Origin of the sequence: Alkalihalobacterium elongatum, from assembly GCF_019024285.1 — a bacterium.
In the GTDB taxonomy this organism is placed as follows: domain Bacteria; phylum Bacillota; class Bacilli; order Bacillales; family Bacillaceae_F; genus Alkalihalobacterium; species Alkalihalobacterium elongatum.
This window is the reverse complement of sequence record NZ_WMKZ01000032.1, coordinates 1-49,640: the sequence shown is the minus strand read 5'-3', so window position 1 is coordinate 49,640 and position 49,640 is coordinate 1. Positions and strand designations below refer to the sequence as shown.

The 49,640-nt window shown below is 35.8% G+C and carries 55 protein-coding genes; 18 read left to right on the top strand and 37 right to left on the bottom strand.

Annotated elements, in window-relative coordinates; genetic code table 11:
• On the top strand, window positions 1-185 hold a 185-nt coding region (locus tag GKP30_RS20730; protein WP_216831376.1), incomplete at its 5' end, for a hypothetical protein.
• Between the two features lie 1,591 nt (window positions 186-1,776).
• Here the strand turns inward: GKP30_RS20730 and GKP30_RS20725 are convergent.
• From GKP30_RS20725 to GKP30_RS20715, 3 genes are all read right to left on the bottom strand, one after another.
• Window positions 1,777-1,992, bottom strand: a complete 216-nt coding sequence (locus GKP30_RS20725) for a hypothetical protein (protein ID WP_216831375.1) — start codon at window positions 1,990-1,992, stop codon at window positions 1,777-1,779.
• A gap of 382 nt (window positions 1,993-2,374) precedes the next feature.
• Window positions 2,375-2,875 (bottom strand): CCDC90 family protein, encoded by a 501-nt coding sequence (locus tag GKP30_RS23630; RefSeq protein WP_236035265.1) that lies wholly within the window; start codon window positions 2,873-2,875, stop codon window positions 2,375-2,377.
• 122 nt (window positions 2,876-2,997) lie between these two features.
• Window positions 2,998-3,558, bottom strand: coding sequence for a DnaA N-terminal domain-containing protein (locus GKP30_RS20715; protein WP_216831374.1), 561 nt, complete (start codon window positions 3,556-3,558; stop codon window positions 2,998-3,000).
• Window positions 3,559-4,479: 921 nt separating this feature from the next.
• Here GKP30_RS20715 and GKP30_RS20710 point away from each other — a divergent pair.
• The 3 genes from GKP30_RS20710 (at window position 4,480) to GKP30_RS20700 (ending at window position 7,801) form a co-directional block, all read left to right on the top strand.
• On the top strand, window positions 4,480-5,718 hold the full coding sequence (locus GKP30_RS20710; protein WP_216831373.1) for a saccharopine dehydrogenase family protein: 1,239 nt from the start codon (window positions 4,480-4,482) through the stop codon (window positions 5,716-5,718).
• Window positions 5,719-6,846, top strand: a complete 1,128-nt coding sequence (gene nspC / locus GKP30_RS20705) for a carboxynorspermidine decarboxylase (RefSeq protein WP_216831372.1) — start codon at window positions 5,719-5,721, stop codon at window positions 6,844-6,846.
• A gap of 649 nt (window positions 6,847-7,495) precedes the next feature.
• Complete coding sequence (locus tag GKP30_RS20700) at window positions 7,496-7,801, top strand: YciI family protein (RefSeq protein ID WP_216831371.1); 306 nt, start codon at window positions 7,496-7,498, stop codon at window positions 7,799-7,801.
• Between the two features lie 70 nt (window positions 7,802-7,871).
• Here the strand turns inward: GKP30_RS20700 and GKP30_RS20695 are convergent, their stop codons facing one another.
• A complete protein-coding gene (locus GKP30_RS20695; protein WP_216831370.1) occupies window positions 7,872-9,683 on the bottom strand; it encodes a sensor histidine kinase in 1,812 nt (603 codons plus the stop codon).
• A gap of 243 nt (window positions 9,684-9,926) precedes the next feature.
• On the opposite strand from GKP30_RS20695, the gene GKP30_RS20690 reads away from it, so the two are divergent.
• Complete coding sequence (locus GKP30_RS20690; protein ID WP_216831369.1) at window positions 9,927-10,160, top strand: RpnC/YadD family protein; 234 nt, start codon at window positions 9,927-9,929, stop codon at window positions 10,158-10,160.
• Between the two features lie 170 nt (window positions 10,161-10,330).
• Here GKP30_RS20690 and GKP30_RS20685 read toward each other — a convergent pair whose 3' ends face one another.
• Window positions 10,331-10,480 carry a hypothetical protein gene (locus tag GKP30_RS20685; RefSeq protein ID WP_216831368.1) on the bottom strand — a complete coding sequence of 50 codons (150 nt, stop codon included), beginning with the start codon at window positions 10,478-10,480 and terminating at the stop codon, window positions 10,331-10,333.
• A 105-nt stretch (window positions 10,481-10,585) separates the two neighbouring features.
• Between GKP30_RS20685 and GKP30_RS20680 the strand changes: the two genes are divergently transcribed.
• Complete coding sequence (locus tag GKP30_RS20680) at window positions 10,586-10,753, top strand: imidazoleglycerol-phosphate dehydratase (protein WP_216831367.1); 168 nt, start codon at window positions 10,586-10,588, stop codon at window positions 10,751-10,753.
• A 96-nt stretch (window positions 10,754-10,849) separates the two neighbouring features.
• On the opposite strand, the gene GKP30_RS20675 is transcribed toward GKP30_RS20680, so the two are convergent.
• The 6 genes from GKP30_RS20675 to GKP30_RS20650 all read right to left on the bottom strand — a co-directional run bounded on the left by GKP30_RS20675 (window position 10,850) and on the right by GKP30_RS20650 (window position 13,878).
• Complete coding sequence (locus GKP30_RS20675; RefSeq protein ID WP_328703193.1) at window positions 10,850-11,572, bottom strand: DUF421 domain-containing protein; 723 nt, start codon at window positions 11,570-11,572, stop codon at window positions 10,850-10,852.
• Between the two features lie 413 nt (window positions 11,573-11,985).
• Complete coding sequence (locus GKP30_RS20670) at window positions 11,986-12,429, bottom strand: GreA/GreB family elongation factor (protein WP_216831366.1); 444 nt, start codon at window positions 12,427-12,429, stop codon at window positions 11,986-11,988.
• A gap of 77 nt (window positions 12,430-12,506) precedes the next feature.
• On the bottom strand, window positions 12,507-12,965 hold the full coding sequence (locus tag GKP30_RS20665) for a GreA/GreB family elongation factor (protein ID WP_216831365.1): 459 nt from the start codon (window positions 12,963-12,965) through the stop codon (window positions 12,507-12,509).
• Complete coding sequence (locus GKP30_RS20660) at window positions 12,955-13,152, bottom strand: hypothetical protein (RefSeq protein ID WP_216831364.1); 198 nt, start codon at window positions 13,150-13,152, stop codon at window positions 12,955-12,957. The genes GKP30_RS20665 and GKP30_RS20660 overlap by 11 nt, the downstream gene beginning before the upstream one ends.
• Window positions 13,153-13,204: 52 nt before the next feature.
• The gene (locus GKP30_RS20655) at window positions 13,205-13,381 is read right to left on the bottom strand and encodes a hypothetical protein (RefSeq protein WP_216831363.1); all 177 of its coding nucleotides are present in this window, start codon (window positions 13,379-13,381) and stop codon (window positions 13,205-13,207) included.
• An 11-nt stretch (window positions 13,382-13,392) separates the two neighbouring features.
• On the bottom strand, window positions 13,393-13,878 hold the full coding sequence (locus GKP30_RS20650) for a CarD family transcriptional regulator (protein ID WP_216831362.1): 486 nt from the start codon (window positions 13,876-13,878) through the stop codon (window positions 13,393-13,395).
• A 292-nt stretch (window positions 13,879-14,170) separates the two neighbouring features.
• Here GKP30_RS20650 and GKP30_RS20645 point away from each other — a divergent pair, with 292 nt between their 5' ends.
• A complete protein-coding gene (locus GKP30_RS20645) occupies window positions 14,171-14,929 on the top strand; it encodes a helix-turn-helix transcriptional regulator (RefSeq protein ID WP_216831361.1) in 759 nt (252 codons plus the stop codon).
• A gap of 109 nt (window positions 14,930-15,038) precedes the next feature.
• Here the strand turns inward: GKP30_RS20645 and GKP30_RS20640 are convergent, their stop codons facing one another.
• Complete coding sequence (locus GKP30_RS20640) at window positions 15,039-16,358, bottom strand: uracil/xanthine transporter (RefSeq protein ID WP_328703192.1); 1,320 nt, start codon at window positions 16,356-16,358, stop codon at window positions 15,039-15,041.
• 867 nt (window positions 16,359-17,225) lie between these two features.
• On the opposite strand from GKP30_RS20640, the gene GKP30_RS20635 reads away from it, so the two are divergent.
• A complete protein-coding gene (locus GKP30_RS20635; protein ID WP_216831360.1) occupies window positions 17,226-17,408 on the top strand; it encodes a hypothetical protein in 183 nt (60 codons plus the stop codon).
• Entirely contained in the window at window positions 17,405-18,826 is a 1,422-nt protein-coding gene (locus tag GKP30_RS20630; protein ID WP_216831359.1) for an amidase, read from the top strand. Before GKP30_RS20635 ends, GKP30_RS20630 begins: the two co-directional genes overlap by 4 nt.
• Before the next feature lie 587 nt (window positions 18,827-19,413).
• Here GKP30_RS20630 and GKP30_RS20625 read toward each other — a convergent pair.
• The gene (locus tag GKP30_RS20625) at window positions 19,414-21,738 is read right to left on the bottom strand and encodes a transporter substrate-binding protein (protein ID WP_216831358.1); all 2,325 of its coding nucleotides are present in this window, start codon (window positions 21,736-21,738) and stop codon (window positions 19,414-19,416) included.
• A 295-nt stretch (window positions 21,739-22,033) separates the two neighbouring features.
• Here GKP30_RS20625 and GKP30_RS20620 point away from each other — a divergent pair, with 295 nt between their 5' ends.
• The 3 genes from GKP30_RS20620 (at window position 22,034) to GKP30_RS20610 (ending at window position 24,899) form a co-directional block, all read left to right on the top strand.
• A complete protein-coding gene (locus GKP30_RS20620) occupies window positions 22,034-23,080 on the top strand; it encodes an aliphatic amidase (RefSeq protein ID WP_216831357.1) in 1,047 nt (348 codons plus the stop codon).
• A 79-nt stretch (window positions 23,081-23,159) separates the two neighbouring features.
• Complete coding sequence (locus GKP30_RS20615; RefSeq protein WP_216831356.1) at window positions 23,160-24,269, top strand: AAA family ATPase; 1,110 nt, start codon at window positions 23,160-23,162, stop codon at window positions 24,267-24,269.
• A 12-nt stretch (window positions 24,270-24,281) separates the two neighbouring features.
• Window positions 24,282-24,899 carry an AmiS/UreI family transporter gene (locus GKP30_RS20610; RefSeq protein WP_216831355.1) on the top strand — a complete coding sequence of 206 codons (618 nt, stop codon included), beginning with the start codon at window positions 24,282-24,284 and terminating at the stop codon, window positions 24,897-24,899.
• A gap of 80 nt (window positions 24,900-24,979) precedes the next feature.
• Here the strand turns inward: GKP30_RS20610 and GKP30_RS20605 are convergent, their stop codons facing one another.
• The 16 genes from GKP30_RS20605 to GKP30_RS20530 form a co-directional block, all read right to left on the bottom strand.
• Window positions 24,980-25,774 (bottom strand): thermonuclease family protein, encoded by a 795-nt coding sequence (locus tag GKP30_RS20605; RefSeq protein WP_216831354.1) that lies wholly within the window; start codon window positions 25,772-25,774, stop codon window positions 24,980-24,982.
• Window positions 25,775-26,243: 469 nt separating this feature from the next.
• Complete coding sequence (locus GKP30_RS20600; protein WP_216831353.1) at window positions 26,244-26,435, bottom strand: hypothetical protein; 192 nt, start codon at window positions 26,433-26,435, stop codon at window positions 26,244-26,246.
• Between the two features lie 69 nt (window positions 26,436-26,504).
• Window positions 26,505-26,996, bottom strand: a complete 492-nt coding sequence (locus GKP30_RS20595) for a small multi-drug export protein (RefSeq protein WP_216831352.1) — start codon at window positions 26,994-26,996, stop codon at window positions 26,505-26,507.
• 138 nt (window positions 26,997-27,134) lie between these two features.
• A complete protein-coding gene (locus tag GKP30_RS20590) occupies window positions 27,135-27,566 on the bottom strand; it encodes a PH domain-containing protein (protein WP_216831351.1) in 432 nt (143 codons plus the stop codon).
• A gap of 341 nt (window positions 27,567-27,907) precedes the next feature.
• Window positions 27,908-28,885: a tRNA dihydrouridine synthase gene (locus GKP30_RS20585; RefSeq protein WP_216831350.1), complete on the bottom strand. Its 978-nt coding sequence runs from the start codon at window positions 28,883-28,885 to the stop codon at window positions 27,908-27,910.
• Window positions 28,886-29,266: 381 nt separating this feature from the next.
• Window positions 29,267-29,896, bottom strand: a complete 630-nt coding sequence (locus GKP30_RS20580) for a metal-dependent hydrolase (RefSeq protein WP_216831349.1) — start codon at window positions 29,894-29,896, stop codon at window positions 29,267-29,269.
• 16 nt (window positions 29,897-29,912) lie between these two features.
• On the bottom strand, window positions 29,913-30,185 hold the full coding sequence (locus GKP30_RS20575; protein ID WP_216831348.1) for a hypothetical protein: 273 nt from the start codon (window positions 30,183-30,185) through the stop codon (window positions 29,913-29,915).
• Between the two features lie 594 nt (window positions 30,186-30,779).
• Window positions 30,780-30,989 carry a hypothetical protein gene (locus tag GKP30_RS20570; protein ID WP_216831347.1) on the bottom strand — a complete coding sequence of 70 codons (210 nt, stop codon included), beginning with the start codon at window positions 30,987-30,989 and terminating at the stop codon, window positions 30,780-30,782.
• 173 nt (window positions 30,990-31,162) lie between these two features.
• Window positions 31,163-31,309 (bottom strand): hypothetical protein, encoded by a 147-nt coding sequence (locus GKP30_RS20565; RefSeq protein ID WP_216831346.1) that lies wholly within the window; start codon window positions 31,307-31,309, stop codon window positions 31,163-31,165.
• A gap of 143 nt (window positions 31,310-31,452) precedes the next feature.
• Window positions 31,453-33,036 (bottom strand): SagB family peptide dehydrogenase, encoded by a 1,584-nt coding sequence (locus GKP30_RS20560; RefSeq protein WP_216831345.1) that lies wholly within the window; start codon window positions 33,034-33,036, stop codon window positions 31,453-31,455.
• A gap of 23 nt (window positions 33,037-33,059) precedes the next feature.
• The gene (locus GKP30_RS20555) at window positions 33,060-35,000 is read right to left on the bottom strand and encodes a TOMM precursor leader peptide-binding protein (RefSeq protein WP_216831344.1); all 1,941 of its coding nucleotides are present in this window, start codon (window positions 34,998-35,000) and stop codon (window positions 33,060-33,062) included.
• Window positions 35,000-36,961: a putative thiazole-containing bacteriocin maturation protein gene (locus GKP30_RS20550; RefSeq protein ID WP_216831343.1), complete on the bottom strand. Its 1,962-nt coding sequence runs from the start codon at window positions 36,959-36,961 to the stop codon at window positions 35,000-35,002. Before GKP30_RS20550 ends, GKP30_RS20555 begins: the two co-directional genes overlap by 1 nt.
• A 156-nt stretch (window positions 36,962-37,117) precedes the next feature.
• Complete coding sequence (locus GKP30_RS20545; RefSeq protein WP_216831342.1) at window positions 37,118-37,372, bottom strand: heterocycloanthracin/sonorensin family bacteriocin; 255 nt, start codon at window positions 37,370-37,372, stop codon at window positions 37,118-37,120.
• Window positions 37,373-37,797: 425 nt separating this feature from the next.
• Window positions 37,798-38,091, bottom strand: a complete 294-nt coding sequence (locus tag GKP30_RS20540; protein ID WP_216831341.1) for an RNA polymerase alpha subunit C-terminal domain-containing protein — start codon at window positions 38,089-38,091, stop codon at window positions 37,798-37,800.
• A 257-nt stretch (window positions 38,092-38,348) separates the two neighbouring features.
• On the bottom strand, window positions 38,349-38,807 hold the full coding sequence (locus tag GKP30_RS20535; RefSeq protein ID WP_216831340.1) for an SAM-dependent methyltransferase: 459 nt from the start codon (window positions 38,805-38,807) through the stop codon (window positions 38,349-38,351).
• A gap of 175 nt (window positions 38,808-38,982) precedes the next feature.
• A complete protein-coding gene (locus tag GKP30_RS20530; protein WP_216831339.1) occupies window positions 38,983-39,915 on the bottom strand; it encodes a DMT family transporter in 933 nt (310 codons plus the stop codon).
• A gap of 199 nt (window positions 39,916-40,114) precedes the next feature.
• Here GKP30_RS20530 and GKP30_RS20525 point away from each other — a divergent pair, with 199 nt between their 5' ends.
• Together GKP30_RS20525 and GKP30_RS20520 are read left to right on the top strand one after the other, a co-directional pair.
• Window positions 40,115-40,618, top strand: a complete 504-nt coding sequence (locus tag GKP30_RS20525; protein ID WP_216831338.1) for an Lrp/AsnC family transcriptional regulator — start codon at window positions 40,115-40,117, stop codon at window positions 40,616-40,618.
• Between the two features lie 238 nt (window positions 40,619-40,856).
• Window positions 40,857-41,321 (top strand): hypothetical protein, encoded by a 465-nt coding sequence (locus GKP30_RS20520; RefSeq protein ID WP_216831337.1) that lies wholly within the window; start codon window positions 40,857-40,859, stop codon window positions 41,319-41,321.
• Between the two features lie 183 nt (window positions 41,322-41,504).
• Here the strand turns inward: GKP30_RS20520 and wrbA are convergent, their stop codons facing one another.
• From wrbA to GKP30_RS20505, 3 genes are all read right to left on the bottom strand, one after another.
• On the bottom strand, window positions 41,505-42,167 hold the full coding sequence (wrbA, locus tag GKP30_RS20515; protein WP_216831336.1) for an NAD(P)H:quinone oxidoreductase: 663 nt from the start codon (window positions 42,165-42,167) through the stop codon (window positions 41,505-41,507).
• Between the two features lie 65 nt (window positions 42,168-42,232).
• Complete coding sequence (locus tag GKP30_RS20510; protein ID WP_216831335.1) at window positions 42,233-42,649, bottom strand: DoxX family protein; 417 nt, start codon at window positions 42,647-42,649, stop codon at window positions 42,233-42,235.
• 97 nt (window positions 42,650-42,746) lie between these two features.
• Entirely contained in the window at window positions 42,747-43,355 is a 609-nt protein-coding gene (locus tag GKP30_RS20505) for an alpha/beta hydrolase (RefSeq protein WP_216831334.1), read from the bottom strand.
• A 295-nt stretch (window positions 43,356-43,650) separates the two neighbouring features.
• On the opposite strand from GKP30_RS20505, the gene GKP30_RS23625 reads away from it, so the two are divergent.
• Both GKP30_RS23625 and GKP30_RS23620 read left to right on the top strand, forming a co-directional pair.
• On the top strand, window positions 43,651-43,965 hold the full coding sequence (locus GKP30_RS23625) for a L,D-transpeptidase (protein WP_236035263.1): 315 nt from the start codon (window positions 43,651-43,653) through the stop codon (window positions 43,963-43,965).
• Between the two features lie 72 nt (window positions 43,966-44,037).
• Window positions 44,038-44,397 (top strand): peptidoglycan-binding domain-containing protein, encoded by a 360-nt coding sequence (locus GKP30_RS23620; RefSeq protein WP_236035262.1) that lies wholly within the window; start codon window positions 44,038-44,040, stop codon window positions 44,395-44,397.
• Window positions 44,398-44,473: 76 nt separating this feature from the next.
• On the opposite strand, the gene GKP30_RS23920 is transcribed toward GKP30_RS23620, so the two are convergent.
• The 4 genes from GKP30_RS23920 to GKP30_RS20480 form a co-directional block, all read right to left on the bottom strand.
• A complete protein-coding gene (locus GKP30_RS23920; protein ID WP_328703194.1) occupies window positions 44,474-44,617 on the bottom strand; it encodes a hypothetical protein in 144 nt (47 codons plus the stop codon).
• A 149-nt stretch (window positions 44,618-44,766) separates the two neighbouring features.
• Window positions 44,767-45,060, bottom strand: a complete 294-nt coding sequence (locus GKP30_RS20490) for a hypothetical protein (protein WP_216831333.1) — start codon at window positions 45,058-45,060, stop codon at window positions 44,767-44,769.
• A gap of 221 nt (window positions 45,061-45,281) precedes the next feature.
• Window positions 45,282-45,836 (bottom strand): GNAT family N-acetyltransferase, encoded by a 555-nt coding sequence (locus tag GKP30_RS20485; protein ID WP_216831332.1) that lies wholly within the window; start codon window positions 45,834-45,836, stop codon window positions 45,282-45,284.
• 61 nt (window positions 45,837-45,897) lie between these two features.
• A complete protein-coding gene (locus GKP30_RS20480; RefSeq protein WP_216831331.1) occupies window positions 45,898-46,089 on the bottom strand; it encodes a hypothetical protein in 192 nt (63 codons plus the stop codon).
• A gap of 226 nt (window positions 46,090-46,315) precedes the next feature.
• On the opposite strand from GKP30_RS20480, the gene GKP30_RS20475 reads away from it, so the two are divergent.
• Together GKP30_RS20475 and GKP30_RS20470 are read left to right on the top strand one after the other, a co-directional pair.
• Complete coding sequence (locus GKP30_RS20475) at window positions 46,316-47,026, top strand: L-2-amino-thiazoline-4-carboxylic acid hydrolase (protein ID WP_216831330.1); 711 nt, start codon at window positions 46,316-46,318, stop codon at window positions 47,024-47,026.
• Window positions 47,019-48,236 (top strand): Zn-dependent hydrolase, encoded by a 1,218-nt coding sequence (locus GKP30_RS20470; protein ID WP_216831329.1) that lies wholly within the window; start codon window positions 47,019-47,021, stop codon window positions 48,234-48,236. Before GKP30_RS20475 ends, GKP30_RS20470 begins: the two co-directional genes overlap by 8 nt.
• A gap of 135 nt (window positions 48,237-48,371) precedes the next feature.
• Here the strand turns inward: GKP30_RS20470 and GKP30_RS20465 are convergent, their stop codons facing one another.
• The gene (locus GKP30_RS20465; RefSeq protein WP_216831328.1) at window positions 48,372-49,433 is read right to left on the bottom strand and encodes a tartrate dehydrogenase; all 1,062 of its coding nucleotides are present in this window, start codon (window positions 49,431-49,433) and stop codon (window positions 48,372-48,374) included.
• Between the last annotated feature and the right edge of the window lie 207 nt (window positions 49,434-49,640).

Sequence of the window (49,640 nt, the reverse complement as noted above, 5' to 3'; positions counted from 1 at the left end):
TAAAAGTGTTTGATATAGCTCATTGTCACAAACGTGACGTTTTTAAAACATTGACGAGATATCATGTATCTCTTTATATCGCTTGGCTTTTTGTTCAGTTTTCAAAGAACTTTTTTACTGCCGTTTCAGCAGCGACAAAATTTATTATAGCACATCTGATAATTCTACGCAACAACTTTTTTTAAAATGTTTTAATGTAAGACAACTTAAAATCATTTCAATAAACTTAGTCGATTGCGATAAGAAATATAATATCATAATAAAAATGTCATCGCAAGTACTTTTTTAAAAGAAAGTTTTAACATCAATTCGCTTAAAACTAAATTTAAAAGCACAATGTTTAATAACGACAAAAAATAATATACCACATTATAAATTTCTGCGCAACTATTTGTTTTTATGTTTATGTTTGTGCAACAGATTTATAAATTTACCATAGCTAATAGAAAAATACAAGTTCTTTTCGTGAGTAAAATAATGAAGTTCTATTTGTTTAAGCCTTGGTCCGCATTTATGTTGGTTATGCATTAAGCAAAAATCCAGTTAATCATTGTGACCATAAATAAAAATCGAATTAGTTTAATACTAAGGAAGGTTTTTGAAATGACGGTCGTAGTTCACTTATTACCTTCGCATCCACCAGTTACTAAATATAATAAAAGCAATAACAACTATTAATACGAACCATATAAACCAACCAGGAGTATTTTGCAATCCCATAAATATCGATATTGTTATCCTCTCCTTATAATTGAAACTAGTTAAAAATACGTTCTTTTTATTAAGAAAATTTTGCTTACTTACATATTTTATTTAATAGATGCTGATATCTATAGAAACTCTTCATCACCTATACCTGTGTCGTATCAAAATTTCATATATACTTTTGTTTCTTCTATATAATAAATGTTGTGTTTGATGTAATATTTATATCCTTCATTATGGTTAAGACTAACGTTTGCCCAATCATATAATTAGTCAAAGAATAGATACTATTATAATTAGGATAAAACAAAGCCATAACTACTACAAAAATGATGTTAATACACTAAACGTAGCTTTCATACAATAACTTTACTTAGTACTAAATGAATCGAAGCTCTTTCAACTTAAATTGGTTATCATTATAGTAGGAGCTAATTACTAGAATAACATCTCTCCTTTTATTTCAAACCATATATTCTCTATAATCGCTAAAAATACGACTGCTAATATGAAAGCAGTTATAGAGAGTAAAACCTTTTTTCGTAAGCTCGTATTAATACGAATATATAACTTACTTATCAGGCTAACAAGCAATATAAAGATAGGAACTGTTATACATGTAGCTATTAAGTCAACAAGAGTAATGATTTGCTAATGTATGGGTCAGAAATAGACGCCAAAAGAAGTAGTGCGGTAAATAAGATGAATTGATAAAAATAAAATCTTACAAGACTCATTGATGGCGTCCCCTTTTAATTCTTTCTATATACTGTTATGTAGAGTATAGTATAAATCCTCAATGTGAAAATAAAATAAACTTTTAAGCCAACTTGTCTTACTTGTTTGCAGGTGTTAATTCTAGTATAAAATAATAGAAACACTGAAATCACAGAAACAAAAAACACACCCCAATTGTTAGATGTGTCTAACAATTGGGGTGCAGTTCAAAATAGGACTGCTTTTATTGACTTACATATTTCACTTTTGTCTTTTTTCGTTTTAACATGAATTTATTTTACGACGCTTAAAATCGGTTGTGTTTCAAATAATGGTTGTAAACGAAACCAAACATTATACAATATTTGCTTTTGATAAACGTATGCAACTGTTTTTTTGCAATGACAGGCTTTTAAGGAAGTTATTTGTTTTCCTTATCATATAATGTTGAATTTGTTCTTTGTAAAACAATGTTTTATTTTTGATTTGTGCTTGAATATCTTCACTTAAAGTAATTGAAAATTGTGCAACTGCAAATTCTTCATTTCCACAATACTCTCTAATCATCATAACAAATCACCTACTTTTTCCCTTTCTACTATTATTACATATTTTCTTTACAAAATCTTAATAAAAAATTTACATCAACAAATTTTTTATCCAACATCCCATCCAAAGCAAATAGACCTTTATCTAAAAAGATAAAGATCCAATAGATTTTTTTTATAACAATTGTTAGACTTGTTTTTTACTTGATATTCTTTATTATATTGCGCGTAATAATATTTGCTACAATTTTGTTTTAAAAACATTCTGTATATATCAGGAAAACACTTTTCGCTAATCTACTATATTAGAAAAATAAATAAGCCAAACCACAAATGATTTAGCTTGTTTATTGACAGTCTATTTAATAACTAATACCTTTAAACAGAACCCTGTAAAAGCACTTCTAGTTATCACTTTTATTTTTTAAAATGTAAAGTTCTCTCTCCAATTTACTAACCTTATCGGCGATAAAATCGACATCGATTATTCTTGATTCATTGGTTAATTCAAAATGTCCACCAACACCTTCAAGTTTTGCTTCGATAGTATCAAATCGATTATGCATTTCTGATTTAAAACCATGAATATCCGATTTCATATCATGCATTTCTGATTTAAGACCATGAAAATTTGAACTCATATCATGCATATCTGATTTAAATTCATGCATTTCTGTTTGAACACCATGAATATCTGATTTCATATCATGCATATCTGATTTCATACTCTGCACTTCTGTTTTAACACCATGAATATCTGATTTCATATCATGCATATCTGACTTCATACTTTCCACATCTGTTTTAACACCATGAATATCTGATTTCATATCATGCATATCTGATTTCATACTCTTCATTTCTTTACTTATTTCTGTAAGTAAATTATGAATTTGCTTGTCCATATTATCACCTCTCCAACTGATTATAATAGATAATTATTAAACAAGCATTACTTAATTGTTAAGAATCCCCCACTGAATATTAACGTTATATACTGGAAAAAAAACGAAGAGCTGATGAACCTTTACTTCGCTAGTCCCTCTCCTTCTGTTGATTTGACATCAAACGTTAGCGTATATTTTCGTCCTGTGTTTCCTTGTATTATATCCTCAAGCAAATTGCTATACCTTTCCTCAACCCACTCTCGTTGAAACTCGTTGTCTGTTACAATAATTAGTCTGTCTGTATTTAATTCCTTGTATGCTGTTAAATTAGCAAGCCATATCTCAAAGCTTGATTTTGAGATTTTCTCTTTCGCAATCACTAGCACATCGTTAAAGAGGTCAGATGCATCCTCCACATCTGGTCGTATATTTTTTATTGCATTTTCTTTATTAGATTGAATAGCATCGGTTGGTTCACTATGTACTCTTTCTAAACGATGAATTGTGGCTTCATGTCTATTAACTTTTTCAGATAAAAGCCTTATTTCGGTTTTTAAGCTATCAATAACGTTTTCATATTTTTGTTCCATGTTTGCCATCTGGAAAACTAATTTATGAATAGTCGCATAAAGACTCTCTTTATCATCGGCAGTAGTGTCTTCCTTCTTGTCAGATCCATCAACTTTAATTTGATTTTTCATCTAAATTCCCCTTCCATAAAAAGTAAATCACAAAACGATTTTAGATATGTCTTCAAACTTTTTGTTCTAATTTTTTGACCAGAGTTCTTCTAATGCTCGATATTAGCTTTGGCTTTTTTTATAGATTTAATTGTTTTTGCTAATATTGAAAAGTTATTATAACACGACTTCAATTAACCAAGCTCCCTATAGGTTTTCTAACACTAAAACACAGAAAAACACTTATATTATGCCATTTGATACCGCTTTCAATAAACATTACTTTTATACTATTCTAGGTCCCACAGCTCCAGTAAATCCATGCTCCAAAAAATGAGACAAATATACCTAAAAATTTTTTTGATATTTTTTTATTTTACCTATTGAAAATTATAAAATTAGTTGTTAATCTATAGAAGCGTTATTGGAAAGCAAAATATTCAATATATCACTTCTTTCCATGCAGATAATACTGACCACTTCCACACAAAGGAAGTCAAGGCCATACGGACAGCCGGGTCTAATGCCGATTGGCAACTTAGTTGCCTTATTGATTGAGTTAAAAGCTCAAATTTTATAAGTTGGTTACTTTATAACCAGTGCATCTGCACAACAACTTGTGAAACGGTCAATAAGAGTGCTAAAAGTAATTATTTGCTATAGACTCTGTACCTATTATGATATATTTTGAATATTAAAAGCTTCCATATACTATTTTAGACTTTTATCGTAGACACTACATCTGTCTATTTTATGGTATACTTATGCTTTTTAATAGGATTGAATATGTCTTAAGCAAGTGTTGCGCTCATGCTGCGTATTACACTTGCTTTTTTTGTTCGTTTCAAAATTTTTTTAAAAGGGTAATGTCCTACATAGTTGTCTTCTTTCTAATGACAGACCCTTACTTTCGAAAATTTATTATGTTAGGAGTTATGTGAAATGGGAAAAGCACTTATTATCGGTTGTGGTGGTGTAGCATCTGTAGCTATCCACAAATGCGTTCAAAACAGTGAAGTATTTGAAGAAATCTGCATCGCTAGTCGTACAAAATCAAAATGTGATGATCTTAAAGCGAAACTAGATGGCGGTAAAACAAAAATTACGACTGCACAAGTTGATGCAGATAATGTTGATGAGCTTATTGCTTTAATTGAAGAAGTTAAGCCTGATATCGTAATGAACTTAGCGTTACCATACCAAGATTTAACGATCATGGATGCTTGCCTTGCAACGAAAACACACTATTTAGATACAGCAAATTATGAGCCAGAAGATACGGCTAAATTTGAATATAAATGGCAATGGGAATACCGTGAGCGCTTTGAAAAAGCTGGAATTACTGCACTTTTAGGAAGTGGATTTGACCCTGGTGTAACGGGCGTATTCTCTGCTCATGCTCTAAAACATCACTTTGATGAAATCGAGTATATCGATATTCTTGATTGTAATGCTGGAGACCACGGCTATCCGTTTGCTACAAACTTCAATCCAGAAATCAACATTCGTGAAGTATCTGCAAATGGTCGCTATTGGGAAAATGGTGAATGGGTTGAAACGAAGCCAATGGAAATTAAACGCGTATACAACTTCCCTGAAGTTGGCGAAAAAGATATGTATTTATTATATCACGAAGAGCTTGAGTCTCTTGCGCAAAACATCCCTGGCTTAAAGCGCATTCGCTTTTTCATGACGTTCGGTGAGAGCTACTTAACTCACTTAAAGTGCCTTGAAAATGTCGGCTTAACATCAATTGAGCCGATCGAATACGAAGGAAAACAAATCGTACCACTTCAGTTCTTAAAAGCGTTATTACCTGACCCTGCTACTCTTGGACCACGTACAAAAGGAAAAACAAACATCGGTTGTATTTTCCAAGGAAAAAAAGACGGTAAAGACAAAACGTATTATGTTTACAATGTTTGTGATCACGAAGCGTGCTACCAAGAAGTAGGCTCACAAGCTGTATCTTACACTACTGGAGTTCCTGCGATGATCGGTGCGATGATGATCATGACTGGTAAGTGGAACAAACCAGGCGTATACAATATCGAAGAATTTGATCCAGATCCATTCATGGAAGCATTAAACAAATGGGGACTACCATGGAAAGAAAGCTTTGACCCTGAGCTTGTAGATGGAAAGCCTGTAAAACAAAAAGAGCCGGAGCTTGTTCGTTAAATGAAGTTTGAAGAACTACCGACACCATGCTATGTAATAGATGAAGCACTTCTTGAAAGAAATTTACAAATCTTAAATGGGGTCATGCAACGCACAGGATGTAAAATTGTTTTAGCACAAAAAGCATTTTCCATGTCTTACTATTACCCTCTCATTGGAGAGTATTTAAGTGGGACTACAGCTAGCGGTTTATACGAAGCTCGTCTAGGTTACGAAGAAATGGGCAAAGAGAATCATGTCTTTGCCCCTGCCTATCGTGAAGATGAAATCGATGAAATTATTTCGATTTGCGACCATATTATTTTTAATTCCTTTTCACAGTTAGAAAGGTTCAAACATAAAGCACTTGAGGCTGGTAAAAAAGTCGGCTTGCGTATTAATCCGCAATGCTCGACACAGGTTGGACATGAGATCTATGACCCTTGTTCCCCTGGTTCAAGATTTGGTGCTTTAGCCGAAGATTTTCGTCCTGAGTTGCTAGAAGGCGTAACTGGATTACATTTTCACACCCTTTGTCAGCAAAACTCTGATGATTTAGAGACAACACTTCAAGCTGTTGAGGAAAAATTTAGCCAATGGCTACCGCAAATGGAATGGATTAATTTCGGAGGCGGCCACCATATTACTAGAGAAGACTATGACATCCAATTACTAGAATCTTGTATTAAAAGAATGCAAGATAACTATGGCTTAACAGTCTATCTAGAGCCTGGAGAAGCTGTTGCTTTAAATGCTGGCTACTTTGTTGCTTCGGTACTTGAAACGCATAAAAACGGAATTGATATTGCCATTCTTGACACATCCGCAACTTGTCATATGCCAGATGTATTGGAAATGCCTTACCGTCCTCCCCTATTCGGTTCTGGAGAGGTTGGCGAAAAGCCGTTTACATATCGACTTGCTGGGCAAACGTGTTTAACAGGAGACGTCATCGGTGATTACTCGTTTGATGAGCCCCTAAAAAATGGTGATCGATTAGTTTTTGGTGATATGGCCATTTACACGATGGTTAAAACAACGACATTTAACGGTATGCCATTACCTGCTATTGCTGTAAAGGATAAAAATGGTGATTGTAAAGTCGTTCGCGAATTTGGCTATGAAAACTTCAAAACAAGACTCGCATAAGCAAAGTCATAGACAGGATGGCACATGGTAACAACATGTCCTCCTGATTTTGACTTCGCGTTGAGGGAGACTCATAGTGTCTACGTACTCACACACTATCGTTGCTGCTAAGTAATATAGCATTGATATCCTGTTGTTGAGTGCGTGCGTGACACTTTCAATTGAGTCTCCCTATTTTATAGGATTTTCTTGTTATAATTGGCTCTTTGGCACATGGAATAACCTAATTTAATCCATCATCATGCTCTAATCTGCCTTTTGAACATAAAATTACCTAATTTATCCATTCTTTTGCTCCAATCTGCTCTTTAGAACACAAAATTACCTAAACTATCCATCCTCTTGCTCCAATCGGCTCTTTACTACATTAATCAACCTGATTTTCTCCATATTACTGTTTCAATCCTCATCTATGCTAGAATCGATAGTTAAATTCTGGTTTTTCATGGTATAATCTACGAGACGGATTAACTATTTTTTTAAGGCTGATCTAGCTGTCTTTGCGCTTTTGAATTCTCCTCTTTTACTCTCTTTTCTCAAGAGAAATTCTAAAAGGTTGAACTTTTTAAAAGATACAATTTCCGCTACTCGAAACAAAATAATACATACAAAAAAACTAAACTAGTATACAAAAAAGGAGTTATGAACGATGCAATATATCATTACAGCTTATGACGGCACTGACGAAAAAGCCCTCGATCGAAGGCTTGCAGCTAGAGAAGACCATTTAAATGGCGTTGAAGAAAGATTTGCAAAAGGCGAACATTTATATGGTGCTGCTCTTCTTGATGATGACGGAAAAATGATCGGTTCCGTCATAGTCGTAGACTATCCGTCTAGAGTAGAATTAGATGAATGGTTGAAGGTCGAACCATATGTTGTAAAAGACGTATGGCATAAAATTGATATCCAACCATGCAAAGTAGCCCCTACATTTATGGAGCTATATAAATAAAATCAGGGTCTGCTCCCTTTTTTTAGGGGAACAGACCCTCTTTTATTTTCGATAAAAACCCCTCAAAATTCTAAATCTCTTTATCTTTATGAGGGAAGGAAATATTTAACACACATCCCCACTCTTTTTCTGAATAAACTCGTAGTTTTCCGTTTAATTGTTGGATTCGTTCGTTCATCGCAGAAAGTCCAAACCCATATTTTTGCGGGTCGAGTGGTTTTCCATCATTTTTAAGAAGAAACCTGATGGTATTCTTTTCAACACTTAATTGAAAATGAAACTTTTCACAATGACCGTGTTTAATCCCATTCGTCAACCCTTCTTTTAATGATAGATAGACTGTACTTTTTTGTTCTTGGGTCATGCTGGGAACATCTTCAATCTCAGCGTTGATGTTAACCTCTGTATATTTGCAAGTTTCTTCGATCAGTTCTAGTAACGAAGTTTTTAAATCAAAGTTCCACTCATTTGCCTTTAGCATTCGAACCGAGCTACGAATTTCATCTAACCCTTTTCTAACAAGGTCTTGAGCAATTTCCATTTTTTCTTTTGCTACATCTTTATTTTTATCCAACAAACGCTTACTTGCTTCGATCTGTAAAATTGTCGCTGTCAATGTATGTCCTACATTATCGTGAATTTCTTGAGTTATTCGATTTCTCTCCTCTAACGCAGCGATTTCAGCCATAGCTGCGGAACTCTCTTGTATCGATTTTACGAGTTGCTGATGCGTTTCTTTTAATTTAGTCGTTCGCTCCTGTACTTTGATTTCCAGCTCATCTGAGTATCTCTGTACATTTCGTTGAAGCTCAACATATTGACTAATGATGATACTTATACAAGCAGAAGCCAATACATAATTCGCGATAAGTCCAACGTCTATACCCGTTTCCGCTATTTTAAAGACACTTCCGATGAGATATATCGTAATAAAGCCAACAACTCCAAGAATAGAAAATAATAACTCTCTCTTTTTCGTTTTCACATAAGACAGGATCATAAAAATGGAGATAGCTAGCATACTGACCACCAGTAGGACATTCAAGCTCACCACGCCGACAACAAATAGCTGTGGCCAAAAAGTTAGCGTTAGGATGACAATAATACAAAAACCGCCATAAAACTTCCAGGTCCAAGAAGCTAATTTTTTGTAGCGTTCATCCAATAAGTGTGAAAAGAACATTATAAATAATACGGGACCGACCGTAGAAACGAAAGCATTAAAATAAATGAATATGAGCGGCTCTTCAAAGAGAAATTGTTTAGATTCTACTCTCAGAATTCCGCCAACGGCTAATGATAGTGCAAATCCCGCAAAAGTAAGTAGCAACGTTTGTGTTCTATTAAACAAGTAAAAAATTAATGAAAATACCGCCATTAATCCGAACGCTAAGTTTCCAATAATCCGGTAAAGATCAGCAAAAATCATCTGTTTTAAAAACTGATCTTTTGGACCAACCATCATTGTTTCTGGTAGATTACCCTTTAAACGGATATAAACTGTTTCGTTCGCATCGATCGGGAATAGATCCCACCGTCTATTATGTATAATTCTAGGATCAGGCTCCAAATCGCCATAGGTATAGATGAGACTTTGCTTTTGATAAACTTCAAAATATGACGGTGAAATATTTAAATATAAATAAGGATCTTTACTGCTATCTTTTGAAACATCGATCTTTAACCACACCACTTTATCAGTTACAAGTTGATAATCATTCAAAGGCTTCCAATTCTCTCTATTGCGGATTTGTTCAATTGTCCCATCTTCGTTAGAAATAGAGATATTTAGAAATGTTGAGACCGAAACGTCTTTAGCCTGAACCGTATAAAATGGTAGAAGCAACATGATAAATATCACCACAAATATCTTTTTACCCATGTTACTCCTCCTTTTAATTAATGGATGATTGTTGAAGGTTCATCTAAACAAAATTGCGAACATTAAAAAAATACATTTTTATTTAAATGTAAACTGAAACTTCCATTTAAGCAACAAACTTTACAAAAAAACACATTAAGGAATATACAATCTCACTTTATAATAAGAACAAACGTTCTTTTGATGAGGTGAGATGTTTGCTAAAAGAAAAGCAGTTGGTTCAAGGAGCTAATTACACTTTTTTTGAAGAATTCATCTTGTCCAAACGTTTACGAACACTTAGATTATCAATATGTTGACTTACTTGTTGAGACGAAATTAAAAGGCAAAGATACATTAATCATCATACATATCGAACCACAATCCTCCTATCAGAAAGACTTTAATGATCGCATGTTCATCTACTTTAGCCAGATATACGAAAAATATCGTCGTCCCATTGTTCCTATCGCTGTTTTTAGTTATGAAAAAAATTAAAATAGAAAAAGACTCATTTACCGTCCATTTCCCATTTAAAGCAGTACTCTCTTTTCAGTTTTTCGCTTTGCAATTAAAACAGAAAAACTGGCTTGACTTTGTTAAGCAACCAAACCCAGCTGCTCTTCCTTATTAGGGAAAATGGGCTATGAACCGAGGAAGAAGAAAAATTAAACTTGAGTTTTTACGAATGCTTGTTCAACTTCAACTTGACCCCGCTCGTCAAAAGCTAGTGTATGGGATCTTTGAGAAATATCACAAACTTTCAGCTCAAGAAGAACTCCAGCTAAATGATTATTTTCTACAAACGATTGCGACACACAGGGTCTGCTCCCCATTTGCCGGAATCAGACCCTTTTTATTTCACCGTAATGAAACCAATAGTTCTTGGGATAATAACTGTGTAACAGATGGGAGGTGTACATATGACAAAGCGCAATAATAAAGGCGGAAGTAAAAATCAAAGTGCCCCAGAAAGACACGGAAAGTTAGATACGGAATTCGGCCGAGAGATTGGAGATAACAATAAAGGAACAGAATACAACTCGAGACGTGGCAGTAAATCGCAATTAAAACATCCGAATAATCATTAAAAATAGGACTATCCTTCGTACTACTAATGTTTGTATTCTACGAAGGATAGCCCCTTTATTGGATTGGTGCTTATTTATAGTTGAATAATAGCCTTTCTACACCACACTCTTTACCGTACGGCCACTCACATAAACCTTGTCATTCCTCTCATCTGCAGTTAATAAAAAGACCTCCTCAATATTATCATAACCGTGTTGATAAACTTTTTCTTTTAGCCAGGCCATGTTATGACCTAATTTAGCTAAGTTGGAATGATTAACTACGCCCTCTAAGATTAATACAGAAGGGTATCCCTTTTCAGTAGGATTCTGATCAAGATCACTTGGTGTTAGCGCATCATATTTAGATTTTTTAATTACACTAATTTGCCCATTTGGTTCCAATATGGCATAATCCACTTCTGTTAAATCATGGGCTTGATTTAGTCGTAAATCCATTAATAGTGCCTCGACTGTGAGTTTCGCTTTACGCATTTGGTCTACTAGGATTTCTCCTTTATTAATAATTACAATCGGTTCAGCTTCAACGACCCGTCTGACTTTCACATTTTTGAGAGCTAGAAATGTTAGAAATAAATGTAAGGCAACTATTAATGAAGCCGCGGCTAGAGGGCCGCCAAGAGGTAGGTCTCCCGTTGATAAAGGTTCACCAACAATGTCCCCAATAATGACGGCAAAGATAAAATCAATAGGGTGAAATGAAACCATCGAACGTTGTCCAAGAATTTTTATAATCGTAAAAATATAGATATATACAATCGCTGCTCGTATCAAGTATCCATAAATCGGTAAATCTTCTGCTCCATTCCAAAATTCCACAGTAAAACTCCCCTTCATTTCTTCTGTTCTCGTTAGATTATCTAACATTGTTACCACTATTACCTTTTTGTAAGTTTCTATTCAACAATGGTAATATTTAGGTGATTAATTCAATGTAATTCCAAACACTTAAACAGGTTATTTATAGGCAATTTATCAATGGCTATAAGTTGATAGGAATCATAACAAGCCAGCATGTCTTTATGCTGGCTTATGTCTTAAAGATTTTTGTTTGTCACTGGAATTGGTCAAATAAATGCATCTACCAGACCAATCTGGAATTTCACCTGTGGCAGGTTATGTTGCGAGCAGAATGAATACTTTAACATCGGCATTAATATTTTTATATATGAAAACATACGTGTTATATACTAATCACTGGAACCAAATGCTGTTACGGTAGATTTTTGACTTTAACCGACTAATCCACTATTCACAAAAGAAATTTTCTTCACTACTACTTCTGTCTCACCATTGGGTAAAAGAAGAGTAAATTTGCTATTTAGCTTTGCTAGTAATAATTGTAAACCAATTGGTGATAAAAATGAAATTAAATCTTGCTCCAGGTTCGCTTGATATGGGAAAACGATAGTAAATGTATCGATAATCTTTTCATCCAAATAAAGTAAGTCAATCTTACTGCCAATCAGAACAACAGAACTCAAACTCTCTTCACTGAAATTATTTAATTGTTCCTCAACTGCCATTGAATATTCCGATATTCTGCTTTTCACTGCACTTCTTTTCTGTCTATCTGGAACAAATAAGTCTAGGAATTGGTTTAGTTCTTCATCAAAATAAACAAGTTGGTTAATCAACTTGGATCGTGCAGCGATTAATGCTAAATTTTCACTCATAAAAGCTTCCCTCCTTACGAAGAACACTCCATCTTTTCTTTATGCATTAAGGCCCCATAATGGGGCCTTTGCGTTTTTTAATAGTTTCCTAATGAACTAAATTCTATATGTTGAATGCTAATTTCTTCAAATGGAAAACCATCCCCAAGGCTTACACGATCACCAACTTGTTTTAATAATAGTTGCTGGCCTAAAGGAGATTGATAGGAGAAGAACCCAATTTCTTCGTTTTCATAATTAGGCAAACAAATGGTAATTAGTTGAGGATCTTGGTTTGCCACATTAAGAGCAACTCTACTATCTATCATCACAAACGGAAGGGATGGGAAGTCTTTAAATTGCATGCCATTCAAACTGTACTGTGTTAATCTGTCAATATAATTGTTTAAGAGCTGTTCAGGATGAATATCTATATGGTTCTTTTCTTCCTTTTGAAACTCTTGAATAATCTTCATTTTGTTTCTTTTAATGTACTGAACCTGTAAAATGATCCTTTTCTTCATCCAGTTTTGCATAATGGCCTTCCTAAGGATCATTAACGAATCCTCCTATACCCATTATTCGTTGTGTAGGAAATAAACTCAGCTTATGCTCTACTCTTCCTTTTACTGGAGTTTGTTCCTGCAATGGCTTTTCAACCTCATCTTCGTTCTCTAATTCTGGTTTTATATACTCATCAAATATGATCTTTTTTTGCCAGTCTAACCACTCTTCACTACCCATTCATTTTCCTCACATTCTCCAAACTATTTTCAAAGATTAGTATGCTGGTTAATTATTTTTTATTTAATGCTTTTTTAGGACGACAAGACTTACAAACTTTTATTACTTGTTCATTCTCAATAGTTTTGTCATATAATAATTTAATTCGTTTCCTATTACATACTGGACATGTACCCCTACCACGACCTTCTAACTCACGCAATACCTTTCCGCGAGTAGTTGTAGCCATTTCTTTCACTCCTATTCATCTTCACACATTTGATAAAGTAAAGCTTCTGCTTCATCCAACAAAATATTTTTGGAAATCATAATCTCGCTAACTACCATATTATGGAACTTGTTGTATAACTCCCTTTCCGTTGAGTTCAAACTACTTTTTATTTTTTTCCGTACTAGAGCTTGCATGATCACTGCTATTGATTCCATATCACCTTTAATAAGAACGTTTTCATACTGCTTAAGCTTTTTGTGCAATGGAAATAAAGAAACTTTCGAATTAGCATTAACTAAATTTCCAAATATATCATTTAAATCCCCGAAACTCATTACACTCCTTACGTTTCTTTTACTAACAAGGCGAAACGGTAATGCAACATTAAGCTCGTTTAGTAAAAGGTCAAAAACATAAAATTTTTCTTTTTCATCCTGGATGGACTTCTCCTCTATAGCAATTACATACCCAGCTCCGTATGGCGGATAGACAATTTCATCCCCTACCTGAAACAATATAACCTCCCCTTTCTTCTTTTTAGAGAAAAGTTATAAATCGGCAAGAGAACCACCCCCTTCAAAATTAAATATTGTTAAATGCGATCTACCTATGTAACTCAAGTTTATCAATTTGAGTCATACCGATACTCTCCTTATAGTCTGTTATAGCAGCAACCAAAGGTAAGTGTGAGTATAGACTGAATAGTAAAATATTGTATGTACTTATATAGATCTTAACATAATACTTGCTAAAGGTACATTGAATATGTGTTAAAATAAAAATACTTTAATAAATAAGGACGGTGATATGATGACAAAACTCTCAATTTCCGTGAAAAAGCTAGGTCTTTCCTCAAAAGATGTTTTACAGATTATGATCTTACAGTCCCTAAACCAGACACCTTCACATACTGCAGAAATTTATAGACAAGTATCGAAAGGTTCAAAAGACGATCATTTAAGTCCTACTCGCTCTAGAACCTATGTCTATAAAACCATCGAGGAACTTCAACAAAACGGCTTGATCGATTTTCAAAAGGAAGGGCGAAAAAAAGTTTTATTCCTAAGTAAACAAGGAAGTGATTACTTAAAAGATCATAAAACAAAGCTATATCCTTCTCTTCAAAAACTGATCATCATTGTAGAACATATGATGAAAACAATAGTTAAGCGTAAAATTCAAACCGTTGATCTATCACTGACTGATGATGATAAACACTACCTTAGTAAAATAATTAATGTAAAGGCATTGATCCAATGGTATACACTTCATCGTCTCATTACTGAAGGCACTCATCATGGTGGCACCCTTTATCGAGAAATGAATATTTGGTTTGGTTGGATGAATAACCATGGGTACTTTTATCAAGTGCTAAGAGAAATGAATCACGAGGGATTGATTAAGGGTGCATGGTTAGATGAGGAAACACGTTCACAGCGAAAATATACTGTAACAAAATTGGGAGAGAGTCAGTTTACTTCTTTGAGCATTGAAATTGAAAACCATTTAAGTGAAGTTCATCAGTTTTTAAGGTCTATGATCGAGCAATTTAATCATACCCCTTAAAACCTGGGGAGCATTTGGCGTTAGAATTTGACCTAATTAAAACGTAGCCTATTTAATCATAAGGCTACGTTTTTTGTTACGTATTAATTTTTTTCACCAAAACCAGTAATTACTGTTCTATGCTTTGTTGTTTTTCCACTATTGCCCTATTGGTTTGCGAAAAATAAAAGATAAATTCACTGAGTAATGCTGCTATTATCCCCATTAATAAACCATTGGAAACAAGCGGCTGAATGAGAACGGGTATTTGCGTAAATGCCTCTGTAGGGATATTCATGATTGCCATTCCTAGCAAAGCTGGAAAAGCAATGCGATATATTGTTTTTGACGTGAATTGCAAGCCTTCGATATTTCTTAGTGCCGACCGAAATAACTGCAAATAGGCCACAAATAAAATCGTGTTCCCTACACTGTGAGGGATTGTAGAAAAGAATGCACTTAAAGTTGGGATTGCGCCTATAAAGATAAATAGGGCCGAACCAATAAAAAAAGGTAAGCGCTCTTTAATTCCTGTCGATTGCAAAAAACCGAGGGAAGATGCGTAAGGGGCATAAGGGACAAGTCCCAACATCCCTGATAATGACGTATACCCTCCAGATAGCATGAGAGATGCACGATATTGTTTCGGTTGAGTCTTACGTTCATAGATATCTTCTGCTCCTTTTAAAGTTGCGACCGTATTGGTTGTATTCAATAACCCAGTAATCACAACGGTCAGGACAATCCCCCATTCAAGGCTTGGCTCACCCCACGGAAACCATGTAAGGAAAGGAGTTGTTTTAACAGTAGTGACGGTTTCATGCTGAAAAAGGAAAACCGCTCCAATCCAACCAACTACCATTCCTATAAGTAAGGAGAGGTTACTGATAACACCCTTCCCTTTTACATTTAGATAGATTGTGAAAGCAGCAATCACAAAAGAAAAACAAGCCACACGAACATCAATATACTCACTATTATTTAAACCTAACATTCCTTTTAGAAAAATATAGATTAACTGATTGGCAAGCAGTAATAAAAAGACGAACATCACAACTGGCGTGAACCATTTCTTTAATAGATTGCCAAGTCCAAACATCCCTAGAAAAGAGACTAGCAGACCAGAGATAATAGCTCCCACAGCGATGCTTCCACCTATTGTCGTCAACTCCATATTTAATGTACTAGCGGTGGCAGCAAGACTTAAAATAACACCCCACCAAAGGCCAGATTGCCCCTCCATTAAAGCATAACGGTGTCCGATCAGTCCTTGTAATATACAAGCAATACCTGTAAAAATAAAAGAACGCTGGATAGCAGATACAATCTCTATTTGCTCTAAGCCAAATGCACCTCCAATGGAAATTGGGATAACTACAGTATTAGCAAACATAAAAAACAACCATTGAAAACCACCTAAAAAAGCGATACTTACTGGCAACTTCCCCACTAACTTACATCCTTTCACCCTGAAGTAAAAACATAAATTCCTAGCATAATACCAAATATTTGTAATTAAGTCTATACTAGTTTAAAGATTCATAATAAAACATCCCTCACCTCAATGGATTATTGTTACTTTGGGTCAATTCCTTTTGATTTTTATTTTCGGCGTCTTTTTGTTGGAGATACCATCATCTGAAGATAGTCCACTAGTATATTTCACTTCAATCCCGATAATAGTATCTTTAAATTCAATAAGTAAATCAATTTCACCTTCACGATCATATGGCCAAAATTGTATCTTATCCGCCCAAAATTCACATTGGATAGTTCGTATCAATTCGCAACAGATTTTGAATGCACTCCATTTGCAGTACTTCCCTCATTACATAAAAAAAGGGATATACCTTTATACACCAAATACATTACCAGTTAAATTGTCTTCTAATGGTTACGTTAAATTTGAACCAAGACGACTAATTTCCCCTCTAGTTTCAGCTATTTTTGTATTCCCCTACCTAATTGGAATTTAATGGACTGTCCCTCTTTAAGGCAACATATTAACTCATCGTGATGGTGAACTGCCCATGTCAAGTAGACAGTCTCCCCTCTCACATTTCCCCCATGTTTCATTTTAGGACAGTGTATTAAAACGGCACATTTTGTAATTTTTTTATTAATATTCACTATTGGAAAACTATTCTTATTTATAGTGTCTCATAATAGAACATTCAAAATCTAATTCTTTTTATAAATCTAATAAGAGTAAGTATTGATAAATTGGCACAACTATTGCAATTCAATATTCAAACGAGTAAAGGAGGACAGGTTTCACCATTGTAATTTCCTTTCATAATATTAGGAGGTGCTAGTTTTGGAGACAAATGCAGAAATATTGTTAAAATCAAGGCAAATTAAAGTGACTTCTGAAGAAGGTATTACTCTTGAAAATCAGTGGACAGCTATTCAAAACTTAAAGGGAGATTTAGACAATTTAGGTATTGGCCCCGAAGATATAGCTCTTTGTCATGATTCTGGAAGGAGTGGTAGAGAATGAGTAAAGATCTTGCGCAAATGACGATATCTGAATTGGCACCAATGTTACGTCAGGGTGATATTTCTCCAGTTGACATTACTAAATCCTTATTTAAAAGAATTGATGATTTCGAAGGTCAAATTAATGCCTATATCGAGCATGATAAGGACAAAATAATGAATTTATCGAAACAAGCAGAGCAAGACATACAGGCAGGAAACTATAAAGGAAATCTTCATGGCATCCCATTAGCATTAAAAGATATTCTTTATTTTAAAGGTGAGAAGGTCACGATGGGTTCGAAAATACATGAAAATTTTATCCCAGATTACGATGCTACTGTCATAACTAAGCTAAAAGAAGCAGGAGTTGTTTTTAGTGGAAAGTTAAATATGCATGAATATGCTTGGGGTGCCAATACAACAAACCCTCACTTTGGTCCATGTCGAAACCCTTGGAATACTGAAAAAATTCCTGGTGGCTCAAGTGGTGGATCAGGGGCCGCTGTGGCTGCTGATATGACAATAGCCTCACTCGGCACTGATACGGGTGGATCCATTCGTATTCCAGCATCAGCATGTGGAATTGTTGGATTAAAGCCCACACATGGAAGAGTGAGTAAATATGGATGCTTCCCACTTGCATGGTCACTTGATCATATCGGACCAATGACTAAGAGTGTTGAAGATGCCGCTATTATGCTAGATTATATTGCTGGGTATGATGTCAAGGATCCGACAACAGTAGACATCCCAAAAGGAAACTACCATGATTTATTAAGTACTGATATAAAAGGGAAAATTATTGGAATAAATGAAGAGTACTTTTTCAAAAATGTCGATAGCTCTGTAGAAAAGCATGTCAGAAAAGCGATTTTAGAATTAGAGTCTTTGGGAGCAAAAATAGAAGAAGTCAAGATCCCAGCTCTTCAATATTCTGAATATGCAGAAATGATAACCATCATAAGCGAAGCCAGTACAATCCATTACGAAAATTTAATTGCTAGAGAACACGATTTTGGTGATGATGTTCGCTTCTTACTGAAACTAGGGCAACTCCCGTCAGCAGTAGATTATTTGCAGGCACAACAAATAAGAAAACAAATGACTAAAGATTTTGCTCATATTTTTAAAAAGGTCGATGCCCTTATCTCTCCTACATTGCCATTTTCACCTCCGAATATTGGTGAAGATAAGGTCATTATTAACCACAACGAAGGAATGTTTCTAGATCACGTAATACGTTTTACTGGTCCAGGAAATATTAGTGGCCTTCCAGCTATTTCTATTCCATGTGGTCTCCATCAAGGATTACCAGTAGGAATGCAAATAATGGGTCCTGCCTTTAAAGAAGAGAACATTTTAAACATTGCTTATGCTTTTGAGCAAACAAACCCATTATTAGGTCAAAAACCAAACTTAGAAAAAGCAAAAATTTAACTACGCTGCCGAAAAATGGATTGAAAGAAAAATCCCTAAGGCTGGAATGAATTCCAGCCTTTTAAGTTTATATTTACTCCTTCAATACACAAACGTAAAAGCGCTCATTTAATTGCTTCTTTCTCATTGATCCCATCAATTAATAAAGTCTGGAACTTGCTGAGATGACCTAAACTTTTTAACAGGGGTCTGTCCTCCATTGAGTTAATGCTTTACCAAGTTGGGCGACAGAGAAACCATTAATTCTTGGAAAATTAATCCGTGTAACAGATTGGAGGTGTACATATGACCAAGCGCAATGATATAGGCAGAAGTAAAAATCAAAGTGCCCCGGAGGACACGGAAAGTTAGATACGGAATTTGGTCGAGAGATTGGCGATAACAATAAAGGAACAGAATATAACTCGCGACGTGGTAGCAAATCGCAATTAAAACACCCGAATAACCATTAAAAAAGAACTGTCCTCCAGTATTGGAGGGCAGTTCCTCCCCTAAAACCGATCATTCCTTGAACTTATAAGAAATGGTCGATTTACATTCCTTTTTTCTCTTCAATTATTCTTTTAAGTGATACTGCCAAAAGATTATTACGTCAAGGAATGCATCTTCATCTTTCGATACAACGTACTTCTTGAAATCCCTAACAATTGTGCTGCTCTACTAATGTTATTAGTAGTTGATAGTGCTTTCTGAATAGTTTGTTTTTCAACTTCCTCTAATAACAAGGTGTCACTACTATGTTTTGGTGGCATTTGTTTTATCGTTAATTCTGAAGGCAAATGCTCAACATCTATCATGTAATCGTCCTTACTTTTAGCTAATAAAAATGATCTTTCTATAACATTCCGAAGTTCCCTAATATTTCCTGGCCATGAATAGGAGCGTAAAAGTTGAAGTGCTTCTTCGGAGAGGTTAGATGGACCTGTCCTATAATAATTGATAAAACTATCAAGTAAATCTTTTACCAATAATCTTATATCTTCGTTTCGTTCTCTTAGGGCTGGTATGGTAACAGACATAACATTTAGTCGATAATATAAATCCGCTCGAAACGTCCCTTGATACGCGATCTCTTCCTGTAAATTACGATTTGTGGCCGCCAAAAACCTGACGTCTATCTTTCTTTCTTTATGATCTCCTAATCGAACAATTACTTTTGTTTCTAATACCCGTAGTAGTGTAATTTGTAGGTCTAGTGGCATTTCTCCGATTTCATCTAAAAATAGCGTTCCCCCATCGGCAAGTTCAAATTTACCTTTACGTCCCCCTTTAACTGCTCCTGTAAAAGCACCTTCTACAAATCCAAATAACTCACTTGCCACTAGGTCTCTAGGGAGAGCGCCTGCATTAATGGCAATAAAAGGTCCATTTTTTCTATTACTTTGTTTATGAATAGCGTGAGCAAGTACTTCTTTACCTACTCCTGTTTCACCTAAGATTAGTACATTAGCATCCGAGTTAGTTGCCGCACAGGCTATTTTTAATTGCTGTTGATACCCTTCATTCACTGTCTTAATTATGTCAAATCTCATTAGACGTTGTTTATTATCTACTTTTACATCTGGTTCTTTATTAATCTGTATAATTCTATAAGACTTATGGTTCGAAGGACGATTAATCGTAACATTGTATTCTTTATTGTTATTGTTTATTTCCGTAACAGTTCTAAGTTGACCTTCATAAATATTAAATTTGCTATTGGCGATTGCATTTGCATACAAAACTTCATCATGTTCATTCAATAAAATATATGCATCTTTAGTTTCTAAAGAAAACTCCTCGAAAAGACTACTCCAATCGACAATTTCTATTTTTTCGGATGCATTGCTGTTTATTGTATCATATGGTTTTGCAGAAACGAGTTTTTTAGAATCCCAGACTATCGTAAATTGACCATGTGAATTAATTTGCCCAATGCGAATTGGCCTTGATATATGGTGGTTTTCTTTTTCAACCCTAATCATTCCAGATGGTGTTTCAAAATTATGGTCAGTTAGTGCGTCTAGAAAAGCCCTTGTTTCAAATCTTTCATAACTTACTAATTTCTCTAACACCATTTTTGTGCCTAAGTACGTATTAAACATAACAGAAGAAATAACTTGTGTATCTTCAAATTCATTTTTAAGTTGTTGAACAAACAAATGGTTTTCTTTCAAATCCAATGATTGAAAATAACTTCCGCCACTAAAATGTCCTTCGGTATACCTTGCACCTATTGCCTTAATTTCTGTTTCCTTTGTAATGGGGCTAAAAATTGGCAGCAACCTCGGGTCGAATCCCAATCCTTTAAACGTCCTGTAAAATGGAACAACACTTTCTCCTACTAAAGTAGAAAAAATAGCATTTACTCCACTTTTATCAATATCTTCAAAAATGTCCATATAATTGGAATGTCCAAAAGGAACATACCTTTCTCCTACAACTTTCCCTTCAAGAGCAGCCCAGTACTTTTTAACTTCATCATTTGTTGCTTTCGGATAAATATAATCATTACCTATTAAATAAATATTTGAGCCAAAGTGATTTTTTATATATTTGAGAAGAGGCAAAACTTGTTGATTGGGTACTTCCCCTGTATAAAGAACATTGGGGTGGATCTCATGCCCTTCGTAAAGAGCTGGGTAGATTAAAAGACAATCATGTTCTTCGAATAACTGTAACAAAGCTTTACGACATGCCGAGGTATATGTTCCGATAAAAACTCTAATTCCTTCTTGAATAAGGCTTTTTGCTTCACTCATCGTTTTATCTGGATCAGATTGTATATCACGTACAACGAATTCGACTAGCTCTCTGCTATCCTTAACATTTCGATTATATTCTTGAAGTGCGAAGAGAGCTGCTCGGTATTGACCAATTTCTGTAACTGAAGTTGTTCCTGTTAGAGAAAAAAGCACTCCAATCTTTTTCATCCTCTTACCCCCACGTTTTGTTTTAGAACAATGTTTCATAATAATACACCTATCTTATTTTCCCTTTTATTGTACATTATTAAAATTATTTTGAAAATTAAATCAATTAATTATGTTTCAAAATGGGACAGTTATCTATTACTACTTTTCAAGGAAAATCAGTGTTATTAGGGTATCTAAAATTGGCACAGCTTTTGCATTAATAAAAGCAAATAGTGAAAAAGCGTAGATAAAAGCTACACTTCTTTATTATTAAATCTATCAAAATTCAAAAATTGAAGGGAGATTTTCATTTATGAGACATGGGGATATTAGTAGTAGTAAGGATACTGTAGGGGTAGCTGTTGTCAACTATAAAATGCCACGTCTACACAATAAGGAGCAAGTACTAGAAAACTGTAAAAATATCGCTAATATGATCACTGGTATGAAAACAGGTTTACCAGGCATGGATCTAGTTATCTTTCCAGAGTACAGTACCCAAGGAATTATGTACGACGAGCAAGAAATGTATGATACGGCAACAACAATCCCTGGTGCAGAAACTGAAATTTTTGCAGAGGCTTGCCGAAAAGCTAATGTGTGGGGAGTATTTTCAATTACAGGAGAGCAGCATGAGCTCCATCCTAATAAAACCCCTTATAATACACTAATCTTAATGAATAACAAAGGTGAGGTCGTTCAAAAGTACCGTAAAATCCTGCCATGGAACCCAATCGAGCCTTGGTATCCAGGTGATACAACACATGTTGTTGAAGGGCCAAAAGGAATGAAGATCAGTTTAATTATTTGTGATGACGGTAACTATCCAGAAATCTGGAGAGATTGTGCGATGAAAGGTGCAGAGTTAATCGTTCGTTGCCAAGGATATATGTACCCTTCGAAAGAGCAACAGATTATGGTAGCAAAAACAATGGCATGGATGAATACTTCTTATGTGGCAGTTGCAAACGCTACTGGTTTTGATGGTGTATATTCATACTTCGGTCACTCTAGTATTGTTGGATTTGATGGTGGAACTTTAGGCGAATGCGGTACTGAAGAAAATGGTATTCAATATGCAGAGCTTTCTGTTTCACAAATTCGTGATGCAAGAGCAAATTGGCAATCACAAAACCACTTATTTAAATTACTACACAGAGGATACACAGGAACTATTCAATCTGGAGACGGCGATAAGGGAGTGGCTGAATGTCCATTTGACTTTTATCGTACATGGGTAATGGATGCTGAACAAGCTAGGGAAAATGTTGAAAAAATCACGAGAAAAACTGTTGGTACTGCCGAGTGTCCAATCAACGGAATCCCACACGAAGGAAAAACAAAAGAAGCAGGTGTTTAAATTCTATTCTTTAATTCAGGTTTAGGGGCCAATAAAATTTGGCTCCCCCCTTCTACTCCATAAAAAGGAGGAAATCAAATTGCCATTTATCAACGATAAACTAAAAAGTTACCAAGAAAAAGCACTAGAAGAAAACCAAGAAGAACTAAATATCAAAGAAACTACTTCTTCACTAATAGCTAAAGTGAAAACTAGATTTTCTTTTAAACCCTCATTAGTTATTAATACTTTAAAGAAAACAATTTTTGGCCAGAATGAAGTTATTGAAAAAGTGTCTGATATGCTTAATATCGTTCACGCTGATATCACTGAAAAGCACCGACCGCTATATGTAGCTATTTTTCTCGGACCAACTGGGGTAGGAAAAACGGAAACAGTCAAAGTCATCGCAAATTCAATTTATGGTCGACCCGATGCCTTTTGTAGAATTGATATGAATACACTAGCTCAAGAGCATTACGCTGCTGCCATCACTGGGGCACCTCCTGGCTATGTTGGTAGTAAAGAAGGGACTAGCGTTTTCGATGAAGAAAAAATTAAAGGTTCGTTTAGTAAACCAGGTATTGTGTTACTAGATGAAATAGAAAAAGCTGATACAACTGTTTTACAATCGCTTTTAAATGTATTTGATAATGGGAAGATGGTATTAACCAATGGAGAACATGTGATTGACTTCCGTAACTCAATAATATTCATGACTAGTAATCTAGGTTCAAGGCAGATCTTTGAATTTGTGGATAACAATTTTAAATCGAAGTTAAAAAGGCTCTACTATCGCCTTCTACCGTCTAATTGGGGTAAAAGTAACAATTTTATATTACAAAAGATCATAAAAAAACAACTAGAACAAAGTTTCTCGCCTGAATTTATTAACCGACTAGATGATCGTGTTATTTTTAATTGGTTAGGTCAAGATACCTTCTACCCTATTCTTGATAAATTTGTATCCCTGCTAAATGAAAGACTAGAAAAACACCTTTGTCAAATCACTCTTGATGATAGCGCTAAGCAATTTATCATCGAGAAAGGTTTCGACAAACATTACGGCGCCAGGGCTATGAGACGAGAAATCAGAAGACACCTCGAGGTTCCCTTAGCAAAAGTCTTAGGAAATAGACAAGGATCAACAACCTATGTCTCTTATAAAGTAACTGTTCTTGATAAACAGTTAACGTTTCAAGAGGTATAAAGGAGGATATTTATGTCCAATGTTGGATTACTTTATGTTGGTGCCGTTTTATTTTTAAATGGCTTTATGTTATTAGGAAAAGTTGATGGGAAAAGTGCAGGTATATTCAACCTGTTTATTGGTGGACTACAAGTTTTTACACCCATCTATATTATTCTAACAGCTAACGGAGATTTACCTACTATTTTTTCTGCATCAGGTTTGTTCTTGTTTGGGTTTACTTATCTATATGTAGGAATTACCAATTTAACTAATTCTGTTGCAAATGGGGTTGGCTACTATTCATTGTGGGTTTCAATATTAGCAATCGGTTATTCTATAGCTAATTTCACCTACTTAGGGGATATAAAATTTGGGGTAATATGGTTAATGTGGTCCTACTTGTGGTTTTTATTTTACCTATTATTAGCTAGAAATAAACCAATTGGACCATATACAGGATGGATTGCATTAATCCAATCTTGGATTACTTGTACAATACCTGGATTTATGCTTCTGTTAGATGTATGGAATCAGGTTACAGATGTTATTATTATTCTTTTAGGAATTGGTTCTTTCTTGTTATTCACCTTTCTTTACTTCACTGGAAGAACGTTTAACAAGACAACAAAACTAAAAACAACTGTATAATCAATGTCAATTTATATAGCACACACTTTCAACATATAAAAAACAAGTTCTCACTTAATTATTGAGAACTTGTTTTCGTACTACCTCATCGACTTCCTATACCCTGCCTCAACTGCCTCTTCTTCTGTACAAAACATCTCTTCTGGAATGGTTCTATCATAAAATTGGCCGCCAGGTACGTGATAGATGAGCTCACCACTTGAGCTGTGGTTTCCTTTAATCGTTGGATTGTCACATCCCGCCTTTGGACCTGGTGTGGCTTCACTCTTTTCCTCTACTACACTTTCGTCAAATCCGCGGTCGGTTGCATAGTTTTCGATACTCCAAATCCCGAGTTCTTGCTGCTGGGCCTTTTTCTGGATTTCATAAAATCGATCGACATGTCTTGTGTTAGGTGCAAACACATATGCCACTCGGGCTAGACCTTTTTCAAGAAGAAGTTCATTGAACATCTTGTCTCCGACCCAGACATACGCGAGCAAACGGCCATATCGGTCTCGTTCACTCACATCCATCTCAAGGTGAACTTCTTCTCCAACTGGCATCATATCTTTAGCGAGCTGACTGGATTCAGGACCAAATGGTTGGACTGGTTTATTAGGATGGACCGATTCTGGTGTATCCACTAGTAGCAATCGTACCCGTTCTTCTTGACCATTTTTTAGCTTCACAATAATTGTATCGCCGTCGACAACTCGAACTACATTGGCTGGTATAAAGCTTGTTTTTATTTCATCTGTTTCCTCGGTCGTTTCTTCTTCAAGTAGTTCTTCATTCTGTTCAGTAACTTTTTCTAAGGGCTCAGTATCTGGTATTTCGCTACACCCCATTAATAATAGAAAAGCTACAAGTAGTAAAACGGTTCTTTTCATCATGTTCTACATTCCCCTATTATAATATATACAAATGACACATTTCTTTATATTACTATCATTTTTCTCCTGCATCAACTGAATATCTATTATAAATACCTTATTTGGGAGAATAGTAGATTATATAGGGGAATGCAAAATTTTAGAGTAGCAAGTAAAGCATTATTTTAATTTAAATGTTATTTGGTCTATCATTGAAAACCCTAGGAAAACTTTATTCCGATTTTTACAGTTCACGTCTTGGTTCTAAAAAAATTAGACGCGAGGATCCCAACTGCTCCCGCGATTAGGAAAATATTTTTTAATACATCGTTGTTTGCCTCAACTAAGAAAAACACACCGATTAGAAAAATAAGAAATCCACTATATCCAAGAAACTTCCCTATTTTTGTACGATTTTTAAACAACCAATCACCTCATAATTATCATTTTAGTTCCGCCTGAAAGCAAAGTTCTACTGGTATAATTTAGTTTATTGATTTGTTTGTCGTTTACTTAGATGTATAGCATTTGCAACTGATCCAATTAATCCCGTAATGATAAAAATATATGCTATAAACAACGGTGTCGAACTAAGTGTCTCGGTCAGTAATCTAAACATACCAACAGCAAAAATTAGTAAACTACAAACTAGTGTTACTATTGTCCGATATTTAACGTTCATCTTTTCAAACCTCCAAATAGCTTAGTAACTGTAGAAATATTTGTTGGAACAAGCAATATTTTCTCTAACTTAAAAATCAAAAAGATTTCTTTCCCCATGACCTAATAAATCGATACCGAAATGGACTAGAATAGCAAATGTAAAACTCCAAATGACAATACTTGCTGTCATCCAATAAGCGGTTTTCTTTTTCGCTCCTCCAAGTGTCAAACTCATAAAAGCTGTAAGGTGACTACCGACAATCAATGGCCCAATCAGAGCTAACCCTGGTAAACCATACTTTTTCCATAATTTCTGTGCTCTTTGCTGTCGTTTATTTGGAGAGTTATCTTCTTCATTTTTTCTCTTTTTTCTCTTTTCTCTCCATTCTTTAATTTTATTAACAAAAGCGACTACTAATAAAACGGTTACGATATTTCCTACAAGACCAAGAATAATAACAGGTACTGGTGACAACCCTGCAATCATCGCTATCGGAATCACTCCGTACGCTTCAAAAAAAGGAAGCGCAGCAAAAATAAACACGAGAACATAAACCCACAAAGAATCAATTAAATTCATACAAAACCTCCATTAATTCAATCATTACTACTGTAAAAAGTTTCAATGAGTAAGATATTGTTTTCACCATACACGGCTAGTGTTAAAATAGCGTAACTGCAACTAGTCAGGATCACACCCTAATAAAAAAACACTCTCCTAATCTTCCACTACTATATGTGGATTTTCAGCTGTTAATATGCGAATAAGCTCTTTTTTGTTTATAGGAGAAATACTTATCTCCTTATAATTTCCATAAAGGATTGATAATCTGTCCATTGACAGCGAGGGTGCCGTAAAGGGACTCTTTTCTTTACTGATTTTTTTAATATCCTTACTTTCGATTGTCCATCTAAATGGACCATATTTAATTTTCAATTTCCCATCCCCTACATAATATCCAGTTCTAAACCAAATCCAGATCAGTATTCCTAATAATCCACCAGTTATGATATAGCCGAATAAACTGTTATATGTGATAAATTGTAATCCGAAAGGCTCTGAACCGAAGCTATATATGAGGAAGATAAACATTAAAAAACCATAAAAAAATATTTTTGCCCATATATCCTTTTCAGATGGGAAATACATCCAATCACTTCCTTTCATTAATTAGTTACGATTTACGAAACATTTGGTTTCAATTTTTTTTATCTATTGAGCCCAATATAAGGATGGCACACTAAATAAAAAAGACCATAAAGAAAGGATAGGAGAGCAGTAATCATTTTTGCTGCCTCCCTATCCTTTTTCGTACTAATTGAACTCATTTACCAAAACAACAAATGTGTTGTTCCACTTATGCTCTCTGTACTCGTGTTTTTATCTCTTTTATTCTACATAAGCCCCTAATGGCGGGATGACTCTGGTTCAATACCGCCTCACACCAGGATGACGTCCTATTTTCACCTTGAATTGAGGTACTTCTATTGTTACTCCATTCCAGCAGAATTCTTTGATTGAAAGTTGTCAAGTAATTCACGCACATCATCTGTTGAATTTGTGTTCATTAATTGATTTCTTAAAACACTCGCCCCTCGAAATCCCTTGACATATATCTTAAAAAAGCGATGAAGAGCTTTGAACGGACGTAGTCCTAATTCTGAATATTTATCATGGAGATCAAGATGCAATCGCAAAAGATCAAGTAATTCCTTACTGCTATGATCTCTCGGCTCTTTTTCAAAGGCGAATGGATTACTGAAAATACCACGGCCAATCATAACCCCATCAACACCATATTGGCTGGCGAGCTTCAACCCAGTTTGACGGTCAGGAATATCCCCATTGATTGTCAAAAGTGTATCTGGTGCCACATGGTCACGAAGTTTTTTAATCTCTGGGATCAGCTCCCAATGAGCATCGACTTCGCTCATTTCCTTCCTTGTACGCAGGTGGATGGAAAGATTTACAATGTTTTGTTCCAAAATGTGTGTTAGCCAGCCCTGCCATTCGTCTACTTCCGTGTAACCAAGCCTTGTCTTTACACTTACTGGCAATCCTCCTGCTTTTGCTGCTTGTATTAAATCTGCTGCAACTTCTGGACGTCGGATAAGGCCACTTCCCTTTCCATGCCGTGCCACATTAGGTACTGGACAACCCATATTGATATCCAAACCTCTAAACCCTAGTTTCGCCATACCAATGCTCATTTGCCGAAAATATTCAGGCTTATCCCCCCATATATGGGCTACAATTGGTTGTTCATCCTCTGTAAAAGTCAAACGCCCGCGTACACTCTTGTTTCCCTCTGGGTGACAATAACTCTCACTGTTTGCAAACTCAGTAAAAAAAACATCAGGTCTGGCTGCCGCGCTTACTACATGGCGAAAAACAACATCCGTCACATCTTCCATTGGTGCCAGTATAAAAAAAGGTCGTGGTAAATCACGCCAAAAATTATCTATCATATTAAAATTCAATCCTCTCATTATGGGATACCAGGCCAAACCTCTATCCCAAGATAAAAAATGTCCCTGCTTCTTTAACACTTATACCATGCTTAAGCACTTTTTATCAAACTGATCGAATTTGTTGCAACTGTTTGTTGGGTGCCTGAGATTATGGTCAACAATAACACTTGTGAATTATAGCTTTGATAAGCTCTAAAATCAGCATATGTGATTTCCAAAAACAAATAAACGACCCACTATTGTTGATCGTATTACTTATTGTGTACTTGCTAACATATATGTAAGTTTACAAAGAATAGCTTAAATTTTTATACAAACTTTTTTTGTAGTGTTCACGTAATTCCAGTGAATTATCTTCCTTTCTGCTCATTGTTAAATTTAAAACTCTAATTTAATAAACGGTTGAAAAAGCTTAATCCCTTTGCGATTGGCAGGGAGCCATTTCATATCACAAATTAAATGCGAAGCATACCCGATTAACCCTGCTGCCATCAACATCTCCATCCCCACAAAGGCTTGCAATTCATATAAAATCCAGCCAAAAAAGGCAAATCCCCAGATGCTATGAGTGATGCCACGGTGAGGCGCAAAGGCTGATATAATCATATAGATCGCGAGGCCCATAATCCAAAGGTGAGATAGTAAGATGCCAACCACTAATGTACCTAAACCAGTGAGTATGAGCATGGATTTAGGCTTAATAATCAGTTGTGGTAATACGATTAAACTACATCCAATAACCATTCCTAATATTTTTTCTGTTCCGTCCAATAGCCAATAGCCATATCCAGTAATCATTAATCCAACAATACCTAAAAAGGCATAGACCAGCTTAACTGGGATCGTGAGTTTTCTTGTAATCTTACTATTCGTATCCATATCAGGGATAATGGATGCTATTGCACAAGTTGTGACAATTCCTATCGTCTCAACCAGTTCATATTTACCGATGTAAGCAAAGGCTCCCCCTAGTGCTACACCGACTACTAAATGAGTTGATCCTTTCATTGAACTTCCCTTTCCATTAAAACAAACTAATTTGTTCCTGAATGATTTTTGGCTTCTTTTCTTCAATCACTTCATTTTCTTCTTCTACGATTTGCTCTTCCTCTTCAAGGTCCATTAAACGATCTACTTCTTTAGCTCTACGAGGTTGATAGTTAAACATGCCAAAATAGAAGCTACAACTTGGACATTGATGTATTTTGTTCGGTCTTAATCTTTTAGACAAGTCTTTTCTTTGCTCGACGGATATTTCTTCTTCAATGGCACATGTTCCACACATGAGAGATATCAATATAAACAGTCCTCCCTTTTGTAATTTGGGTTATCCTAATATTTTATACGATCATACATTCGTCTATATTTAAATTATACCAGTATATAAATATATAGAACAATCATTCTACTAAATTTATTAATTGCTAGCAAGAAGATATATAATTTTTGACAAGAGCCCACTTTTTTTTAATAAGTTATCTGAGTTCTTTACTAGTTCATCCTAAATTTGATCATTTACTTTTTCTAGGTGTTTTAGCTCTAGCTCTGCTCGATCAAACAGCCAATATTTCAATGATGGCACGAGATACTTGATAAACATTAACCACTCCGCATAATTAATTGCTAATGGGTTTCCTGCTCGTAAATATACTTTACCTACATTCGTCGCACAAGCGATGGATGGGCTGACAAAAACATTAAACCATATTTCGGATTGTTGGCTAATTTAAATTTTAAATTCCCAATCATTTTTTTCAACAAATTGGCGAATCATAATATATAATTGCAAAACTATTGTTAGAGGTTCGCTCGCTGTTAGCTTACACCTATAAAAAAATAGCGCCAACTTCTATTTAGATAGAAGCTAGCACTTCGTTTATTCGGTATACGTTTAGCGTGACGCTTTTGGTGGTTGGCATACGTCACATTTACGTTGATTATTATTTTTAAATTTTGTAAATGTTTTTTCAAAATTGCTACCACATGCACATTTAAATAGTAACTTTTGAGAAAAACCCAGATATTCCGTCGTTAGCAACTTACTTTCCGAATTGTTCTCAACAAACGCTTTAATTTTACCGATTGTCCATCGTTTATTCATTCTCTTACACCTCTGTATTTTTCTCTAGGCGGAGGCTTATCTTAGCATCCGATCAATTATGAGCAAAAGTCGTAATTATCCTAAGTTTCTCATTATAACATGAGCTAGCACATAATTAAACAGATCGTTAATTTGAACAGGTACTACGTGATTTCAATCTGTCGTAGCATGTTCTAACTACCTGTTCTTTTTAGGAATTGCATGAAATAATCGTTGTACTGCTTCGTTTGCTTATGTACATTCTTCACAAAGCCATTTAAAAGTGAAGACTCTTTTTGCGCAGAATCGTCAACTACGTATAAATGAATCTGTTCAATCACACCTCCTCTAATGCATAGTTTGTTCACTGCATAAAGGAGGCGTTTTCCGATTTTTAATAATTTTGCTCACGTTCAATACCATGAAATCCTATTCTAAAAATATCCATTCTTATATGAAAAATAGTGCGTTACCCTTGCTTCACCTAGCTAAGTAATCTCCCTCTTAACCAGTCGCGTGAACGGTATGGTCCTACGGGAATTTGGATCAAGCTTGTTTTTCCTTTCGAATCGATTCTGTAAAGTTCATCACATTGGTTTGCATCAAATCCTAACAACGGATGGCCGCCCATCCCTAATGCACACGACACCAACAGCAGCCGTTGCACAAGAATGCCCGCTTCCATCTGTTGAATACGGTATCCTCTATACCCTAATGTCTCTTTGAGATGATCCTTTTCTCCAACCAGATGCAAACAGAGTGGAACTTGATACAAATTGACATTGGGCAGCGTTAATCCAGATTGTAAAAACTCCCGGTAATCCCCATTAGTTATTCTCCGAAGTGCATGAGTGCCACTGTCATAAGAATAAGCACCATTTGGAATTCCCTCTACATTATAAAAACTGCCATATAAAGAAACACGAGTCTTAACCTGTCCCTGTGTATCGTCAAGGTCATTGTAATACGAAAAAGAAAATGTCTCTTTTAACAAAGTAGCTAACTGCGTTTGGCTCACTTCTCCTAATTTAAAATCGATATCAGGAGAATAACGATCTCTGCAAACATCTGCGAGATCGTACGATAAGGATTTTGTAACTGGCAGAAAGACCATTTCCCTATCTAAGGTGAGTTTCTCACAATTATTTTTCTTTATTTTCACAAAAGACTTCGTTGTTTCAAACATCGAGACTTCATTCAGTTTTCTCAGCACCGGATAATCAATGACGTTCTTTGAACGATTATAGGATACATGATGTAACACGGGAATTTCCTTGCACAACTCAGATGCAACAACCATTTCTCCGCTTTTTTGAACGTTGTCGATACAAGTAATGGATGGTTTCATACTTAATGGGATAACGGCATATACACTTTCCTCCTGTTCGGATAACCCAAGTAAATGATTAATAGACCGATCAAGAAATTGATAACATACCCGTGTAGAGAACCCCATCCGATGGGCCACTTCTAATGATTGCCCAATTACCACACCAGCATCTAAACCTTGGAGTCTGTAGGAAAAATTATTGTATTTATAAAAATTTTTCCAAAAAACAGTTGAGACAAAAGCGATGCAAAAACAATCGGATGTAGGAAGACCGTTTTCAAGACTTCTAGATAAGTAGGTATCGTAATTTCCTTCTCGTAACAAAACAAGACGATGGTGCGCGGCATCATAATGGTAAATTCCTTCGGGTACGTTATCCAGTTTTATATAAACATATATTTCATTTGGATACAACGCTCCTCCAGAAGGGACAAATCTTCGTAAAGACTGCGTAAATCTAGCATTTCCCTCCTTGGTTCCGTCCATTACAGTAGATTGAGAGTATTGAGTTATACCGTATACATACCATAAAAAATGACCAAGCTCTTTAAGACTAGGATTTTGACCATCTTCTTTCTGCTTGAGTGTTAAGGGTACTTCTGCAGAAAGAGGGGTCGTTGGTAAACCTTTGTACAATTTATAAGGAAGTGGCGCATCTCCCCAATCTACCTCCCAATTGGGCGGAAAGATTTTATCCGTTTCAAAATGCAGTTGATATAGAAATGTTTCTAGCTCCAACTCTTTGTCCTCCTTCTCTTCCACTATGGGAATGGATGGGGAAATGGATTCAGCTGTTCATACAATAACGGTTTTTTCTCATAACCTAGTTGCATAGGTACCTTGAGTACCCTCTCCAACCCTTTTACACGGGTGAGGTGATGGCCGAATGTCATTGGCAACATCCCTGGAATCAATACTTTTACACAGTGTAATCCGTTCCGTTTAGTTACAGACGAGCTTTGGTCAACTACAATAACATCTAGGTTTAAACGGCGGAACCTTTGAAGGATATCCTGAAGATCATCTTTTAAATCAGGATATGCCGGCGGCTCCTTAAATTCCTCAGCAAACGTACGTAAAGGACGTTGACCATCCAGTAAAAAATTCAATCGTTCCTCTGCTTCTTTTAGACCGTATAGCATACCATGATCCTCCATCGTCCGTACCGCAAACGGGTCATGAAGCATCCTTTCATATTTCTGGCGGTTTTTCTCCAATTTTTCGTCATCCCTAAACATCATTCCTGCCAGCTCGTAAATCGAACTTTTTACAGCCTTAATCGGATCAGGGTTAGCACCTGCTGCACAAATAATGTGTACGCCCTTGGATTTTCTGTTTTTTGCCACTGCCCAAACACTTGGAATCCCATGTTCCATCGTCGAATTGTAAAAATAAAGGTCATAACCCGTAACTTCAGTAATACGGTCGACCATCAGCTGTAATTCGATATCATTAGCCGAACGAAGATCAAGCTGCGGGAGGGGGAGACTGGCATACCAGGTGATCAAAAACGAATCTCGCTCGACAACCTCCATAATGGCATGGAAAATGGCTTCTTCTAAGGTTCCCCCTAATGCACATCCGTTTGATGTTTCATATACAAAGCCATCCCCGCAGCCCAAACTATAGTAGGCCAGTAACTCTGGGACCAAAATCGAACGTTCTTGTAAGAATGAGTAACCCCAGACCCAATTCATTGGAGTATCAGGTGTAAATGGTTTAAAAGGAAAATTAGGCTTTTCATATTGAACTGTTTCATGTACACCAACACTTGTCGGATTGATTGCGATCTTTTCTAATTGTTGATAACAATCACGAACGACTGTTCTTTTGCCTCGAGCTTCAATTCCGCAGTACCGTTCCAAACCTTCCAAAATGGCAGTCAGCTCACTCATTTCATAAGAATTAGACCTCCCTGCTACCCCCTCATCTCCTCCAAATAGCGGCATGTTCACTAAAACATCGGCAAAAGGCAGCTTGATATCTTGCATTTTCCCATTCATCAGCCCAGTACGATAATCAAGGTAATCTTTGACCATTACTGTTTTTAATTCATCTATCGAACGGGTACGATAACCGCCACCATTGATTTTAGGACTAGATTTTAACCGTATTTGAGCTAATTCTGATGTATCATTAGGTAATGAACTACACATCGGGCATGATGGGTTTGGCAAGAAAAAGTGACGTGAATTCGATAACGTTCTCAGATTGGTAATGTACACGTTCTCTTCTAAGTTACTAGTTTCACCTTGAAGTATCTTTTGTACTTCATTACTTATCAAACCTGCCATTTGTGACAGTCCGATTCGAGTTGCCCAAGCGTCTTGCAGTCCCCCTTCTTCTGCTGGCATTCTCCTTTGAAACTCCCACATTTCTTGACGATCAGGTCCCGCTATCATACGTCGCATATCAGCACAACTAGAACATCCAGAAGTATCTGGGCGTACGAATGGACCAATGATTCCCTCGCCAAACGAAATGAAACCCCGAAGCCATGGAACACCTGCCTCCCTGAATCTTTCTTCCGCTTTTTCATGAACAGATGGATGCCAGGAATCGTGGAGCACCAGTGCTAATTCGGTTTCATCCGGAAGGTCTTCTAATATACTTTGTCGCTCTATGTGATAGATTCCAGACAATTGATGATAGACAGTTTCAGCTAATAAACCACTTCCATCTATTAGAATTAGGGCTGACATTAATATTCCTCCTCTCGAACCTTTACACCAAACACCCCTGCTAGTTCCTGCTTTAAAAAAGGTTCGAACGATAGATCATAAATAACTAAACGTTTACTGACTTGTTTTAAGACCTGAATGGAAGATTGTAAGAGCTCTAATTGCGTCATTCCATCACAAGAAGGAATTTTGAGTTTGGATTTCTTTTTATCTTCAAAATCGCCAGGCACCATTTCATGCCTTACCAGCGCATTCACCTCGTTTGGAGTTTCTAAAAGTGCTTGTTCTAACGCATGGCGTAATGCCAACGTTCTATTTAAACCTACCCTTGTATACCATTGATCTTTTGACTTGATCCGTATGACTGGGAAGCCAAGAATATCCTCTCTTAAATCGATTTCTGGTGGACCATTTAAGGTAGTCAACGCATCTAAATAGTATCTGCATTGCTGATCTTCTATTGATTCTAGCTGCAGTTTAAGGAGCAAGTTAGGTTGATCAACCTTTCTTTCTCTCAACTTTTCATCTAAATAGTTTTGCAGTCCTCGACATAAAGCCTCTTCTATTGTTTGTCCTGCACCGATGCCGATAGAACCTTCCAGTATCATCGAGTCCATCTGATCATTCAGATTTTTATATCGCTTTTCTTGTGAATTAATCAATTGTGACACATACATTTCAATGCCCGTCAGCCCAGCATTTCTCTTTGCTTGTTCATGTGTAAGACCAGCACAAATAGCTTCTGATAAAAGTGTTGCTGGACCGTCACTCATCGGGTTAACGGCTTGAACATAACACTGTGCCAAAGGGAGCTGTGGCAAATCCCGTTCCTCCCATAAATGAAAAATCCCTACCTCTTCGGAAGTTAAACGACTAAAATATTCCAATAGGGTACTAGGTGAAGTATTTCTGTTCACTTCATTTTTAATCCTTAAATCAAGGTCTTCAATCAGCCTCGGCGTTAAATGACTAGACGTAACCAACGGGTAAGTGATGTATGATAACCAGTTCCCTTCCAATGTTTCAAGATCAAGTGAGTAAATTTGGTTATTTTGAGTTAAACCTGCAATTCCTACAGCCTTCTTGAAAAATTCAAATACAATGACATTTGCCAAAATTGATCCAGCTGTTGAAGAGAAATTGGCAGGCTGATGACCTTCTTGAATGGTAGATTGATGAAGGCGACGCCATGCCGACTCCCAGCATCCATCTGATTCTTGATGAACAATTGGACCAGCCAGCCCTACTTGGTCTAAACATATGGCAGGTAGAAATACCTTCCTTTCCTCTTTGCAAACGAGGTTAAGACTCCTTATTTCATTTACATTTCCATCCTGCGAAACATATAAAACCCCATCATAAGGTTGCACTACTTCTTTCCAATCACTTCTATACTCGTCTTTTTCAAAAGGGATCTGCTTCACCTCAACCTCGGAATCATCTTTTCGGGCATTCTGCACCATTTCTTGGATCCTGGTTAGGTTTGTAGGTATCGATTTAGTTGATATAAAATGAAATTTAGGTAGTCCTGATTCGAGTAATGCACCAACCAATGAAACTAAAATCGGACCAGCTCCCACAGCCAGAATTTTAGCCTGACGGTATTCTTGAAAGTGGTAAGCACCAGAGTTAACGAAATTCTCGATAAATTCAATTTGTGAAGCGTACTTTTTAAGAACCGTAAGATTTAATTGGTGTGGTCGATCCTGACTTATATCTCGTACAAAGCCGTTCGCGTACAACGTTTCTCCAATCTCATATACTCTCTTCTTATACGGTTCCGTTAGTCCCTTGGTCAAATCTCCCAATGTTTTTTCCCCATTAAACATCGGCATCAGTGTTTCAATCCACTGATAGATGGTACTCCCTTTTAGACGGAATGAGCTTTCGTTATTTCTAAAATACACACCACCTTCTTGATCTGGTATATAAAATGTATCTTTTTTTACCTTCAGACGTGTGGAAGCGTTAAGTTTTGTCATTCAGCTCCTCCTTAATCATCAAACCAAATTAGGCACTACCATTTTATGTAGTTTTATTTGTCCCTTATGATTAACTAAAAAAGGTAATGCCCCTGCGATAAATGATGCAGGGACATTTTTTTTTCCATTTAGTAACTAAATTTATGAAAAAAACGTTTAACTTCCATAACAGCGGTGACAGTTATGACATCTAAAGCAGTTAAAGCAATTAAAGCAATTAAAACAACTAAAGCAACCGAAACAACCGAAGCAACTAAAACCGCCACAACGATGGAAGCCACCACAACGATGGAACCCTCCGCCCCCAAACGCACCAAGTTGGCGTGCATTTTCACTATCCATAGGAATTAACTCACCAACTTGATATTGATCCATTCCTAAATTTTGCAATTGATTTTGAAAATTATTCATTATTTCTTCTCCTTTGTATTTATTTTTCACGTTAATCCGTTACCTGACGAGAGAGTTGAAAGAAACTATAAATCCGTTTTGAATTTAAAACCATCTGACATTCTGTGTACTCTCTTCAACAAAATATGATTCCTTTTAGGTGATTGTTACTGATGTCAGTGCCTAAATCTCATTGACGGTCTCGTCTATTCTGTTCTGTGGAAAATAAAAAAGAGTTAACACCATGAAGTGTTAACTCCAATGCCCTTTTGGGACAATCTACTAATTTGTAATTAATAAGTGCTAACAAATGAAAACGATTTTTCTTTCCACATTACTGCTTATTACATCAATAATAAAAAGCAATCCCCGCTTATTAAAGGATTGCTACCCGTAGCTTTAAATACATTATTTCCACAATCAATGTTGCAATTGTTTGATACACATTATTTTACTTTAAATGATAAACTAGCTTCTTCTAATGAAGTTCTCATAATCGGTAAGGAAGCTGGTCCGATACCATGAATTTTTAAAATTTCTTTTTCAGTATACATTGAGAGTTTTTGCAAAGTATCAATCCCTTCGTGAACTAAGGCATTTCTGGCAGGTGAACTTAGTTTCGATAGGAAACCACTTACAAGTTTATTTTCTTTATCACAAGTAGGGCAACTTGGACAGTCACTACTTTTGTAATACTTATGTCCTTTTTCGCAGACCCTAAAACTTTTTTCTGCTGTCAAAATAGTCCCTCCTATCAAATTTTGTAATCATTTTAACATTTTATATTTTGTATATCGGTTATACAATCTAGAAAAAATATGTAAGTCCCAATTCAACAATCCTTTAATCATAAATAAGAACACCACCTAGCCATTTAAGTGATGTTCTTATTCATTTACATAGTATCCGACTTGCCTTTTTAAATCTAATATTTATATTACTGTATTGTTGTACGATAGCTGGCAAATTATAAACAAGGCATTCTTCTAATTAATTTTTAACCCCAATATTTCTTCATGATTTCATGTGTCCATTTAGGTTGGATAATTGGATCTTTTGGAAGAAATTCTTGCATCACTGGCTTTATGTCTAAAATTGGTGTTTCGTTAATACAATCCAGACCTGCCACAGTTAACTCTCTTCCCTCTCTTCTAATGACCTTCACCGTTGTAAGACCTAATTGATTGGGTCGATTTTTTCCACGTTGGCCAAAAATCCCAACCTTAGGAAGACTTTTATCATTTCTCGGATGTCTTGCACCTGTCACTATTTTGTTTTTTTCTACCTTATGAAAATAAAAAATAATTTCTAGATGTGAAAAAGATTCAATTTCGCTGAATGCTTCCTCGGGAAGAGAACGATCCAAGACAATCTTACTTTCTACCTCTCCCCAGTAGTCATCTTCTATTTCATGCCTTTTATTATAAGCAATAGCAATTGGCTTTAGTTCAATCATTTAATTACCTCATTTCTAAGATAAGTGATTATGTGCTTTAAAACTGGCTATAGTATTTTGTGTCATTATGAGCACATCATAGATTATCCCTTTTGATAATAAATCCATTAATTCCTCTTGTTAGATTTATTTCTTGGAAGAACTTCAATTATTGTTTAATTAAGTGTTTCAAAATCTAACCAACCCGTTCCACTTTTCGTTGTATCGTATGTTGAACTAGTTTTCTCAAAGAATAGCCCTTCTCTTTAAAATATGTAAATAAGAAACAACCCGAAATCACAATGACACTGCCAAGGATTTGTATTAACGTCATTCTTTCACCTAATATAAGAAAGGCTAAAATGACTGTAAATACAGGGTTAAAATTAAGAAAAAGACCAGCTGTCGTTGCTCCTAATTTTTTCACCCCGATATTCCATAATACGATGCACACCACGGTTGAGATGGCACCCGTATATAATATCGAATAAACGAAGGTCGCATTTATATTAGTCACAGTAAAATCTGAAAGGTTAAACGGAAATAAGATTAGTAGACCGAAAATCCCAGAGTACAATGTAGCCATCATTGGTGATATGTAATTCATGGCCCACTTACTAAGGACAACATAAACACCCCATATACAAACGGCTCCGATCATAAATACATCACCTAGATTAAATTGAAAAGAAAATAATAATTGACTATTACCATTTGTTAATACAAGCAATACACCAAAGAGCGAAATGAACATCGCTGCCACCTGAAAAGAAGATAGTTTTTCTTTAAGAAAGATGAAAGAAAAAAAGGCGATGGATAAGGCAATTAATGTAGAGATTAACCCTACATTTGTCGCAGACGTGTGCTCTAACGCCATAAACTGTAAGACATTAAATAACACAACTCCTGTCAGCCCCATTAATGCTAAAGGTAGTACTGCCTTTCGGGAAGGTAAAAGCTTTTTCTCAACTTTCCATACAATAGGAAGTAAACATAAGACAGCAATAGCCCATCGTAGCATTGTTAACGTCATTGGAGAAGCATGCCCGACAAGCCATTTTCCTACGATGAAATTGCCCGCCCACAAAAAGCTCGTCAAAAGTAATAATCCAAAATAGAAATATCGCATCTCAAACTCCCCCACATAAAGTCATTTCGTCTCTTAATATATTAATAACTTTAACATTTGTAGTTTATTTACAAAATAATATTTTGTATAATAGGATTTATTTAAAATAATTTAAAGTTTTATAGATTATTTGTTTATTATCTTCTGATTCACTCTTAAAAAATGGGTAATATTAGAATAATTTAAAGGAGGATTTTTTATGGAATCCATCGTGAGTAAAGTTCTCGATAAAATCGATATTCAAATTTTAGACATTCTGCAAAAGCATGCACATGTCAGCAATGCAGAAATTGCTAGACAAGTTAATTTATCTTCACCAGCCGTCCACACAAGAATAAAACGGTTAGAAAGTGAAGGATATATCAGTCGCCAAGTCGCAATCTTAAATCCAGAGAAATTAGGTTTTGATTTACTGTGCTTTGTTTTTATAAGTTCAAATATTCACCATGCTGAAAAGCTTGATATTTTAGAAGAGGCATTTCGCCAAATGCCCGAGGTTTTAGAATGTCACTGCTTAACAGGAGAGTATGATTATCTTTTAAAGGTTGCGAATAAAGACCGAAAAGACTTGCAAAATTTTATTAGAAAGTTAAATAAGCTGGGGATCACGAAAATCCAAACCAGCTTAGGGCTAAGAGAAATCAAATATTCGACTGTATTACCTATCTCGCATGATAATGAAGAGACAGAAGATGACAGTTAAGAACTAGACTTAAAGCTGTTGCTGAATGCTCTTAGCTCAATTTTTACAATTCTACTGTATTACCTTAGAGTAAATATCAACTTATATGGAATGCTAAAATTATAAGTTTCTCTAACCTCATAGGTTGTGCTGTTTACTTTTAAACTATTTCCTGACCAAGGCTTGGTTAGTTCTAGGTGAAGAAGAAACGGGATAAAAAAACAAGGATACGAAAATAATCAAGAAAGGATGTTAATTGATGAAAAGCTTAGTGTTAAAAATGATTGTAGTAGGCATTTCTTTTCTTCTTTTAACGGGGTTTTCGCATCAAAACCACTTAGTTATTGACGATGTTTATCTTACGATTAATGAAGCAAAGAAAACACTTCGGTATGATTTTAAAATAAAGAATACTGGAAATACGCCTATTGAGAGTAAATTTGATTACGCTGGATACCATTATGGCAGCATAGAAGTAGTCGTTGTACCAGGTAAAAAATTAGAGCGGTATATGAAGATGATGGAGAATACGAAATACAAAAAAATGGAATTTTCGAACTTTGGCGGTGACGGTGGTATTCCTGCAAAGGGAATAGGTGAATTTTATGGTGAATACTATTTCAAAGACACTAAGGACTTAGAGAAAATCGAACGATATGCCTTCGATGGAAAATTATTAATCCTCGATGGAACAAATGTTATCGCTGAACTACCGTTAAAGTAGGTCCATCAATTTCTGAAAATAGAAGCAGTTATTACATATCGAGCCTGTATCTTTGACCGATAAGTATCGCAAAAATACAGGCTCGTTTTTACCTTACAAGATTTAACTAAACAATGCTAATATGATCTCTTTTAAGAACTAATCAAATTTGTTTGATTGACGAGAATTTGCCTTACTTTAACTTTAAAATTGGTTTGCTTTTTTCACCCATTCTGCAACTTGAACTGTACGCTTGGCCTGATGATTTACAGCTGCTTGAACATCTTCAATCATTTTTCCATCTTGCCCTACAGTAACAGTTGTTCCATAAGGATTTCCACCTGCTTCAAAGATTACAGGATCTGTGTAACCAGGAGTAGCGACGATTGCACCCCAATGATACATTGAAGTATACAGTGATAACAGGGTTGCTTCTTGACCACCATGTGGATTTTGTGCAGAGGTCATTGCACTGACAACTTTATTTACTAGCTTTCCATGAAACCATAAACCACCTGTTGTATCTATAAATTGCTTAAGTTGAGCTGGCATATTACCAAAGCGTGTTGGTACACTAAAGATAATCGCATCTGCCCATTCAAGATCATCTAATGTAACTTCAGGGACATCCTTTGTTGCTTCTAGGTGATCACTCCACCTTTTATTTTCATTAGTAACTGATTGTGGGGCAAGTTCAGGTACTTTTAATACTTTAACTTCTGCACCAACTTCTTTTGCACCTTCCTCAGCCCACCTTGATAATTGATAGTTTGTTCCACCCATACTGTAATAAACGATTGCTAATTTCACGTTTGAGCTATTGGTCGTCTTCTTTGACTTTCCAAATAATTTCTCTAAAATCCCCATATGAATAACCCTACTCTCATTCTATTTTTGTTATTTCAATTTAATATATCTTGATTTCAAGATAATTAAGCTGCTTTTGCAAACGGATCTTGGTTCTTCCTACTTTTAATCACTAGTTGACCAAGCGAATACAGCTTACTGTCATTTAAAACTATGAAAGCAGCCATTGTAAGTAATACAAGATCAAAAGCATAGCCTTCTAAAAACCCTGCTGCTAAATTTACTGTAAAAATAGCTCCAACCATGATAAGCCCTATTAAGACAGATACGATTCGTGTACCAATACCCAAAATTAAAGCAATACCACCAGCTAGTTCAATGATCGCCACAACATAAGCAAGTGCCCCTGGTAACCCAATACTATCAAACCAACCAACTATATTTTCGATACCGCCTTGAAATTTTGCAGCACCATGAGCTAAAAATACAACCCCTAATACTACTCGTAATAAAAAAGCTCCAATTTCATTTTTGTTTGACATAACCTTTTAGTCCTCCATAATTTTTAGTATATTTATCTTAATTAGTAGAATTATTTTTAGTAAATAAATTTATAATATCAACCTGCTATATTTTGTTTTATTTTAAATTTTTGTGATACCATTTCGCTGCTGCCTCTACCTCTTCTGATGTCAATTGATGACCTCTATCCACCCAATGTAACTCGACTTCTGAATTTGCTTTTTCTAATAACGATTGTAATTCAGAAGACTCCAGAGGTGAACAAATTGGATCATTTGTTCCAGCGGCAATAAATACAGATTTCCCTGATAAATCAGGAAGTTGAATTCCCCTTCTAGGTACCATCGGATGATGAAGGATTGCACCCTTTAAGGCATTTTCATAGTGAAATAATAAACTTGCTGCAATATTTGCTCCATTAGAGTATCCAATTGCAATTATATTGTTACGGTCAAAATGATACTCTTCTGCTGCTTCGTCAAGAAATTGATTTAATTCATGAGTACGAAAAATGAGGTCTGCTTCGTCAAATATTCCCTCAGCCAACCTTCTAAAAAAACGTGGCATTCCATTTTCTAATACATTACCTCTTACACTTAATACGGAAGCCTCATCATCTATTCTTGCCGTAAGAGGTAATAAATCTAATTCATTTCCTCCTGTTCCATGAAGCAACAATAAAGTAGGTTTAGCTGGGTTTGTTCCTTTATTAAATATGTGTTTCATGATTGATCTCCTTTCATATAGAATTTACTGTCTGAACGCCTTTTATAATTTCCTGGTTTAACTCTGCCTTCCGAAACTCTTTTTGAATTTATCTTGAATTCGAGATATTAATACAAAAAAATTTAAAGACCTTATTAACCACAGCATCACTCGAAAATTATCTTGAATTCGAGATAATTGTATAACACTTTACTTTTCTATGTCAATTATTAATTTCGCAGGATGGAATTCAAGCAAGCTGTCATGCATAAATATAAATTAAGTTCATATAACACTATGGAGAGAAGGAGATGAGTTGAAAAAGCTGATTTCTCTTGCTTTATTTGTTTTCTTACTTTTCCTCTTATCAACACCAGCTTCCGCATCAAATGGCCAATTTATCATCATTAATAAATCTACTAATCAACTTGCCTATTACGAAAAGAATAAGTTAAACAAAGTTTTTAGTGTAGCAACTGGTAAGAGTGCCAATTTAACCCCAGAAGGAAAGTTTAAAATTGTTAATAAACTTGTCAATCGACCATATTACAAAGGTAATATTCCAGGAGGAGATCCGAGAAATCCATTGGGAAATCGTTGGCTTGGACTGAATGCTAAAGGAACATCTTGAACGACTTATGCTATACATGGTAATAATAACCCAGATTCTATAGGAAAGTATGTAAGTTTAGGGTGTGTCTGAATGCATAATGATGAAGTCCAGTGGCTTTTCAACAAAGTTAAAGTGAATACTACGGTAATTATTACGTCGTCTAAACAATCTTTTGATACAATCGCAAAGGCAAATGGCTATAAAATAACAGCAAGTAGTACTGTCCCAGTTTCAACCAATTCCAGTACTATTTTAAGAAGGGGCAGTAAGGGTGAGCCTGTTAAAGAACTACAGCGTCAGCTTACAAGTTTAGGTTATAATACTCGAGGAATTGATGGTATTTTTGGACCTGCAACAGAAGCTGCTGTTCGCAATTTCCAAAAAAGCAAGAAACTTACGGTAGACGGAGTAGTTGGTCCGCAAACCAAAAGGGCTTTATCGAAACAATAATTTTGTTTTTAGGGTCTGTCTCCAATTGCGGTAAGCCTTACTCCACGGTTCAGACCCCACCTCTAATTTGACTAACTCATCTTATCATTTCATGTGTAATATAAATAAGTGCTACAATCTTTTTCACATAGCAATATACTGGCCGAACCGACAAATCCAACATCGACGTTGGTTCATCTGCTATAATAAAGCTAGGTTCTATAATCATCGCTCTAGCAATAAAAATCCGCTGTTTCTGTCCCCCGCTTAATCATGAGAGAACCTGTCAAGATAAGCCTCGGCTGGTTTTAACTCTACATCTTCAAATACTACCTTTACCGTAAATTCAGGATATCAGCTGGGAATTGTAAATATTTTTCACCTTTTTGTTTATAAAGTATTCGTTCTTTTCTTTACTACATATAAACCCCCGATTACTAATAAATTAGTTAAAACGAAAGAAACCCCATAAAGGGTCCATCCAACAACTTGGCTCAACCCATCACTTGCAAAAATTCCCCACCATATGCTAGCTACTATAAATAAAACGAAACTTCCTCCTATTGAATACATTATAATTTTCGCGGAACTTAATTTATTATTTAAAAAGCTAAATCCAAACGTTAGTAAAACTACGAAACCTATTACACCAAAGGACAATATAGCCTCTAACTGACTTGACATGTGCTTAAACCCCCTCTCCAATTTAATGTAAAGCACCTTCTTACTGTTTAATAGAGTATTAGATTAGACGTTAATTTCTTCTTAGGTTACATCATGTTAAGAGCTCTTTATTACCGCAAAAAAAGACAAGTCACAATTGACTTGTCCTGTTCAAATTTTTTTGTTCTATAAGGGTAAGTACAGGGAATGACCGCTTCAATTGAGCGATTGCAATCGTTCGTTTAGGCCTGGTATTTTATCCAAATATCCCTCGTCAATCTCATATTTATAGAGTCGATCCATTCTCCTTCAAATTCTAAGGCGTTTTTTTCTACGCTATCAACCACAAAACCGACCTTTTCATAGACACTTTTTGCCCTTGGATTAAAAGCATAGACACCTAAGGTTAGCTGATTTAGTTTGGTATATTTAAAAATATAATCGATCATGAGGCGAGTTGCCTCAGTTCCTAACCCACAATTTCTTCCCCTCGGCCCAATCAAAATCCGAAAATTCATACTTTGGTATTGTTCTTTATAAAGGTTGACGACTGCTTCTCCTACCAATAAGTCTCTCGATTTATCTACAATCGCAAGGTCTAGTCGATCGGTTTGAACATTTCTTGTTTTGTACCAATGAAGAACATCTTTCCAATCTTGAATAGGTGTACTTCCCGTCAGCTTAATGACTTCCTCATCATTTAAACACTCCTGAATAAGCGGGAAATCCCCCTCATTAAAAGGTCTCAATGTCACTTTTTCACCGACAAGAAATGGTTTATAACTCAAATCTACCATAGCATTCACTCCAGTAAATTTTATTAGTAAGCATACCCCTGTGGACAAAACCTACGCCTGTTTAAAATCCACCTGTTAACGAAATAACAACGATTAAAATAAAAACTAACACAGGTGCTAATATGTATACGTACGTCATATTTCTCGCAGACTTTTCACTATTGTAATTGGAGCCATCTTCTTTCGTCACTTGCATCGTCATAAAAAAACCGACCAAACAGATGACAATAATAATTGTTATTAAAATCCACAAACCTATTCACCGCCCGTCTAAAAGATTACTTATTTATCATACTACTTCTCGATCTATTTTTAAATCATCCCAACTCCATTACTAAATAGATGAATGATTATTGATTGATCTATTTCACTTCTTAATTATATATAAGTTCAATCCTATAATATATATATGAATTGAATGCTTTAAATTATAAAGATATAATATAAAAAGCAATAATTACAGCAAGGAGGACGAATTAATGGTAACCAACAAGACTCCATTACCACCCTTATCTATCTATCGGATTACAGCCAAACTGTTTACTCATATAGAGAAATCTGTTAATTCCTCTTTTGGTTCAGAAGGGAAAACATTACTGCAAAAAGGCCTTAAAAGCTTTGGTTATAAAGAGGCCCACGATATCGCTGAACAAGCGTCTCTTGAAGGTGAGGATCATGTATTAAATGATTACATCCCAGAGGATTTTATTCGCGAAACTAAATATAATGATATAACGATTTATAGTTTGATGGCTAAGTTATTTGCACAAGTGACCAAAGCGATTGTTGATGTTTTTGGTGACGAAGGAAAGGCAGCGATTAAAGAAGGTGTTCGAACGTTTGGTGCAGAACGTGGCAAAGGAATCGCCCACAGAGCAGCTCACCTCGGAAAACCGAATACGATTGAAAATTATCTATCAAACTATGATATGGGTCGTAGTGATCTTTTTGAGTTTGATAATCTATTTAAACCAGAATTAATTGAACAAACATTTACAAAATGCCCTTTTGGTCAGCAGTGGGCAGATGATAACATGCACGAATATGGTATTTTATATTGCCAGATGATTGATCCCGCTGTAGCAAAAGGATATAATCCAAATTTTGAAGTGGAACATGATCAATATATATTAAAAGAAGGTGTATGTCACTTTAACTTTAAATTAAAGGAGAATACGAAGCATGATTAATGTTGAACGTCTTTGGAGCCGAATTGAAGAACTGTCAGGTATTGGTAAAACTGCCGATAATGGAGTCACCCGTTTTTCTTACACACGAGAGGAATATGAAGCCAACGAACTCGTTAAACGTTATATGCAACAAGCTGGATTAGAAGTGTACTATGATGCTGTTGGCAATTTAATTGGATCTAAATCTGGAAACAAAGATTTACCTACTATTCTGCTCGGCTCTCATATCGATACTGTACCAAATGGCGGTAAATTTGACGGTAGCTTAGGTGTATTGACTGCGATTGAAGTTATGGAATCACTACAAGATCAACAGATTTTATTAGATCATCCTGTTAAGGTCATTGCCTTTAAGGACGAGGAAGGCTCACGATTCGGATTTGGGATGATTGGAAGTCTTGCAGTAGCTGGAAATTTAAATAGCAAAGCATTGGAGAGAAAAGATAAAGACGGGTTTTCTATTCGAGATGCATTAATCGAATATGGATACGATCCAGAAAACATTCAAGTTGCCCAAATGACCGATGTGAAAATGTATTTGGAGCTCCATATTGAACAAGGAAAAGTTCTAGAAAATAATGAAGCTCCTGTTGGTATTGTAACGGGGATTGCAGGCCCTCTATGGTTAAAGTTCAAATTAACTGGTGAAGCAGAGCACGCTGGAGCAACTCCGATGGGACAACGAAAAGATCCTTTAGTTGCTGCAAGCCTGATCATCGCTGAAATCGAAAAATTAGCCAATCAATACGAAGACGCTGTTGCAACCGTAGGTACATTATCTCTCACTCCAGGCGGGGTTAATGTCATACCTGGTTCGGTTGAATTTACAATCGATCTCCGAGACATAAGTGAACAAGTTAGAGGTCGTCTGGAAAAAGAGATAAGAGACTTTGCTACTACAATCGTAAGTGAACGAAAAATTGACCTAACGATAGAAGAACTTCAAAGAGTTGCACCTGTTATATGCTCACAGCAAATCCAAGAAACCATCCAACAAAGCATTTCCGAACTGGATTATCCTGTTGTTTCTTTACCAAGTGGTGCTGGCCATGATGCGATGCAGTTTAAAGATGCCTTCCCTGTGGGTATGATCTTCGTTCGGTCGAAAGACGGGATCAGCCACAATCCAAAAGAGTTTACTGCTAAAGAAGACGTCAAAGCTGGAGCAGAAGTGATGTTGCGCACACTTATCCATCTCGATAAATCTTAACGTCATTCTGTTGAACTTTTAATTATAATACAGGAGGCTGTCATCCAACACTTTTTGGACACAGCCTCTTTTCTCTTAATTTATGACATTACTGGAGAGTTCTGTTCTCCGTCATAATCTCACTCTAATTCGTTATTAAGCAAACCTTTTTAATTGTTGAATAATTTCATCTGCTACTTCTTCCGTTGATGCAGTTCCTCCTAGATCAGGCGTTTTAATGCCTTCAGCAATGACTGCTTCTATCGATTTCATCAAGAGTTCAGCCATTTCATGTTCTCCGAAGTGGTCAAGCATCATCTTGCCTGTCCATATTTGTCCGATCGGATTGGCAATACCTTTTCCATAAATGTCAGGTGCTGATCCATGAACAGGCTCGAACATCGATGGATATTTTCCATTTACATTTAAATTGACTGAAGGGGCAATTCCGATACTGCCCATGATAGCTGCACTAATATCTGTTAAAATATCACCAAATAAATTACTTGCGACAACGACATCAAAGCTAGATGGACGAGTGATAAAGAACGCAGCTAATGCATCAATGTGATTGGAAACTGTTTCAATTTCTGGATAGTCCTTCGATACTTCATTGAACACCTTGTCCCAAAACGGCATTGAGTAGACGATTCCATTCGATTTTGTAGCACTCGTAACTTGTTTCCCTCTTGTTTTTGCTAATTCAAAAGCATATCTCATCGCACTTTCTGTTGCTTTTCGAGTAAATACCGCATTTTGGACAGCAATTTCATCTGGTCCTTTGTGCATCATCCCTCCGATTTCACTATATTCGCCTTCACTATTTTCACGGACGACGATAATATCAAAATTATTTGGATTCGTAATCGGTGATTGAATTCCTTGAATTTGCTTTGCATGTCTAATATTGAGCGTCTGTTCAAATTCTCTTCTAATTTTAATTAATAGTTCCCAAAGGGTAACGTGGTCTGGTACGAGCTGTGGATTACCTACTGCCCCTAAGAATACCGCATCACTATCTTTTAATTGATCTAACCCGTCTTCAGACATCATTTTTCCGTGCTCTAAGTAATATTCACAGCTCCAAGGGTAAGTCACCTTATCAAACGATAATCCCCCGTGAATTTCTGCAACGGTATCCAACACCTTTACAGCATGTGGCATAATTTCTTTTCCTACTCCATCTCCTGGTATTACGGATAATTTTATCTTTTTCATTTGGATCCTCCACTGCATTATTTTGCGCTGAATTATTTCGATCTACGAAAATTCCGCCATTAATAATTTTAACATCATATAAGGGGTCTGTCCCCCACTTTGTTAACGCATTAACGTGGTGGGGGTCAGACCCACTGGCGTTGCACGCCTTTAAAATAGTTCCATTTTTTCAAAAAATAGTATTTACAGACATAAAAAAAACTCCTA

What these genes read in the sequence shown, in the direction of transcription:
- wrbA (WP_216831336.1), bottom strand. Translation starts at nt 42,167, where the DNA reads ATGGGGATTTTAGAGAAATTATTTGGAAAGTCAAAGAAGACGACCAAT.
- GKP30_RS20525 (WP_216831338.1), top strand. Translation starts at nt 40,115, where the DNA reads ATGGAATCCATCGTGAGTAAAGTTCTCGATAAAATCGATATTCAAATT.
- GKP30_RS20645 (WP_216831361.1), top strand. Translation starts at nt 14,171, where the DNA reads ATGATGACAAAACTCTCAATTTCCGTGAAAAAGCTAGGTCTTTCCTCA.
- GKP30_RS20570 (WP_216831347.1), bottom strand. Translation starts at nt 30,989, where the DNA reads ATGAATAAACGATGGACAATCGGTAAAATTAAAGCGTTTGTTGAGAAC.
- GKP30_RS20590 (WP_216831351.1), bottom strand. Translation starts at nt 27,566, where the DNA reads ATGTATTTCCCATCTGAAAAGGATATATGGGCAAAAATATTTTTTTAT.
- GKP30_RS20545 (WP_216831342.1), bottom strand. Translation starts at nt 37,372, where the DNA reads ATGAATAATTTTCAAAATCAATTGCAAAATTTAGGAATGGATCAATAT.
- GKP30_RS20465 (WP_216831328.1), bottom strand. Translation starts at nt 49,433, where the DNA reads ATGAAAAAGATAAAATTATCCGTAATACCAGGAGATGGAGTAGGAAAA.
- GKP30_RS20535 (WP_216831340.1), bottom strand. Translation starts at nt 38,807, where the DNA reads ATGATTGAACTAAAGCCAATTGCTATTGCTTATAATAAAAGGCATGAA.
- GKP30_RS20665 (WP_216831365.1), bottom strand. Translation starts at nt 12,965, where the DNA reads ATGATCCTTAGGAAGGCCATTATGCAAAACTGGATGAAGAAAAGGATC.
- GKP30_RS23630 (WP_236035265.1), bottom strand. Translation starts at nt 2,875, where the DNA reads ATGGACAAGCAAATTCATAATTTACTTACAGAAATAAGTAAAGAAATG.
- GKP30_RS20710 (WP_216831373.1), top strand. Translation starts at nt 4,480, where the DNA reads ATGGGAAAAGCACTTATTATCGGTTGTGGTGGTGTAGCATCTGTAGCT.
- GKP30_RS20520 (WP_216831337.1), top strand. Translation starts at nt 40,857, where the DNA reads ATGAAAAGCTTAGTGTTAAAAATGATTGTAGTAGGCATTTCTTTTCTT.
- GKP30_RS20610 (WP_216831355.1), top strand. Translation starts at nt 24,282, where the DNA reads ATGTCCAATGTTGGATTACTTTATGTTGGTGCCGTTTTATTTTTAAAT.
- GKP30_RS20660 (WP_216831364.1), bottom strand. Translation starts at nt 13,152, where the DNA reads ATGGGTAGTGAAGAGTGGTTAGACTGGCAAAAAAAGATCATATTTGAT.
- GKP30_RS20490 (WP_216831333.1), bottom strand. Translation starts at nt 45,060, where the DNA reads ATGTCAAGTCAGTTAGAGGCTATATTGTCCTTTGGTGTAATAGGTTTC.
- GKP30_RS20585 (WP_216831350.1), bottom strand. Translation starts at nt 28,885, where the DNA reads ATGATAGATAATTTTTGGCGTGATTTACCACGACCTTTTTTTATACTG.
- GKP30_RS20530 (WP_216831339.1), bottom strand. Translation starts at nt 39,915, where the DNA reads ATGCGATATTTCTATTTTGGATTATTACTTTTGACGAGCTTTTTGTGG.
- GKP30_RS20470 (WP_216831329.1), top strand. Translation starts at nt 47,019, where the DNA reads ATGATTAATGTTGAACGTCTTTGGAGCCGAATTGAAGAACTGTCAGGT.
- GKP30_RS20580 (WP_216831349.1), bottom strand. Translation starts at nt 29,896, where the DNA reads ATGAAAGGATCAACTCATTTAGTAGTCGGTGTAGCACTAGGGGGAGCC.
- GKP30_RS20715 (WP_216831374.1), bottom strand. Translation starts at nt 3,558, where the DNA reads ATGAAAAATCAAATTAAAGTTGATGGATCTGACAAGAAGGAAGACACT.
- GKP30_RS20550 (WP_216831343.1), bottom strand. Translation starts at nt 36,961, where the DNA reads ATGACAAAACTTAACGCTTCCACACGTCTGAAGGTAAAAAAAGATACA.
- GKP30_RS20655 (WP_216831363.1), bottom strand. Translation starts at nt 13,381, where the DNA reads ATGGCTACAACTACTCGCGGAAAGGTATTGCGTGAGTTAGAAGGTCGT.
- nspC (WP_216831372.1), top strand. Translation starts at nt 5,719, where the DNA reads ATGAAGTTTGAAGAACTACCGACACCATGCTATGTAATAGATGAAGCA.
- GKP30_RS20700 (WP_216831371.1), top strand. Translation starts at nt 7,496, where the DNA reads ATGCAATATATCATTACAGCTTATGACGGCACTGACGAAAAAGCCCTC.
- GKP30_RS20680 (WP_216831367.1), top strand. Translation starts at nt 10,586, where the DNA reads ATGACAAAGCGCAATAATAAAGGCGGAAGTAAAAATCAAAGTGCCCCA.
- GKP30_RS20670 (WP_216831366.1), bottom strand. Translation starts at nt 12,429, where the DNA reads ATGAGTGAAAATTTAGCATTAATCGCTGCACGATCCAAGTTGATTAAC.
- GKP30_RS20485 (WP_216831332.1), bottom strand. Translation starts at nt 45,836, where the DNA reads ATGGTAGATTTGAGTTATAAACCATTTCTTGTCGGTGAAAAAGTGACA.
- GKP30_RS20505 (WP_216831334.1), bottom strand. Translation starts at nt 43,355, where the DNA reads ATGAAACACATATTTAATAAAGGAACAAACCCAGCTAAACCTACTTTA.
- GKP30_RS20695 (WP_216831370.1), bottom strand. Translation starts at nt 9,683, where the DNA reads ATGGGTAAAAAGATATTTGTGGTGATATTTATCATGTTGCTTCTACCA.
- GKP30_RS20630 (WP_216831359.1), top strand. Translation starts at nt 17,405, where the DNA reads ATGAGTAAAGATCTTGCGCAAATGACGATATCTGAATTGGCACCAATG.
- GKP30_RS20595 (WP_216831352.1), bottom strand. Translation starts at nt 26,996, where the DNA reads ATGAATTTAATTGATTCTTTGTGGGTTTATGTTCTCGTGTTTATTTTT.
- GKP30_RS20555 (WP_216831344.1), bottom strand. Translation starts at nt 35,000, where the DNA reads ATGTCAGCCCTAATTCTAATAGATGGAAGTGGTTTATTAGCTGAAACT.
- GKP30_RS20620 (WP_216831357.1), top strand. Translation starts at nt 22,034, where the DNA reads ATGAGACATGGGGATATTAGTAGTAGTAAGGATACTGTAGGGGTAGCT.
- GKP30_RS23620 (WP_236035262.1), top strand. Translation starts at nt 44,038, where the DNA reads ATGCATAATGATGAAGTCCAGTGGCTTTTCAACAAAGTTAAAGTGAAT.
- GKP30_RS20600 (WP_216831353.1), bottom strand. Translation starts at nt 26,435, where the DNA reads ATGAACGTTAAATATCGGACAATAGTAACACTAGTTTGTAGTTTACTA.
- GKP30_RS20510 (WP_216831335.1), bottom strand. Translation starts at nt 42,649, where the DNA reads ATGTCAAACAAAAATGAAATTGGAGCTTTTTTATTACGAGTAGTATTA.
- GKP30_RS20605 (WP_216831354.1), bottom strand. Translation starts at nt 25,774, where the DNA reads ATGATGAAAAGAACCGTTTTACTACTTGTAGCTTTTCTATTATTAATG.
- GKP30_RS20625 (WP_216831358.1), bottom strand. Translation starts at nt 21,738, where the DNA reads ATGAAAAAGATTGGAGTGCTTTTTTCTCTAACAGGAACAACTTCAGTT.
- GKP30_RS20475 (WP_216831330.1), top strand. Translation starts at nt 46,316, where the DNA reads ATGGTAACCAACAAGACTCCATTACCACCCTTATCTATCTATCGGATT.
- GKP30_RS20725 (WP_216831375.1), bottom strand. Translation starts at nt 1,992, where the DNA reads ATGATGATTAGAGAGTATTGTGGAAATGAAGAATTTGCAGTTGCACAA.